Here is a 54864-nt window from a genome sequence, read left to right on the forward strand (position 1 = left end):
GGTCGGCGAGGCCCAGCTGATCTACAACTGGGAGGCGCTGCCGGCCGAGGTCGCCCAGCTCGTCCACGCCCACCCGACGCAGAACGAGGCGCTCGGCGAGGCCCACCTGGCCCTGGCCGGCAAGCCCCTTCACATTTCCGACTAGTTGCGGCCTCATGGCGGACCGGCTCCACTTCTCCGCCGCCTGATCCACCTGAGCAGCCGGGCGGACCGTGCCTCCCCCCACGGCCCGCCCGGCACCCCGTCTCCGCGCGAGCAAGGAGTTCGTCATTGATCTCGGGTTCGGATGGCTACGCTGGGTTCGCAAGCCGGAGGAGGTTGCGATCTGCATGCGTGACGGGAACGAACCCCGACGGTCTGAGCGGGAGGACACGCTCGGAGCCGGGTGGGAGGCCTACCGGCCTGCGGTTTTCGGTGTGGCCTACCGGTTGCTCGGGAGCGTGGCCGACGCCGAGGACGTGACCCAGGATGTGTGGCTGCGGGCCGCCGGAGCGGATCTGCAAGACATCGCTGACCTGCAAGCTTGGCTGATGACGGTGGCCGCGCGGCGGTCGTACGACATTCTCAAGAGTGCCCGGTTCCGACGGGAGACCTATGTCGGACCGTGGCTGCCGGAGCCGCTGCTGACGGGTCCGGACGCGTCGCAGCCGGTACTCGTCGACGAGTCCGTCAGTTCCGCGATGCTCCTGATCATGGAGGAGCTGTCCCCACCGGAGCGGGTGGCCTTCGTCCTGCACGACGTCTTCGGGCTCGAATTCGGCAAGATCGCCGAAGTGCTGGACGTTTCCGTGCCCGGCGCCCGCCAGCTCGCCTCGCGGGGTCGACGCAGGGTGGCCAAGGCGAAGGAGTCCACTCCGCAGGCCTCGAAGGCGGAGCGTGAACGCATCCTCGCGGCTTTCCGTGCCGCGTACGAGGCCGGGGACATGGCCGGCCTGGTGGGACTCCTGCATCCGGACGTCGTCTACGTCACCGACGGCGGCGGCAATGTCTCCGCGGCCCGCAAGCTCATCCACGGCGGCGAGCGCGTCGCCGAGGTCATGGTGCGTGTGGGGCGCCAGTGGCATCCGGACCGCATCGACTTCGCCGAGGTCGGTGGCGAGCTGGCCCTGGTCTTCTACCGCGAGAGCCGGGTCTACTCCGTGGACACGGTCCAGATCACAGACGGTCTGATCAGCGCGTACCGCCGGGTCATCAACCCCGACAAACTCATGCGCGTCTAGCTGTCACACCCGGAGGGGCTGCCTCGTCTCCCTGGTGAGAAAGCAAGACGGGCGACAAAGGGATGCGCGCAGGCAGATGAGATCGACCGTGCGAACACGGCATACATCCGCCTGCGGCGACTTCCCGTGGACGAGCCGCCATGAGCCCTGCGTGTGAACGGGCCATGGGCTTGAGTCGCCCCTCCCAGTAAGGACCTGTATGCAAGCCATCACTGTGCAAGACCGTGACGCCGGTCTTGCAGGGATGTCACTGACGGACATGCCCTACCCCCACGCGGCCGAGAACGACGTCGTCGTGCGAGTGCACGCCTCGGGCTTCACACCCGGCGAGTTGGACTGGCCGGCGACGTGGACGGATCGCGCCGGCCGCGACCGGACGCCGAGCGTACCCGGGCACGAGCTGTCCGGTGTCGTCGTAGAGCTGGGGTACGGCACCACCGGCCTGAGCGTCGGACAGCGGGTGTTCGGAGTGGCCGACTGGGCCCGCGACGGCACGCTCGCCGAGTACACCGCGGTGGAAGCCCGCAACCTCGCCCCGCTGCCGGCGGACATCGATCACACCGTGGCCGCCGCACTGCCGATCTCCGGACTGACCGCCTGGCAGGCCCTGTTCGACCATGGCCGCCTTACCGTCGGCCAGACCGTCGTGATCCACGGTGCCGCGGGCGGCGTCGGCTCGCTCGCGGTACAGCTCGCCCGAGAGGCCGGAGCCCACGTCATCGGCACCGGCCGTGCCTCCCACCGGGACAGGGCACTCGACCTCGGCGTCGACACCTTCCTGGACCTGCAATCCGAGAAGTTGGAGGACGCGGGCCAGGCCGACCTCGTGTTCGACGTCATCGGCGGCGACATCCTCTACCGGTCCGCCGCCCTGGTACGCGCCGGCGGCACGCTCGTCACCATCGCCACGCCGCCCAAGGTCCAGCCCAAGGAGGGGCGGACGGTCTTCTTCGTCGTCGAACCCGACCGCGCCCGGCTCACCGATCTGGCCCAGCGGGTAAGGGACGGCCGACTCAGGACAACCGTCGGCGCAGTGCGTCCCCTTGCCGAAGCAGCCGCCGCGTTCGCTCCCGGAACGCCGACCGCCGGCAAGACAATCATCCGCGTCACGGAAGACTGAACAGGAGCCCGATCGTGATTCGAATGCGGATCGCCGGTGGCCTGCTGGCCGTTGCCACATTGACCGCGGCCACGGCCTGCTCGCCCACCGACCAGCCGGCTCACGCACAGGCTCCTGCCTCGGCCGCGACGACGAGCCACCCCTCCGAAACACTGACCCCACTGCTCGAGCAGGCCCTTCCCAATGTGAAGGGCAAGACATTCACGTCATCGGTCGTCGACTTCCCGCCCAACGCACGCGCGACACCGCACCGGCACGGCCAGGCCTTCGTCTACGCCTACGTTCTCGAAGGTACTGTGCGCAGCAAGCTCGGCGACAAGCCCGTCACCACCTACCACCAGGGCGAGAACTGGGTCGAGCAGCCGGGCGCCCACCATGTCCTCACGGAGAACACCAGCCGGACCGAGCGGGCCAGGCTTCTGGTCGTCTTCGTCTCCAACACCGGGGACGAACTCAAGGTGGACGACGCGAAGTCGTAACGCGGGGACACGCGACAGACGACCGGCGGGGCACGAATCCGGCCCTGCCGGAACACAGTTGGCCACACCAAGGCGCGCCTCAAGGGCGAACGCAGGCCACACGCACGCATTGAAGGAACCATGACTGACATCGCACGAGTCAACATCGGCAAGCAGCACCCGTCCGCATACAAGGCGCTGTTGGCCCTGTCGTCGGAGGTGGAAGAAGCTGTGCATGCGGCGGGTCTGGACCCCCTCCTGATCGAACTCTTGAGGATCCGCACCTCGCAGATCAACGGCTGCGCGTTCTGCCTGCGCATGCACACTCGCGACGCTCTCAAGAAGGGCGAGAACCCCGATCGGATCGCCGTGCTCCCAGCATGGGAAGAGACCGGCTACTTCTCCGAGACCGACCGAGCCGCCCTCCGCCTGACCGAGGCGATCACGCGCGTGCCGGACGGACACGTCAGCGACGAGGACTACAACGTTGCCGCGGCCGTCCTCACCGCAGACCAGATCTCGGGAATCTCCTGGCTGGCAACCGTGATGAACGCATTCAACCGCGTCGCGATCACCAGCCGGTATCCCGTGAGCGGTTGACCTCGCCGGGCCGTGTACGGCTGTCGAACTACTTCCGCACGCGCGGCCCGATCACGCGGAAGTCCGCATCGCCGACACGGAGCACGCCGTCCGACAGCGGCGTGCACCGTACACCGCCTTTGCCGCGCAGCGCGCGCTGCGCTCCCGGCCCGATGACGGCGTCCATCCATGCACAGGGCCGGGCCGCGCGGTTGAGGGCGAACACGACGGGGCCGTGGCCGGTGTCGAGCTCCACGATCTGATCGAGGTAGGCGTCGATGTCGATGCCACGGAGCAGGATGTTCCGGCGCGTCATTCGGAGGTCGACAGCCGGATTGATGCTGGTGGGGAGGTTCTCTTCCGCCATGATGGTCACAGACGCGTCCCGGTGAGCCGGCTTGGCGAAGTACCGATCGCCGACGATTCCGAGGTGGCGGCGTACGTGAACCTCCTGCACCAGCCCGCCGACGGGGTCTGATGCCGGCCCTTGAGCAGGCCGCCCGGAGAACCGGTGCACCGGCGACACGAGGAGCTGTACCACCTGTACCCCGTCCCGCGCGACGTGTGGGGAACTCAAACCGAGCCGGATCCTTTCTTCCTAGCGAGCGCTGAGGCACATCCTCCTTTGGCCGGGACCTATTCTCCTCCACCGCACCAGATTCCGTCGGTGCCGCTACGAAGAACTCGGAAGCACCGCCAGGAGTCGTCGGCACGCCTCCTCACACCGTCGGCAGGCTTCGGCGCAGATGCGGCAGTGTTCATGGTGTGCAGCATGCAGTTCGCACTCCTCGGCACACGCGATACATGAGGCAAGACATGCCTCGACCGCAGTCCGGGTGACCGTCAGGTCGACAGTTGTGCGACGCGACAGGACGGTCGTCGTGGCGGCACACACGTCAGAACAGTCGAGGTCGGACCGTATGCACTTGAACAAAGAGACGATGTCAGGCTCCGCCATGCAGGCATCGGCACACGCAGCGCAGGCCTGGAAGCAGGCGACGCATGCCTCGATGCACTCGATCAACGCGTCACCGAAGACCGGCCGGGGGCCTGGGTAGGAGTCGGCCATTTGTCTGACGACCAAAGACACGATGAGATCCTTCCGTTCGTCGGTAGCACCGTGGTCCGCAGCGCGTCGTCCCTTCGCTTCAGGCCGCCGTGAGCTCGGCGCGGCCGAAGAGCAGGGCGTAGCCAGGGGGAAGCCGGGCGATGATGCGACGGATGAGCTCCTCGCCGGCGAGCTGGGCCACGACGCGTAGGACGGTGCTGGTGTTCCAGCGGGTGGTGGCTGTCGTGCCGCCCGTGCGGGACGCCAGGTCTTTGACGAAGTCTCGGCCGGTGAGAGGTTCGGCGGCCGGGACTTCGGATACGAAGGAGACAGCCGCCTCATGGGGCAGCCTGGCGACAAGCTCCTCTCGCTCATCGCCTGTGAGCTGGCGCCCGAAGGCGGCCAGCACGGTGCGCACGACCTCCTCGGCCTGTGCACGGGTGGGGTACGCGCCTTCGTACCGCACCTTCTCCAGCACCTGCTCGAATGTCATGCGCACAGCTTCTGCTGGCAAATCATCAGTGACGTCGTCGCCCTTCTCGTCCGGCGTGGTCGCGGCACCCATGGGGCAGGGTTCCCTCAGTCAGATGTTGCAGCGCGCCTGGGCAACACCCAGTCCTTGCGCGGGAAGTGGCACGTATAGCCGTGCGGGTACTTGACGAGGTAGTCCTGATGCTCGGGCTCCGCCTCCCAGAAGGGGCCGGCCGGCTCGATCGTAGTCACGGCCTTACCCGGCCACAGACCTGACGCGTCGACATCCGCGATCGTGTCGCGAGCGACCCGCTCCTGCTCGGGAGACAGGGGGAAGATCGCCGAGCGGTAGCTCGTGCCGATGTCGTTTCCCTGGCGGTTCAGGGTCGACGGGTCGTGGATCTGGAAGAAGAACGCCAGGATGTCGCGGTAGGTCGTCTGCGTGGGATCGAAGACGACCTCGATCGCTTCCGCGTGGCCGGGGTGGTTGCGGTACGTCGCGTGGTCGTTCTCTCCACCGGTATATCCGACGCGCGTGCCCAACACGCCGGGCTGCCGGCGAATGAGGTCCTCCATACCCCAGAAACACCCGCCGGCCAGTACGGCCGTCTCGCTGTTCGGTTCGCGGGTGATCTGTCCGTTGTCATGAATTCCGCTGGTCATGATGTGTGCTCCTCTGTGTTGAACGATGCACTTGTGTCCATCTCATAGGCGCCGATCTTCCGCGCGGTCTTACCGACGACTTCGCTTTGCGCCTCCGCTTCTCACTGCCCTCGCGCCCCACGCCTTGTCGTTCAGCGTGGTAAGACACCGGAATCCGGCGTCGCTATTACTCGTAAACCGAAAATGCCGTGCCAGCATGGACTGGATATCGTGCAGGCATGGACCGGATGGCGGGAGGTGCCGCATGAAGGCGATTGTGGTGACGGATCAGGCCGCGGGAACGGCCGGGATGACGCTGGTGGAGCGGCCCGAGCCGGAGGCGGCGGGGAACGACGTCCTCGTTCGGGTTCACGCATCAGGATTCACTCCCGGTGAACTGACGTGGCCCTCGAACTGGACCGATCGCCTCGGCCGTGACCGGACGCCTTCGATTCCCGGACACGAGCTGGCCGGAGTGGTCACCGCCCTCGGCTACGGCACGACGGGACTGTCGGTGGGACAGCGGGTGTTCGGCCTCACGGACTGGACTCGCGACGGCACACTGGCGGAGTACGCGGCTGTCGAGGCACGCAACCTCGCACCGCTGCCGGGCGATGTCGACTTCACGGTGGGCGCGTCTCTGCCGATCTCCGGCCTGACCGCCTGGCAAGGGCTGTTCGTGCACGGCCGCCTACAGGCGGGGCAGAGCGTCCTCGTGCATGGTGCGGCCGGCGGAGTCGGATCGATGGTGACTCAGCTGGCGCGCGAGGCGGGTGGGTACGTCATCGGCACCGGTCGCGCTGCCGACCGTCAGACGGCACTCGACTACGGCGCGAAGGAATTCGTCGACCTCGACAACGACGACCTGGACGACATCGATGGGGTCGATTTGGTGTTCGACGTCATCGGCGGAGACATCGGCAAGCGGTCCGCAGGCGTGATTCGCGCCGGAGGAACGCTGGTGACCATCGCCGGTCCGCCCGAGGCCCGGCCGGCTGACGGCCTGGCGATCGACTTCGTCGTCGAGTCCGATCGCGCCCAACTGGGTGAGATCGTCCAGCGGGTCCGGGATGGTCGGCTGCGGACGAACATCGGTAACGTGGCCCCCCTCGACGATGCCGTCGCGGCCTTCAACCCGACCGACCGGCCCAAGGGCAAGACGATCATCCGCGTCCGCCCATAAGGGCTCAGGAACAGTGACCGGGCCACGTAGGTCAGCGTCGGCTGCGTGGCCCGGTCACTCATGTGCCCGGGCAGATGGCGGTCGCCGCGCCGGTCCTGGTGACTGGACCTTCCTCGGTGGTGGTGGATTCACCGGTCGTTGCGCAGTCGTCGTACTACGGCGTCCCAGTCGATCAGACCGCTCTCGGTCCCCATCGACACCAGGCCGAAACTGTCCGAGACGAGCCAGACGTACAGCTTCGAGAACGGAACCTCCAGCAGCGCCGTTTCCCCCGCCTCCTTGAGGAGGATGCGCAGTTGTCCGCCACCACATCGGCAGCAGGGTGGCCAGATCCGGACGCTCCCCAGGCCGGCCGGACGCCGAATGCCCTCCCACAACAGCTCGCGTGACAACTCCCAGACGACAGGGGGGAGATCGGGGGACCCGCTGGGGAATGCGAGGCTCACGACATACGGGTCGCTCATGCGGTAGATGAACCGCAGCCGGAGCGTGAGACAGGAGTCCTGGCCCATGACGACGTGACAGTCCAGTTAGAGTTCCGTCGTTCCGGAGTCGGCAGCGAAGCCACCGCCCTGGACTATGTGGTCTGTGGACACGGGCCCTCCAGGGCGTCAGCGAGCGGCTGGGGACGCCGTGATGATCGTGCCGGCGTCGCTTGGGTCCCGACCCGCCGGGGATCCGGCGGACCACGGCGGCGATGTGGGCGGCGTCGCGCCAGGACGACAATGGGGGCGGACGATTGTGCCCATGGAAGGACGGGGCTCCTTCAAGGAGTGGGCGCTGAACGGTTGGGTGCGGTCGGCCGTGACCGGGGTCGTTCCGTCGTATGGTGCGGAGTGTCTGGATCGCGAGGGTATGGGCACTCGATCTCCTGGATTGCTGTCACGTCTGCCTCTGCGGGCCGTTGTCCGTCACTGGCAGTCCGTCGTCCGCCCCGCCCCTTTGCGGGGGTCGGACTGCTTCGTTCCTCACGCGTCTTCTGGTGCCAGTCTGTTTCCAGTCGACCAACGCTCGATCTACAAGTCGTCTATGTCCCATGGAGACGGCCGCTCCGACCGCTGGTCGCACACCATCAACTCGTACGTCTGCGGGAGACAGATGGGGCACCACTGTCCGTTCCGCCCTCCGCACCGGATGCGGTCCGGCACGAGAGGAGCAGCGTCCCGTCCCCGCCGGGAGTCAGACAGGCGGCAGCTCCCGCAGGAGCGCCGACCCGAGCGGGGTCGGCGCATACGTGGCTACAGAGAGACGACGGTGCTCGTGGAATACCGGGTGTGAACGACCGTATGCCGGGCCGGTTCGTCACGGGTGTGCGGGTTCTCCCGTCGCGCACTGACGCACCAGCCGCGCACCCTCGACCGGCCGGTCGGCCGGAGTCGTATGGCATTGGGCGGTGGGCGCGCACTGGCCTTGGAGGCGGGAGAGCCCGCGAAAATGATCCAGTCGAGAACCACCAGGTCGTAGACGGTCAGTGTCGCGAAGACGAGCGCCGCGCAGAGTGCCGCGGGCAAGAAGGTCAGACCGTCGTCCAGCGCCGCGTCCAAGCCGATCATTGCTGCCGTCAGCAGGGGAACACCACACGCCCCCCAGACGACCATGCCGACGAGCCCTGCTACCCGTCGGCCCCGTGCACTCTTGGGCTTGCCGTACCGCTCCTGGATGGCCGGTGGATAGTCGTCGAGAAGGAAGTCCCGGCTGGTCGCTACCCCAGCGAATGTCGCCGCGGTGAACAGGACGCTCAGCACCAGCCCATACCCGACGCCGTACCTGATGATCAGCGACCACTGCATACGCATCCTCCAGACAGAGTCTTCGTGGGCCTTGCCCTATCTCTCTGCTCATGATCCTTAAAGTCAACGAACCGTGAAGTTCAAGAGCTCGCTACGATTGACCGCGTGCCCAACGGACCAGACACCGGGCCGCCGCCACCCCGGAGCCACCACTCGCCGTCGGGCGCCGCAGACGGCCCGAGTTCCGCAAGGGACGGCCCACCCTGACCAGGGAGAGGATCGCCCGCGCGGCTCTGGAGCTCCTCGGGGACACAGGCCCGGCCGACCTGACCATGCGCAATGTGGGTCAACAACTCGGTGTGTCGCCGCGTGCGCTGTACAACTACGTGGCCGATCGCCGCGACCTGCTCAGCGAGATCGTGGCCGCCTGCCAGGCCGATCGACCCGCGCCACGGCTCGATCCCCGGCGATGGCGGGAGAGCCTGCGTACGTATTGCCGGGAGTTGCGCTCTTGGTATCGGGCCCATCCAGGGATGCTGGCCCTCGCCCGCGCCGAGGATCTGACCCCGTTCGCCGCGCCGGACATGCTGCGTGCCGACGACGCGTTGGTGGCGTTCTTCCTCGCCATCGGGTTGCGGCCTCAAGACGCCCACCGGGCCTGGTCGATCACCGTGCTACACGTGGCCGGGTTCGCTGAGGTGTGGGACGCCTGGCACGATCGGCCGCCGGCCGGGGCGGATCCGGCGGCGTGGACAGGGATCCCGCCGCTTACGCCGGACGAGGAACTGCCGCACCTGCGGCGCGTCGTGGCGGAGTCCTCCGTCGAATCGCCGGATGCGCTGTTCGAGACAGTGGTGACCATGCTGATCGTCGGGATCGAGACGATGCTGTAGGTGCACCAGCGCTCACGTTCGCGCTGCCGCACGCCCGGTGACGCCTTGTGGGTCCATGGTCTGGTGGCTCAGGTGGTTCGAGAGCGACCAAGCCCGATCGGCATCGCGGCAAACGCGTACGGCGCCTTGGGTCCGACGGGTGAATTCGGTACGGGGCGCAGGCTTCAAGCCGTGTCGGACCTGTGGTCGTCGTGGACGGGCGATACGACGGGCGTAGCTCTCGCCCTGCGAAGCGACCCTCCGTCCGACCGTAGAAAGGGAACCCGTGACCGCTCCTGTCGCCCTCGATCACCGCGCCTCCGGTTACAGCCTGGAACACGCCTACTGCCTTGCTCGGGCATGCGCACTGGCCTACAAGGACCAGCCCACCATCGAGCGGCAGGCAGCCGACTGGGGCTTCGACCGGGTACACCACCACGAGACGCGGTTCACCCCGCCGTTCCCGCTCCAGGACACACAGGCGTACACGCTGGTCAGCGACCACATGATCATCACGGCCTTTCGTGGCACGGAACCGAACCAGATCAAGGACTGGCTGACCGATGCCACGACGCCGCCGCGGCGCGGACCGGACGGCACGGGATTCGTCCACTACGGCTTCGCCGAGGCCCTGGACTCCATCTACCCGGATGTCATGGCCACCCTCCAGGAGTCCCGCACCAACGGCCAGCGCGTGTGGTTCACGGGGCACAGCCTCGGTGGAGCGCTGGCCATGCTCGCCGGCGCGCGTATGTACCTGGAGGAGCCGCGTCTGGCGGCGGACGGTGTCTACACCTTCGGCCAGCCTCGCACCTGCGACCCCGCGCTGGCCGCCGCGTACAACACGGGTTACAAGAACCGGATGTACCGCTTCGTCAACAACAACGACATCGTTCCGCAGCTGCCGCCGGAGCCCGTCTACACGCACGTGAACTCCCTGCGGTACATCGACTCGCACGGCAGGATCCGCGAGTCCATGCCCCTGATCGGCGCGCTGGCCGACCGGGTGAGCGGAATGACCGCGGACCTCCTCGCACCGGCCAGTGACGGCGTGCGGGACCATTTCATCGACAGCTACCTGAAGGTCCTGGAGAGAAACCTGGGCTAGGGCGCCAGCGGACACAGCGGAGTTGGGCGGTCGAGTTGGCCCTCTACGAGCTTGCGACGTACCCCGTGACTCACGTGCTGTACGCGCATGTGACCGGTGTGGAAGGGCTGCCCGGAGCCGGAGGTTCCGGGCATGGTCTTCGGCCATGAGTCGGCAGCAGGCGGGCATGGACGAGCTGGCCGAGCGCTGGACGGCGCCCCCTAAGAGGGAAAGTGCCTCCACCTCCCCTCGGAGACGATCTCGACGGTGCCGTCGATCACCTTGATGGCGGTGTCATCGTCGATCGCGTACGCCGGACCCGGGATGCCGGCAGCCCATCTTTCCGCGTCGGCCGTGCTGTTCTCCGGCAGCAGTTCGTGGTCCAGGTGCGGGAAGATCGAAAAGTCGACGATGCCCAGCGTGCTGTCGTCACCGGTGGGCGGCTTCCACTCGACGAAGTCCTCCCCGATACGGGGAGTCATCACCATGCTTCCGGCGCTCAGGCCCACCCAGACCGTCTCGTGCAGCGACGGCAGGAGGTCCGCCAGCCCGGACTGCCGCATCCAGTGGCACAGGTACAGGGCGTCGCCGCCATTCACCAGCAGGACGTCCGCCTCCCGGACCCAGCAGGTCCAGCGTTCCTCGTCGATGCTGGGCAGCGCGGTGAGCTCCAGTACTCCCAGGGACTTCCACCCCAGCTCACACATGGGTGTGGAGGGGGACTGTCCGCTGACGAAACGCCATGCCCCGGCAGGAGTGCCCTGGGGGTGCCCGTATGCCGCGGTAGGGATGCACAGGGCGTTCGAGGCGGCGATCGGTTTGCCCAGCAGGCCGACCAGCGCGTCGTGGATGCTCGGGTTCTTGATGCCTGCGGACGTGAGAAGCAGCTTCAAGATGCCTCCTGATTCGAGTGCGATGGAGCGGTCTGACGTGTAGACCTGGGGCCACCGCGATACTCATCGCTGCTGAACGGGGCAAGACTTCCTGCACCAGGCCGCGGCGTTCCCAAGCGATGGGCTCCGCCCACCCTGGACCGCTCGTCCGGCCTCCAGCACGGGCCGGCTGTCGGGCGAATCCGGACCTGCGGCGCCCCGCCACAGGCGAAGTGACCTATGCCTGGGGAGTCTCGGTGAGCATGTCTGTCCCACCCCTGGGCGCAGGGTGGGGAGATTCAAGGCTCTGTCCGCAGTTTCGTGAAAGCACCGGTAAGATCGTCTGCTCATGGATGCGAGTGCGGGGCCCGAGATGATCCCGGTTCCGGCCAGGCAGGTCACGCTTTCGGACCGGCGGACACAGCGGAGTTGGGCGGTCGAGCTGGACCCCTACCAGCTTGGCACGTACCCCATCACCCAGGTGCTGTACGCGCAGGTGAGCGGCGAGCGTCCAAGCACCGCCCGTGGGGACCATCTGCCCGTCGAGGGCGTCTCCTGGTGGGACGCGGTCCAATTCTGCAACGCCTTGTCGCAACGTAAGGGGTTCACGCCCGCCTACCGGCAGGTCGGCGGCGAAGACATTGAATGGGACGCATCGGCCGACGGGTACCGGCTGCCAACCGAAGCGGAGTGGGAGCACGCCTGCCGGGCCAGTACGGCGGGACCGCGTTATGGCTCCCTCGACGAGATCGCCTGGCATCGCGGCAACTCGGTGGAGACCATCCACGAGGTGGGAGTCAAGCGCCCCAATCTCTGGGGCTTTCATGACATGCTCGGCAACGTGTGGGAGTGGTGCTGGGACATCTACGACCCCGAGGTCTACGGCACCTACCGAGTTCTGCGAGGCGGCGGCTGGTTCGACGAGCACTGGAGCTGCCGGGTCTCTGTAAGGCGTCGCAGTCACCCCACGTTTCGGGTCGACGACGTCGGATTCCGCATCGCTCGTTCCGTGACGCGCTGATCCACGGTGCCACCTGGCGACCGGTCGGGAGCCGTGGTCGCGCGACATCACAGATCGGTGAGGGTGCGAGTCCGGAGCAGGTCGAACGAGGACAGGCCTCAGATGTGCGGTCGGGCAGCACGTCCACGAGTCGGCCGGTTTCGACGTCGACCAGTACGGTGCCGTAGGTGGAGCCCTTGCGGAGGGCGAACTCGTCCGCGCCCTCGACCGCAGCCAGCCTGCCAGACCGGTGTTGGAACGCAGCTTGCTCAGGGCGATGACCTGATCAACGCGCAGCGTGCTGCCCGGGAGGCTCATGACGCCGTCACGAGCCGCTCATTAACCTCTGAGGCCGAGGCGTCAGCTTGGGCAGCGAGAGGAATCACCTGTGTGCGACGAGCGGTTGGAAGCGTTCTCCCGGGAGCGGCTGGGCGGGCGCCCCGTGCCAGAGGATGTACGCGTGCTGGCGACCGCGCAGTGGGAGGGACGCGGACACCCTTTCGAGCAGCTCGGCATCACCGTTTTGGAGCCCGGTGCCCTGCATCCGCTGACCGATCACAGCTATCTCAGTGAGGAAGAGCGCGCCGATCCCGACATCATGGCCAACTGCGCGGCATCCGAGCAGATGGCCACGTATCTGAAGGCGGTGGCCCAGGACGAGGACGGCAACTTCTACGGGTACTGGCTACACCCGCAGCAGCGGGAGACGCAGCCGCCGCCGGTCATCAAGGTCGACACGGAGTTGACATACTCGGAGTTGGGCGGGCGTACCTTCTCCGAAGCCTGCTTGTACGACATCGCCTTCGACGATGACGAGCTGTTCGTGACGGTGGCCGCAGAGCTTGCGCAGCTGGACATACGCATTCCTGCCCGTTCCCGCGAGGATCTGGACGTCCTGTCCGTCGATCCTGCCCCGGAAGACATGCACATGAGACTCTTCTACGCCGAGCAGGAGAGGCTTGGGCGGCGGGACTAGGTGATGATCGCGTCGACGAGGCCGAAGAGGGCGTCAAAGACGGTGACGTGACGCTCACCCCTGACCTGGGACCGTACGCGAAATCACTGGACCAGACACCGCGTCAGAACTCGATGGTGACGAAGCCGTCCCGGTTGGCCGGTGCCTGCAGCACGCGGTATCCGAACTGTTCCCTGAGGCTGGCGAGGTCCCAGTTCGAGGCTCGTTCGCGGTAGTTGAAGACCAGGTCCTTCGTGGCTCCGCCGTGCTTGAGGATGCGGGCGATGGCGATGTCGTCGGGGTGGCCGTGGACTTTTCCGTTGGTGGAGATCAGGTAGCGGTCGCAGTCGAGGAGGGCGAGGAGGTCGTTCGAGAGGTTCTTGGCGCTGCCGTGGTGGGCGACTTTCAGGGCGTTGACGGGCAGCCGGCCGCCCTCGGCCTCGGCGCGCGGTCGGACGGAGGCAACCAGCCGTGGGTCGTCGGCGTCACCGGTGAGGATGATCCGGGTTCCCTCGAACTCGAACAGCAGGCCGATGCTGGTCGGGTTGGTGGGGGAGCCGTCGCGCTTGAACGGCGCTGCGGCCAGCTGGTCGACATTGATCGCGCCGAAGTGTTCGATTCCAGGCATGGGTTCGCGCTCCATGGGGTCCACGCCCGGGATCAGACCGGCCTCTTCGCACTTCGTCCGCCATGTGGGGATCAGTGACTCCAGCAGGTGACGGTCCGGTGCCAGCACTTCCATGGTGGATCCGTCGTCGAACCAGGTCAGCGGATGGCCCACCTCGACACTTCGGCCGTCGAATGCCTTGTTCCAGGGGAGGTTTTGGGCGATGAGCGCGGTGGTGAGCAGTTCTCCGTCCACCGCGCCGAAGATCTCGCGGTCGTGGAGATGGTCGAAGCCGTTGAACCATACGTCCCCGAAGTCCACGGGGCGTTCGGGGTCGTCGAGCAGGGCCAGCACCCCGAGGATGTGGTCCTGATCGACATGAGTCACCACGAGCAGGTCGATCTCGCCGCCCAGCTCGGTGAGCAGCGGTTTGATCCGCTGGTAGGTGCCACGCCGTCCGCCGTCGACGAGAACGCGCCGCGTGAAGTCGTCGTTGCCGTACTCCAGGAGCAGGCAGTCCCCGTCTTCCGCGGGCAGCATCGTGAGCCGGATCATCAGGTACTCCTTTGCCGCAGATCGAGGATCAGGAACGGCTCGCGCATGTCGGCCAGCCAGGACAGCCTGCGCACCTGGTCGAGCCGGCCCACGCAATCGGTGTCGTCGGGGAAGGCGGACAGGCCTTCGACGAGCCAGGCGAGCCCGAGTGTGTAGAACGGGATGCCACGGTCGAACGCCTCGATCAGCCCATCCCGGGCCTGCTTGCGGCTCTCCGGGCCCCGGCGCAGCAGCCGTACTGCTCGCAGGATCGCCCCGTCGCCCAGCCAGGGGACGTTGTCGGAAAGCCGTTTCAGCCAGGGATCCCAGTACGTCTCGCCCCGCGTGTGGTCGGTGCCGATCAGGACGTAGGCCGCGGCCGCCGCGGCGAGCGGGTTCTCAAGTCGAGTGTGGAGCTGCGGCTCGACATCGGCGAAGAGCCGCGCCGCGGTGTCCAGGGCGCCCTGCGACATGTAGGCCAGCCCTGCGCCGACCTCCGGGTCGCGGACGGCCACGGAGACAGCACTGCCGGTCGGGCTCTGGCGCAGGTTGACCAGGACCTCGACCTCGTAGGCCTCCCAAGGCAGCGGAAGGGTGACCAGGCGTACGGATCCGCCGGCCTCCACGACCAGGAACTGCCGCTCGCAGATCGGCTCGCCCGGGGCCGCCACGGGGCCGTTCGGGCCGAACCGGTACAGCGGCGTGACCGCCTCCCCGGGCACGTCGGGCGCGGGCAGTGTGCGGGGTCCGCTCGTGGCGATCAGACGGGCGAGTCCGGGGGTGTCGCATTCCAGCTGGAGCATCGAAGTGAACGACCAACTCGGGGGAGTGGTGTCACCGATCCACGTGATGATCGGGGTCGGGCCCACGGTGCTCTCAGGAAGCACGGCGTCCGGCCGGGACGCGGGGGCGACCATGGACCGGGAGGCGACCGACTCGGCGAGGGGGATCGTGGCCGGGCTGTGGTAGACGCTGCCGGGCTCGATGTTGCCCATGAGGTACTGCCAACTGTGCGTCTCGTACGGGGAGTCCGTCAGTACGAAGTCCACGGGGGTTTCCTCGCCCGGCACCACCACGGCGTTCTGCGTCAGCACCATCCCGGACGGCAGGGCGGCCGACACAACGTAACGGCCGGGAGCCACAGGGTACGAGATGGGCTCCGGGGACGTCCCGCATGGGATCAGGATGCCCCGCCGGGTGTCGCCGGTTGGACCGGCCGGACGGATGTCACCGACGATCACCGCATCATTGGACTCCCCCGCCGAGGAGAGGAAGAGCCTGACGGAGAGCGCGGTGCTCATGGCCTCGCCAATCCGATGCGGAACAGCGGAGGGCGTGCGTCGAGTTCGTCCTTGCGTACGTCCGTGGGGCCGAGAACGGCCTCGACCCGGTAGCGGCCGAGCGGCAGGAAGAGGGCCCACTCTCCGAGGTCGGGTTCATCGCCCGGGCCGGGCGGCTTGCGGCGCCGCACCGGATGCCCGCTGCGCCGGCAGACGAACTCGGCGAGCGCATTGTCCTCTTTGGGCCTGCAGCCGATGTACACCGGGACGACCGGATCCTTCCGCAGCTCGTGGAAGTCGAAGTCGAACGACTCAGGGCTCGCCGGTACCGAGCTTCCCGCGAGAACGCCCGCGAACGGAGGCTCCTTCATGAACCGGCTGATGGCGTGCATGAGGGTGATGGTGGACACCCGCCAGACGCGGCCCTCCGTGTTCTCGCTGCCGGAGCCGTCAAAGCTCCGCAGCAGTGCGTCGGTGAACAGACTTACGCTGCCGGCGCGGGCGAAGGACTCCTCGCCGTGCAGTGTCGCGAAGTAGACGGCATGCTCCCGCCTCACGAATCCTTCGGGTCGCTGGTTCCCGGCGATCGGGACCCGGCCGAGAGTGTCTGTGCCCACCTGCTTCACAAGGGCGTCGGATCCGGCCCGGCAGGCGTCCACGAAGAACACCTGCTGTGCGGCCCGGCAGCTGTTGAGCCCTCTCGCCAGCGCCTCGAAGTGCAGCGCTCCGTTCAGCGGGCTGTTCTGGTCGGCGAACATGTCCGACGCCATCAGGGAGGTGTCGAGCCCGAGCGAGACACCGTGACCGCAGAAATAGAAGACCAGCCGGGCCTCGTCGTGGTCGCCGCGGGCCTTCCACTCCCTGACGGCGGCCTCGATACTGTCGATGGTCGCCCCTGCCACGGCATGCTGCTCCTGCGTCCTGGGGTTGACGAAGGGAGCGGGAGCCGCCTCGCTCAGCAGGAGTGCCAGGCTCCCCAACGGCCGGGCCTCGTCGTGGTACTCGTTGATCATCCAGCTCGCGAACGTGCGTGCCGAAAGGGGCGGCGAGGACAGCTGCCGCATCCCGACGGCGCCCGGATGACTCGTGGGTGCAGGCCCATCGTGCAGGTGCGCGTACGCTCCGACACCGATGACGAGGGCGTGCGTGGACGAGAGTCCGGTGTTCGCGTCCAGATGCACGAGGAAACCGGCCATGGAACCTCCACGCGACGTAGCGAGCAGGCCGGTATGAGGCTTTTCCTATATTCTAAGAGTAAATATCTCGTATGTCCCTCGGGGGATTGCGTCCCTCGGAGGCCCCTGATGGATGCGGACTTGCCTTCGGGTTCGGTGTGCGGACCGACCCTGCTGAGACATACGGCTATCTGCGGGTTGGCGCGTTTTGTTCGCGGCGGTCGACGGTCGGCGGTCGGGTAGGAGAAGGAGCTTCGCTGGGAACAGCGCCCGCGACGCTACGCTTCGGTGTCGTGCAGGAAACGCGCCTCGACACTGCTCGGATCCGGGCGGCCCGCCCGGTGATCGACCCGATTTTTCTCGACAGTCCGCTGTACCCCTGCGAAGCGTTGGAGCCCGTGCTCGGGTGCACGGTGAGCATCAAGCTCGAAACGGCCAACCCGGTCCGCAGCTTCAAGGCCCGCGGCACCGAGCTCGTGGCGAGCATGCTCGCCGACAACGGCCCGCGAGCCGTGGTGTGCGCCAGCGCCGGCAACCTTGGCCAAGCCCTCGCTTGGTCCGGTCGCGGCCGGGGACTCGACGTCACCGTCGTGGCGTCCCGCTTCGCGACTGCGGCCAAGCTCGATCGCATCCGCGCATTGGACGCCAGGCTGGAACTGGTGGACGGCGACCACGAGATGGCACGCGAGCGGGCCGCGGCCATCGCGCGCCGCGACGGAATCCGACTGCTCGAAGACAGCCTGGACGTCGAGACCTGCGAGGGCGCGGCGACCATCGGCCTGGAACTGGTCGACACCGCGCCGGCGTTCGACACCGTCCTGATCGCTCTCGGCGGCGGGGCACTGGCCACCGGCGTGGGTCATGTGATGAAGGCCTTGGCTCCCGAAGTCGAGGTGATCTGCGTCCAGCCGCTGGGCGCACCAGCGATGACACACTCGTGGCGGAGGCGACGGGTCGTCACCACCGACTCGACCGACACCATCGCTGACGGCGTCGCCGGCCGGCGCCCCATCCCGGCCGTCCTGAACGACCTCCTCCTGGTCGCCGACGACGCCGTCCTGGTCCAGGAGACGTCGATCATCGCCGGGATGCGGATGCTCCTCGACCATGCCGGCCTCGTCGTCGAACCTTCGGCCGCGCTCGGCCTCGCGGCGATCCTCGAAGACCGCGACCGCTTCGCCGGCCGACACGTGGTCACCATCGTGTGCGGCAGCAATGTCGACGTGGACGCCTATCACCGCTGGGTTCGTGTTGAGCGCAGTGCTTGGCCGACGGCTGAGTTCTGAGAGGGTTCTTGAGCGGATGAGCGAGCGGCTTGCCGAGGAGCGGGCCTCGGCCGGGCAGGTGGGCGACCGGGTGGTGATGATGATTCCGCACCGCACGTCCAGCGTGGCGGAGACCCTGCTCCCGCCGGACGACCAGCGCATCCTGGCCGCCGTACGGGAGGTTACCGGGCGGCCGGTCATGGCTCGGCGGGTTGGCGAGGTGCGGGGGTGGACGTACCTTGACGGTGCGGGAGCGCGGGGCTCGCCTACAGCAGCGGTTTGCATGTGTCGTAGCGGCATATGGTCCAGTAGGCGGCGAGCACGACATTGAGAGGTTCCCTCGTATGCCCCTTCCTGCGATTCCCCGCCGGGTCAAGATCGGCGATGCCGCCGCGTTCGCCGGGACCACACCCCGCGCCATCCGCCATTACCACGCCATAGGGCTTCTAGCTGAACCGGAACGCGGCAGCGACGACCGTCGGCGATACGGATACGACGACATGATCCGCCTGTTGTGGATCCGCAAGATGGCTGATGCGGGTCTCTCCCTGGACGACATCCGGGCCGGCTTCGAGGGCGCCACCGGCATCGAGCAGTCCCTGGCCCAGCTGGAGGAGTCCCTCGCCGCCAAGGCGGCCGCCATCGAAGTCCAACGGGCTGCTGTGCACCGGCTCCGCAAAATGGGCAGCCCCCTGGGTCTGCTCTCACCGCTGGTCAGCGGCCGTCTGCATGATCTGGCGCCCGGAGTCCCACGCTCCACCGATCTCGATACCCTCCTGGTCACGGAGCGTGTCCTCGGCCCCCTGGGCGCCGCCGCCCAGGCCGACCGGTTCATCGTCCTGGCCACCCACCCCGAACTGCGGGCCGAGGAGGACCGCCTGGCCGAGGCTGAGGCGGACCTGGACGACACCGTGTCCCCCGACGACCCCCGCATCGAAGACCTGGCCGCCCAGCGGTGTGCTCATGAGACCGCCCTGGCAGCCGCCATCGACAGATCCGGCCTGGACGAGGCCCTCGACGTCCTCCTGGACCAGGAGGACGAGCACGCCGGCGAGGAAGAAGGCGAGGCGAGGATGAGCACGTTGGAGGCCATCGGCAAGATGCCGTACGACTTCTCCCCGGCCCGCGTCCGGTACGAGGAACGTGTCATCGAGCTGCTTCACTCGGCCGATCAGGACGGCGACACCTCACGGGCCTGCTGACGGGCCGTCGGTGTACGGGACGAGCCCGAACAAGGGCAACCCGGAACGGTGCGCCATGAACATAACCGCGGTCTCTCCGGCGGACGTAGGGCACTGTGTGAAGAGAGCCGACGAACAGGAGCCTGCCCCGCCGCCCCGACCACGCAAATCCGCCGCGTTGTCGTCACCCGCCGAGGCTCCGCGTCGACTCCCTCCTCCGCCTAGCAACTGCCCACACCAGACCCCGCTCCGCTCGGCCAGTCCGCACGGCCTCCTTCAGCCGCCCTGATCCGCCGACCGGGCCCTGGCCGCGCCTCATCAGGAACCCCGCGCCGACGGCAGCACACACACGCTGTCGAGCCCCAGCACATGATTGAGACGGCCGAACGCCAGCCAGGAGCCGATGCACATGCTCAACTCCACGATCTCCGCCTGGCTGTAGTGCGCCTTCATCCGTTTCCAGAACTCGTCGTCCAGGTTGTGATGGTCGATGGCGTAGCGCTCCGCGTACTCGGCGGCGAGACGTGTGCGTGCGTCGAAGGAGTCCGTCGTACGCCAGTGTGTGACCGCGTCCAGGAAGCCTTCTTCGACCTTCTCTCCGTTGCGTTCGGTGCGCCAGTCCAGGCAGAACAGGCATCCGTTGATCTCTGCGATGCGCAGCCGGGCTGCCTCGAACTCGCGGAGTCCGAGGGTCGTGTGCTGGTAGACGGACAGCGAGAAGTTGCTGGCTGCCTGGCCGATCTCGGGCACCAGGTCGCCCCAGACGTACGGGATGGGCTCCGCACCTGGTGGGATGTCGATCTGCATGATCACTTCTTTCCCAGTCTGCCCACCGCGGGGCGCAGCGGGACGTCGAGTGCGTCGTAGAGGCCCGGTCCGGCCTCGACGAGCCAGTCGATGGCGTTCACCAGACGGCCGGCCGCCGTCGCGTTGCCGCCGGCGGCTCTGTTCTCTCCCTCGTCCGTGGCCTCGACCGTGACCTCTATACGGGGGCGTCCTTCGATGATCACGCGGTGCGCGCCCGCTCCGCCGTCCGGCGGTGCCGGCCAGTCCGGGGCGCAGGTGGCGTGAATACGGGTGATGTGCTCGACGATGATGCGGGGTTCGCCCGCCACCACGCCCTGCACCTCGAGCCGTACCGCTCCCTGGGTACCGGCCGCGAACTCGCCCATCGTGCCGGTGACGACGGAGGTTTCGAGGGGGCGGCGTTCCAAGGTCTCCTCGATGCCGTCCAGTTCGACGCCCAGGGCCCGTGCCATCATCCGCAGCTGTCCGCCCCAGATCATGGTGGGGATGCCCTCGGCGAGCATCAGCGGCTGGTGGTCCAGCGGGTGGCCCATACCGATCAGATCGCGTACGGCTTCCTCCTGGTCGTACGTCGAGTAGTCGAAGATCTCCTGGCACCGGACGGCGTCGATGTCCGACCCCAGCCCGCTGATCAGCAGCGGGAGCGCGTCGTTGGCCCAACCGGGGTCCACGCCCGACACGAACAGCGAGCCGCCCCCGGCCCGCGCGGCCCCGGCCAGTACGTCGCGGATGTCGTCGGGGGCGTTCGTGCAGTCGTACATGCCGTACACGGACGGAGTGACGACCACCGCGCCGGCGCGGAGTGCGCGGGCGATGTCCTCGATCGCGCCGTCCGGACGGACGTCACCGGACGCCGCGTACACGACCGCGCGCGGCCCCGTGGACAGAACCGCGTCCACGTCGTCCGTCGCCGCCACCCCCAACCGCCGTCCGAGATCGCTGAGTTCACCCGCGTCCTTGCCGACCTTGGCGGGGCTCGACACCAGCACGGCCACAAGGCTGAGCATCGGATGCGCCGCGACAGCCCGGATGGCCGCACGCCCGACATTGCCTGTGCCCCAAACCACCGTGGGAATCATGGGCGGAGGGTAACGATGCACCCCGAAACTTCCCATAGGTGTGAATGAGGAATGCCACGGGCGTTGGAGGACGGCCATGGGCTGCGGTCCCGGGGAGGGGGCTTCGGTGCCAGGCCGGTACGGGTTCATGTGCATGATTCTTGTTCACAAGGTCAGTCGAAAAGTCTTGTCGGATGGCTGAACGAGCTCTATGGTCTCCAGCCAGAAAGCGCTTTCTCCAGCGTCATGCGCCACCAGCCCCACATGTCATGCAGCCGGGCTGTCGCACACCCACGCGTCACTGCAAACCACGGTGAACCTCGGTGAATTCAGGAGACGAGATGACAAGACCTGTCGCACTGCGCCTCTCCGCCGCATCGGCCGCGATGGCCCTGGCGGCCGCGGCCGGCGTGACCCTGTCGACGCCGGAGGCCTCGGCCGCGACCGGCAGCGTCACCGGCTATGCCACCCAGAACGGCGGGACCACGGGTGGAGCCGGCGGACAGCGGGTCCGCGCGACCACGGGCACCCAGATCCACGCGGCCCTCTGCGGCCGGGCCGACAGCAGCACGCCGATCACCATCGAGGTCGAGGGGACCATCAACCACGGCAACACCTCGAAGGTGTCGGGAGACAGCTGCAACACGGCCGCCGGTGTCATCGAGCTGAAGCAGATCAGCAACGTCACCCTCATCGGCGTCGGCAACGGTGCCGTCTTCGACCAACTGGGCATCCACATACGCGAATCGAGCAACATCATCATCCAGAACGTGACCGTCCGGAACGTGAAGAAGTCGGGCTCACCCACGTCCAACGGTGGTGACGCGATCGGCATGGAGAGGGACGTCCGCAATATCTGGGTCGACCACGCCACCCTGGAGGCGTCGGGAGGCGAGTCGGAGGGCTACGACGGCCTGTTCGACATGAAGGACAACACGCAGTACGTGACGCTGTCGTACAGCGTTCTGCGCAACTCCGGCCGAGGCGGTCTCATCGGATCCAGCGAGAGCGATCTGTCCAACGGGTACGTGACCTTCCACCACAACCGGTACGAGAACATCGACTCCCGCGCCCCACTCCTGCGCGGCGGGACAGCCCACGCCTACAACAACCACTACGTGAGCCTGAACGAGTCCGGCATCAACTCACGCGCCGGCGCCAAGGCGAAGGTGGACAACAACTACTTCGAGGACTCCAAGGACGTCCTCGGCACGTTCTACACGGACCAGCGCGGGTACTGGCAGGTCAGCGGCAACGTCTTCGACAACGTCACCTGGTCCAGCCCCGGCACGGACAACTACCCCGCGGGCCCGAACCCGCAGTCCACCACCACGGTGAGCATCCCCTACTCCTACACGCTCGACGCCGCCGCGTGCGTCCCCGACATCGTGAGCCGGACGGCGGGCGCGGGCACCGGGCTCCAGGTGTCCGACGGCAACTGCACCAGCTAGGGAGCCTCTACGGCGGCTCACGTCCGGAGGGCAACGATCGGGCCGGCTCGGCAGTCGTAGGGAGTGACGCGCTTGCGTCGCCGTAGCTCTCCGGGAGGGTTCATGAGCCGCAATGCCGCACCGCTAGGCGACAGACCGAGCGGCGGGCACGACACCGCTGCGCCCACCGCCGGTGCAAGTGCCGTGCAGGGCAGGCCCGTTGGTCGCGCGACGAGCCGCGGTGTCGTGCTGGGGGCCGCCGTAGTGCTGATGGCGGGCGTCGGTGCCCCGGCCGATGCCGCGCCCGCCGAACCGGTCGTCAGCGGGGCCACCGTCAACTCCGGACATGACGTCATCGTGGGTGTGACGCACAACGTGGCGTTCCCGGTCAGGGTCAGCGGCTCGGACGACTCCGGTCTGTCCTTCGTCGATGTGGATCTGAAGGGACCGCACGGCGGCTTCTACACCACCGACGCGTTCTGCGAGAGCGCGACGGCCTGCACGACGTTGTTCACCGTCAACGCCCACCCCGCCCCGGGCAGCGACGATCCGGTGGACCTGGCCAACGCCAACGCGGGCACCTGGTCGGTCGACGCCCTGGCCGACACCAACGACGGCGAGTCCGTCTTCGCCCCCGGCGCGGGATCGTTCAGCCTCAAGCGTGCGGCGCAGCTCACGGTCAACGCGTCACCGGAGCCGGTCACCAAGGGCGCGCGGATCACCGTCACCGGCAAGCTCGTGCGGGCCAACTGGGACACGTATCGATATGCGGGATACGCGGGCCAGAGCGTGAAGCTGCAGTTCCGCCCGAAGGACAGCAGCACCTACACCACGGTGGTCTCGGTGAAGACCAGCAGCACCGGCACCTTGCGTGCCCCGGTCAAGGCGGTCAAGGACGGCTACTGGCGGTGGTACTTCCCCGGCACGACCACCACCGGTCCGGCCAAGGCCACCGGTGACTACGTCGACGTACGCCCCTGACGTCCGTCAGGCGGACCCGAGCTCCCGCTCGTGCTCGAAGCGGTCGGTGGTCCGCTCGGCGTGTCGGGAGCGGGTGAGGGCTCGCCGGCCGAGGGCCACGGCGATCAACCCCAGCGGGATGGCGAAGACGGCTCCCACCATCCCGTTGCCGGTGCCAGGACCTCCGCTGGAGGTGGCCAGATGCAGCACCGCGAGGGCCGTGCCGAGCAGTCCCACGGTCATGGCCGACATGGCGCCGGTGCGCGCGTTGCCGGCACTGATGCGGCCGGCGACGCGGGCCAGGGCCAGCCCGCCGATGACCACGCCGATCAGCCCCACCCCGAGGGCCAGGTTGGCCCCGGTCCGCCCGTCGCCGATGATCCCGCCCTCGGCAGCCACCATCAGGGCATCTGCTGCGCTCATGAGAATCTCCTCCTGCTTGTCGTGAGGCGAATTCGACGTTCCCTTGTGACTCGAGCGTGCCTGCCGAACGGCTGCCGGTCGTCCGGCGAGTGCGGTCTCTTCGGACTGCCGCCGACATGGCAGTCGACTGCTGCGGATGCGGCAGGCGGCGGGCAGGTACCGCGGCTGCGGTAGTCGGCCGCTCGTCCCCGGGCGGGACTCGTCCGCGGCATGGCCCGGCTACTGTGCGCTCATGGACACAACGCGTCTTCGTGTCCCGGCCGGTGTCATGGACTGGGCGGTCGCCGTCGGCGTGGCGGCACTGCTGCTGGGCACCGGGCTGTCCGGGCCGCATCCCGCCGGGGGCCGCGCGCTGCTCGGCGGCGTGCTACTGGCGGCGGGCGGTCTGGGGCTGGTCGCGCGCCGCAGGGCTCCGATCGCCGTGCTGGCGGTCACCGGCCTGTGTGCCGTGGGGTACGAGGCAGCCGGATTTGATGTGCTCGCCGTCTCGTACCTGGTGGCGGTGTACGGCGCCGTGCGGGCAGGTCACCGTGCCCTCACGGTGGCGGTGTCCGTGGCCCTGCTCGTCGTCCTCCCTCTCATCGCCCTGGCTTTCCGCGACGGGCCCGCGCGCGACGCGTTCGCGCAGGCCCGGAACGTACTCGAAATCGCCTGGCTGATCGCCGCGTTCGCCGCGGGGGAGGCGCTTCGGCAGGCTGAGCGGCGGGCGGAGGAAGCCGAGCGCACCCGGGAGGAGACCGCGCGGCGCCGCGCCGACGAGGAGCGGCTCCACATCGCGCGGGAGCTGCATGATTCCCTCACCCACCAGATCTCGATCATCAAGGTGCAGTCCGAGGTCGCTGTCCATGTGGCGCATCGGCGCGGCGAGCAGGTCCCCGAGGCGCTGCTGGCGATCCAGGTGGCCGGCCGGGAGGCGACCCGAGAGCTGCGTGCGACCCTGGAGGCCCTCCGCGACGACGACACCACCCCGCCGCAGAGCCTTGAGCATGTACCGGAACTGGTGGAGCGCGCCCGTTCGATGGGCCTGGACACGACGCTGACGATCGAAGGGCAACGGCACGACGTGCCGGCCGCGGTGGGCCGTACCGCCTACCGCATCGTCCAGGAGGCGCTGACCAACACCGCCCGGCACGCCGACGCCACCACCGCGACGGTCCGGATCGCATACCTGCCCGACGCGCTGTCCGTCCAGGTCGACGACGACGGCAAGGCCACCCCTGACGACGCCCCGGCCCTGGGTCTCGGACTGCTCGGCATGCGCGAACGCGTCAGCGCACTCGGCGGCCGACTGCGCGCCGAACCTTGCGCCGGGCACGGCTTCACCGTCCAGGCAGAACTCCCCGTGGAACGAGCATCATGATCCGTGTCCTGCTGGTCGACGACCAGCCACTCATCCGCAGCGGCTTCCGTGCCCTGCTCGACCTCGAGGACGACATCCAGGTCGTGGCCGAAGCCACCGATGGCGAAGAGGGCCTGGCGCTCGCCCAGGAGCATCAGCCCGACGTTGCTCTCATCGACATCCGGATGCCGGTGATGGACGGCATCGAGGCGACCCGGCGCATCGCCGCGGACCCGGCGCTTGCCGGTGTGCACGTCGTCATCCTCACCAACTACGGCATGGACGAGTACGTCTTCGAGGCCCTGCGCGCCGGCGCTGCCGGGTTCCTGGTCAAGGACATCGTGCCGGAGGACCTCCTGCACGCCGTACGGGTCGCCGCCCGCGGTGACGCCCTGCTCGCCCCGTCCATCACCCGCAAACTGATCCAGCGGTACGTCAAGCAGCCCCTCCCGGCCGCGACCGACGGCGTACTGGCGGAGCTGACCGGCCGCGAACGCGAGGCCGTCGCCCTGGTGGCGCAGGGCCTGTCCAACGACCAGATCGCCGACCACATGGTGATCAGCCCGATGACCGCCAAGACCCACATCAACCGGGCGATGACGAAGCTCCACACCCGCGACCGGGCCCAACTCGTGGTTCTCGCCTACGAGGCCGGCCTGGTCGTCCCGAACAGCCGCTGACTTCCGGGTAGCGGTGCTGAGCGGCGACGGTCAGGGCCGGTGGGCGGGCTGAAACAGCTCGATGAGGTTGTCCGCCGGGTCGGCCAGCAGGATCTGCTGTCCGCCGGGGCCGGAGACGACCTCACTGCGGAAGGTGAGACCGGCGTCGCGCAGCCGAGCGATCTCTGCGTCGAGGTCGTCGAAGGTCAGGTGGATACGGTTGCCGCCGGGCACGGCCGCCTCCTTCGGGGTGGCCCGGGCACCCGAACTCGCCGGGCCCGACAGCAGCAGCCGTAGCCGGCCACGGATCACGTCGGCGAAGGCCGGGGCGGCGCTGGAGTGCAGCGTGAACCCGAGGTGGGTGGTGTAGAAGTCGGTGGCGGCCTGCACGTCATCGACGAGGTAACGGACGCTGACGTATTCGTCGTGAGCGGTCATGGCTCGGACCTCGCAAGGGTCTCGGGGATGTTCAGGACCGGAATCAGATACCTGATGCGCGTGTCTATGTCTGCCGCAGCTTCCTGAAAGGCGGCGTAGCCGGCCTGGCCGGTGCCGTCGGTCGCGCCCGGGTCGGCCATGCTCCAGTGGACCTGCCGAGTACCGAACCTCGGACAGTCCTCGCGGGCCTTGTCGCACAAAGTGATCACGTGGTCGAAGCGGCGTCCGGCCAAGGCCTCCACGTGTCGGGTGCGGGTCCGCCCACCGGAGAGGCTGATGCCGTACGACTCACGCAGCACCCTCACCGCATAGGGGTGCAGATCCGGTTTGGGGCTGGTGCCCGCACTGGCCGTCGTCACGCGGCCGGCGGTGTGGTGGCGCAGCAGTGCTTCGGCGATCGGCGAGCGGGAGCTGTTGCCCGTGCATACGAAGAGCACCGCCACCCGGTGGGATCGCGCCCCGGCGACCGGGCGATGGGGGAGTGCGGTGTCCTGGCGCAACGCCGGATGCAGGGCGGCACCGCTGGCAGCCAGCGCCTCGGCGCAACGGTCCAGGTCGAGGCGGTAATAGCTGTCCCGGCCGTCGAAGCTGCTGCGCCTGGCCGCGACCAGACCGCCGTCGCGTAGCAGCCGCAAGTGGTACGACACCAGATTCTGTGGCTCCCCGACGCGTTCCACCAGTTCACGGACCCGATGGTCGCCTTCGGCGAGTGCCGTCAGCAGCTGCCAGCGCAGCGGATGGGCGGCGAGCCTGAGGAACTGGGGCGGCTCGACGGTCACGTCCTGGGGATGGGAGCCCATATGTCGAAGATATATCAAACGGGATTGATGCATCAACCCATGTGAGGCAGGTGGAGGCCGCATGACGCAGATCACGTCAAGACGCGGCCCGATCTTGGAATGCGCGGTTCACCGTCGCTGCTGCACTGTTGATGGGCTTGCCCTGTGTGGGGGTGCGCTGGGCAACGGTGCTCGACGCGGCCGGCTGAGGTGGATGTCTTCCGACCTCGGCCTTCTCTGCTCCCTCGTCCCCGGACCGCTGTCTTCGAAAGGTTCCCCCGCACCATGCCTCTGGCTCTGTTGGCCCTGGCTGTCGTCGCCTTCGGCATCGGCACGACCGAGTTCGCCACGATGGGGCTGCTGCCCCAGATCGCCGACGGGATCGGAGTGTCGGTGCCCCAGGCCGGCAATCTCGTGTCGGCCTACGCCCTCGGTGTCGTCGTCGGTGCCCCCGTACTGACCGGCATCGGTGCACGCATACCGCACAAGAAGCTGCTCCTGCTGTTGTCCGGACTGTTCGTGATCGGCAACATCGCCTCCGCGCTCGCTCCGAACTTCGGCCTGCTGTTCGCCGCGCGTTTCCTGGCGGGGCTGCCGCACGGCGCGCTGTTCGGCGTCGGCGCCGTCGTCGCCTCCCGGCTGGTCGCTCCCGACCGGGCCGCGCGCGCCGTGTCGATGATGTTCCTCGGCCTGACGGTCGCGAACATCGTCGGCGTCCCGGCCGGTACCGCGCTCGGCCAGCAGCTGGGCTGGCGGTCCGCCTACGTCGCCGTCGCCGTCATCGGGCTCATCGCGCTCGCCGCACTGGCCGCGTTCGTCCCGCACCAGCCCCGCGGTCAGCAGGCCGGCATCCGCCACGAGGTGCGGGCCATGAAGAACCGGCAGGTTGCGATCGGCCTGGCCACGGCGGTGGTCGGATTCGGCGGCTTCTTCGCCGTCTACAGCTACCTCGTGCCGATGCTGACGAACCTGACAGGCATCTCCGACACCTCGACCACCCTGGTCCTCGCGCTGTACGGCGTGGGCATGACGGCCGGCACGCTGATCGCCGGCCCCCTCACTGACCGCGCCCTGCGCCCGACTCTCTACGCGGGACTCGCCCTGCTCGCGGCCGGACTGGTGACGTTCTACTTCACCGTCCACAGCACCGCCGCGGCCCTGGTCACGATCACCTTCATCGGCGCGATGGGCGCCCTCATCACCACCCCCGTCCAGATGCTGCTGATGGCGAAGGCCAAGAACGCTCCGACGATGGCCGCGGCCTCCAACCACTCCGCCTTCAACCTGGCCAACGCCGGCGGCGCCTGGCTCGGCGGACTGGCCATCTCCGCCGGCTGGGGCTGGGCCTCACCGAACCTCGTCGGTGCCGCCCTCGCCGTGGCAGGCCTCGGCCTGGCCTTCATGGGCGGTCTCATGGACCGGGGCGGCCGAAGCTCCGAGAGCTCCGAAGTGATCACGTCGTCCGCTGCGGAGACCCTGGCGAAGCCGGCGCCCACCAATTCGGCGACCTGAAGCAGAAGGTGGCCTGTGCGAGACACACAGGCCACCGGATCGATCATGCTCATCTGCGGTTGTCCATCATCCGGTCACGCGGTGGGGAAGTTGTCCGGCGACATGATCCGCTCACGGATCCAGACTCCGGCGGGCTTCAGTGATGAAGTGCCGGTCCAGGGGCCGGACCTGTCGCAGGTTCCGGTCTTGAAGACGGCTCCGGTGCGGTTGTCGTCGGAGAAGTTCCAGTTCGTCCAGCTGATCTTCTTGCCGGCCATGAGGTCGAGGTAGCGCTGTGACATGGCGAAGTCGTTGCTGCCCTCGCCGGCGTAGTTCTGGGTGCCGAACTCGGTGACGAACACCGGGAGCTTGTCGGCGGCCCGGGAGAGCGTCGCCAGGTACTCGTCGCGGTGCGAGTACGCGTAGAAGTGGAAGGTGTACATGATGTTGGACGCCCTGACCGGGTTGTTCACCACCTCCGATTCGTCGGCGCCCTCGGAAACACCGAAGGATGACCATGCGCGCGTTCCGACCAGCACGGGAGCATCGGAGTCGATGTTGCGGATGGTCGGGATGATCTGCTCCGCGTAGCTCTTGATCCGCGACCAGCTCACGCCACTGGGCTCGTTCGCGATCTCGTAGAGGACGTTGTTCTTGTCCTTGTTGCGGCCCGCGATGTCGGTGAAGAACTTCCGGGCCTTGCTCAGGTTGGCGTGGGGGTCGCCGGGGGTGAGCATGTGCCAGTCGACGATCACGTACATCCCGCGGTCGGTCGCCTGCTGGATGAGGGAGTTCGCGAGGTTGGTGAAGTGCTGGGGGTTCGTCTCGTAGCCGCCCTCCTGTACGTACGTCGAGACACGCAGGACGTCGGCCTTCCAGTCGTCGGCCAGGGCGTTGAGCGAACCGCTGGTCAGACAGTGCGGGTACCACTGGGTGCCATGGGTGCTCATGCCCCGTAACTGGATGGGGTTTCCACGGCTGTTGCACAGCTTGGTGCCACAGACCTTGAGCTGTCCGTTGGCGGAGACCGGGGTGGCAGCGGCGGCACGCTGACCGTTGGTGGTCGCGTGGGCCGAGCCGGTCGGGATGACGCTGAGGAGGAGCAGCAGGACGCTGCCGAGCACGGTGGCTACGACTCCCTGCCGCAGGGACGGAAGAGTTGCCCTCATATGAACCTCGTTCACGTGAGCGATTGATAGGAAAGCTTCCTAATGAAGAAAGCAGAGCCGTACTGGGGCAACAAGGGCCTGGTCGTCATCCACACTCACTCAGACATTCACAGGGGCGCTCACATATGTGATCGAGAGGTGCATCGGAACCGGTGAACGAGCTCACCTGTTCCGCTTTGCCCTCTGGCCAACGCGCGTAGACCGCGGGCACGATGCTTCTGCACCGCCTGCACAGCTGCCCCACAGGAACCGTGGCCCACCGCAGGAAGGTCCCCCGCATGAAGGTCACCCAGGCCTTGAAGCTCCGCTCGGTCCTGACCGCGCTCGCCCTCGTCATCGCCCCCGGCGCCGTCGTCATCGGTACCGCCGGTGAAGCGTTCGCCGTCACCAAGATCAGCCACGCCACCGCGACCTCCATGTTCCAGCAGGTCGGCATCACCTGGTCGTCGTCCGGGAACTGCTCCGACCGCAACAACGCCACCTGTACGTCGTTCGAGCAGCTCAACCTGGCCACCGCCCAAGGCGCACAGACCCTCAAGCGGGCCAGCGGCTGTGCCCTGAACATCACGGGTGGCACCGAGACCGGACACGCCTCCGGCACGTACTCGCACTGGAACGGCTACAAGCTCGACTACAGCAAATACACCTGTCTCGGGAACTACATCAAGAACAACTTCACCTACATCGGCCCGCGCGGCGACGGGGCTCCCCGGTGGCGTTCCGGCTCGGGCAACATCTACGCCGACGAGGGCAACCACTGGGACGTCCTCTACTACAACTGCGGCGGCTGCTGAAGAGATCGCGGAGTCGGCCAGGCCTGGGTTCTGTCTCTTTGATGGGTAGGGGGAACCGGCGCCGGAGGAGGCTGCGTCCATCGATACACAAGATCGTTAGTGGGGCGCAGAGGAGTTCGTGATGACCGGCACGGCCACCCGTTACCTCTATCTGGTTCGGCACGGCGAAGCAGCGTCGGAGGAGAGCGGGCTGACGGACGGGGGCCGTCAGCAAGCCATGCTCCTCGGCCGGCGCCTCCGGGACATCCCTCTCGCGGTTGTTCACCATGGCCCGCTGCCCCGGGCGGAGCAGACCGCACGTCTGATCGGCGACCAGCTGAAGAATGTCCCCCTGTGCGTCTCGGAAGTTGCCGGTGACTACGTTCCTTACGTGCCGGTGAGAGACGAGCTTCCGGCGGAATCCGCAGACTTCTTCCTCCGCTTTCTCGCTGGTGCCACTGAGGAGGAACGGGAGCACGGACCTGCTCTGGCCCGGCAGGCGCTGGACATGTTCACCGGGCCGGTGGACGGTGAAGAGGACCGGCACGAACTGGTCGTCACCCACAACTTTCTGGTCGCCTGGCTCGTCCGGGACGCCATGCATGCGCCGCAATGGCGCTGGCTCGGCCTCAACCACGGCAACGCCGCTCTCACGGTCATCCGATACGTGCCCGGCCGGCCGGCCTCCGTCCTCATCTCCAACGACATGCGGCATCTGCCCCCCGAGCTGCGCTGGACGGGCTTTCCCCCCGAGGTGCACATCTAGGGCGTGTGTCGAAAGTGGATCTTGGTCGTGCGATGATCTTGTTTCGTGGCGCGTGGAGATCTGGCGGACGAGCAATGGGCCCAGTTGGAGCCGCTGTTGCCGAGGGGCAAGAAGCCCGGCCGGCCGCCGGTGTGGACGCGGCGGCAGCTGATCGACGGCATACGGTTCCGGGTCCGTACCGGCATCCCCTGGCGGGACATGCCCGCCGGGTACGGGCCGTGGGGCCGGGCATACGACCTGTTCCGCCGCTGGTAGCGGGACGGCACCTGGCAGCGCATCTTCACCCAGGTCCAGGCCCGGGCCGATGTGAAGGACCTGATCACCTGGGATTTCAACATCGACTCCACTGTCTGCCGGGCCCACCAGCATGCCGCCGGTGCGAGGAAAAGGGGGACCTGGAGAAGGAACCGCCGGGCGGTGTCATAACCGAGCCCGACGACCATGGCCTCGGTCGCTCACGCGGCGGCCTGACCACCAAGCTGCACCTGGCCGTCGAGCAGGGCCAGAAGCCCATGTCCGTCGTGATCACCGCAGGGCAGCGCGGGGACTCTCCGCAGTTCGAGGTCGTCCTCGGCCGCGTCAGGGTGCCCCGGCTGGGGACGGGAAGACCGTGCACCCGTGTGGCTGTGACCAGCACATTCGATAGGCGCCCTAGGAACACCAAGGAGGTCACCTGGACTTCGATGGCCTTGTTCATCAGGGGACAGCCGTCGTCGCTGGTGCCTGTCGTGAAACCACTGATGATCTTCGCGTGATGTCGCGCCGCGGTTGTCCTTCGCTGTAGTTCAGGGCGTGTGCTCCAGCGACATCACGCGGCGAAACTCAGTGACGGCCTGGGGAGCGATTACCAGTGACGGCTGGTTGGTCAGGGCTAGGAGACGTTGAGCGGCAGATCTCGGTGGAAGACGGCCATAGCCTGGCCGGGGCCGTTGTAGTCATCGACGATCTTCGTGTTGAAGCCGAGGCTGCGGTGGAAGGCGATTGAGCCGGTGTTCTCGATTGACGTGATCGCCTTCAACTGCCGTGCACCATGACGTTCCGCTGCTTCGGCGAACGCCGTATACAGACGACGCCCGAGACCGGTGCCACGGGCGTCGTCCCGCGTGGCGATCAGATGCACGTAGCCGGTGCCCTCTGGGGTGACGAACCCGAAGATGTACCCACGGATTCCGTCTTCGGCTCTGGCAACCAAGCAGGTGGAACCGAACTCCTGCACCAGTGCAAGAAGGTGTAGCGACCGAAGGTCGCGTTCGCCCCAGTAACGGGGGTGATCAGTCAGGACCTGATGGAAGTCGGCCACCCCGGCGGTTGCGATGTGTATCCCCATGGTGACGATCATGGCAGGTGCCTTGGCCGTTACGGGCGAAGGTCCGCACGGAGGCACCGAGCCGTGGCCATCAGGCACGACGAACTCGCGGTCCGCTACGAGGCTACCGTCCTCGTTGCCGCCTTCAGCGAGTGGTTGTGACGTACTGGTCCGACGACAACTCGAACACCCGTACTCGCCGACCGCAGGTGGGATTGACGGTCTCACGGACCAGATGCATTCCCAGTTTGGTCATGATCCGTTCGGAGGCGTCGTTGCCCACTTGAGCGATGCTGACGATCCGCTCCAGTCCTCGCTCTTCGAACCCGAACCGCACAGCGGCCGCAGCGGCCTCGGTGGCCAAGCCCTGCCCCCAGTGGGAACGTCCCAGCCGCCAGCCGACCTCAACCGCCGGCAGTACCTCCGGCAAGAAGTTGGGTACCGAAAGGCCGGTGAACCCGGCCAACTCGCCAGTGGACCGGATCTCCACGGCGAACAGGCCGAAGCCCTGTGACTCCCACTCGCTCTCCCATGCCCGGACCCCGCCGCGAGTCTGCTGTTCGTCACGGACGCTGCCGTCACGGATCCACCGCATGACCTCGGGGTCGGCATTGACGGCAGCCATGGGCGCAACGTCTTCCTCGCGCCAGCGACGCAGGATCAAACGGGGAGTCCCAAGCGTGACCATCCAATCATTTTGGATCACAGATGGGCTCTCCGTCATCCTCACCAGGCACTTTCGATACACGCCGTAGCGCGTGCCTCTTTGATGGGTGTGTCAGTTGATCAGTTGTGTCCGTCCGATTAGTGATCACCGATGCGATGTGGGACCGGATCGAGCCGCTGATGCCTGCGGATCCGGTGCGCGGGCGGCGGTGGGCCGACCACCGCCGCATTCTCGAGGCCATCGCGTGGAAGTACCGCACCTGCTCGCCCTGGCGGGACCGGCCCGACGAGCTCGGCTCGTTCCAGACCGCTCGCAAACGGCTGATCAGATGGGCCATCGACGGCACCTGGGAGATGATCGTCAGCGCCGTCCTGACGGCTGCTGACGCCACAGACGACATTGACTGGACGGTGTCGGTGGACTCGACGGTCGTCCCGGGCTCACCAGCACGCCGCAGGAGCACGAAAAAGGGAGCGACCTGCTTCGGTGAGCCGCAGATCACGCACTCGGACGTTCCCGCGGCGGGCTGAGCACCAAGGTCCACCTTGCCGCAGACGGTTACGCACGCCCCTTGGCCTTCACCGTGACCGCAGGCCAGGCTGGTGACGCACCCGCCTTCGAATCGGTGATGTCCCGCATCCGCGTGCCCCGCAACGGCCCGGCCACACGAACGGACAAACTTGCGATCGCCTACCAGGCCGCACTCCACCTCGCCAGCATCCTTATCTGGATCCGATGCTGACCAAAGAGACAGAACCTAGGGCCGTGTCCAGGTGGCGGTCGTTCCCGGTGGACGCCACAGGTCCGTACTGCGGACGCCCGCCGGGAAGACGCCACGGTTCTGCTCGAGGTGTGCGCGATCACCCAGTCGTAGTCGTGCCGCCCGGTCCGCGCTGCGAAATCTACGACCGACGTGAGCGCGACCGCCGAGTTCCACCAACTGGTGCGCCACCAGCCCTCGTTGGTTTGGTCAGGAACCGACCTGCCGGGCGTCTTCCCGACCGTCATCAATGGCCGGCTGTGAATCCGAGCGCAGCCCCAGCGCGCTGTGCTGAATCACCCCGGCGGGCGCATCGGCCGCCCCAGGCTCCCGGCGCGTCAACTCGACCAGCTTCGAGCGGAGGTCTTGCGCCGGTTCGCCCAGCACGATGGAGCTGATCACCAGCTCAAGCATGAGGCAGTCGTAGTCGTCGTCAGTGCCTCGGTAGCGCTTGGGGTCGCGTTCCACGACCGCATGAGCGATCCGCCGACCACCGTCGTCCACCGGCGCGAAGGTCGCCTCGAAGACTCCGCGACCGGTCCAGCTTCGGTGCAGGAAGACAACCTCGCCTTCCGTGAAGACGTTCCACTTCTCGTCCATGCCGCGCGCCGCGTAGCCGCGCTGGATCCGCTCCCAGTCTTCGTCCGACCAGATCCGCTGGGGCAGTCGCGGCATCGGCTGAGGGGTGGATATCGGCTTGAGGCGACGGGAAAGCGCGGATCGGGTCACGCGTTCGGCTGCGGGCATGCGGTGATCTTAAGCAGCAAGCCGAACGCGACCCCCAGCAGGTCCGTTCGCGGCCTCATTGCTCAGCCGACGTCGCGGCTGCTCGGGGCGTGATGGTCACGGACTGGACGGACTGTGGTTGGCCCGGCTGGGCCGGGATGCGTTCCAGGACCCCACCCGCGAACACGTCGTAGAGCGGGAGCGTTTCGAGGTGGACGTAGCCGATGTGGCAGTCGCAGACGGCAAGTGGGCAGGGGCGGGGGCGCAGGGCGGCGCGGTAGGAGTCGTCGTAGAGGTTGCCTAGTTCGGCTCGGACGAAGTGGCAGCGGCGGACCGTGCCCTCACCGTCGACCGAGATCACGGACTCCCCGGTGCGGCAGGGCAGGCCGGCGCTGGCGTGCGGGTGGCGGCTGTAGGGGAAGAGGGGATCGAGCGCGGTCCAGTCGTCGGCCTCGGCGTCCTGGTAGGTATGGCCCTCGGCGGCGTTGATCCACAGGTACACATGGGCGGGTAGCTCGGCGCGCAGTCGGCGGGCCGCCTCCAGGTGGTCGGGGAGGCCGACGACACCGACGCTGAAGCGGACCCCTCGGTCGGTGAGGTCGTGGCACTTGGCCAGGAAGCGGTCGTAGGGAGTCTGTCCCGGGTGGTACGTGCACCACAGGGCCAGGGTCTCCGGGTCGGCGTCGGCGAGCCAGTCGGTGCGGCAGCTGAGGTTGGTCTGGATGGCGACGCGGCGGATGTGCGGCAGGTGCGACAACTCGGCGAGGGTGCGCCGGTACCAGGAGCGGACCAGGCCCTCGCCCCATGGTGTGAACAGCAGGGACAACTGGTCGTCGCTGTCGGCCGCCCAGCGGGCGAAGCGTTCCAGGGCGGCGCGGTCGGCGCGGAGTTGAGCGGTGGAGTCGCGTCTCTTGGCGAACGGGCAGTAGGGGCAGTCGTAGTCGCAGGAGGCGAGCGGGCCGCGATAGAGGACGGTCAGATCCATGGCGGGCCGGTCACTTCCTCTCGTACGCGGCCATGGCGGCCCGGACGGCGGGGGAGAACAGATCCGGTCCTACGGCGTCGGAGTGGGCGAGTCCCTCCGGGGTGAGGCGGAGGTGCGGGGCGGCGGGGTCGGTCAGCCAGCCGCGGTCGGCGAGGCGGTGGAGTTCCGCTCCGAAGTCGTCCAGGGGTGCGGTGCCGAAGCGGGCCTGGTATTCGTCGACGGGCAGACCCTCGGCCTGGAGGAGGGACTGCAACAGATGGCGGCGGCGCGCCTCGTGCGGGTCCATGCGGTAGCCGACCTCGGCGTGGGCGAAGTCGGTGGTGGTGACGTAGTCGTCGATGATCCCGCGGATCTCGTGCATGCCGACCGCGTAGTCGAAGGAATAGTGCAGGTCGGCCGTGTACGAGCGGGCGCCGCAGCCGAGGCCGATCATGCCGTCGCTCTGGCAGGCGTAGTCGTCGGCGCCCTGCTGCGGGGCGTCGGCCCGGCGGAACATCCGCATCGACTGCTGGGTGTAGCCGTGGGCGAGGAGGTGGTCGCGGCCCGCGCGGTACAGGCGCAGGCGCTGGGCGTCCCAGGCCGGATCGGGGCCCTCCGCATCCGCGCGGTGGCGGTCGAGGCCGGTCAGGGGCCGCACGTAGAGCGGGTAGAGGTACAGCTCCTCCGGCCGCCAGGCCAGGGCCGCGTCCAGGGAACGCTGCCAGGTCTGCTCGGTCTGGCCGTCGATGCCGTAGATGAGGTCGATGTTGAGGACCGGGATGGCCGTGTCGCGGATCCGGGCGAGCGCGGCCTCGACGTCGGCGCGGCGCTGTGGGCGTACGGCGGCCCTCGCTTCGGAGTCGATGAAGCTCTGGATGCCGAGGCTGAGCCGGGTGGTGCCGCGCTCGGCCAGGACCGCCAACCGGTCCGCGGTGGCCGTCGCGGGGGACGCCTCCACAGACAGCGGGATCGCACGCAGGTCGGCGCCCATGCCCTGCTCGGCGATGTCGCAGAGGCGCTCCAGCTCGGCCGCCGTGAGGAAGGTGGGGGTGCCTCCGCCGAAGGCGGCGGTGGCGAACCGCACCGGCTCGCTGTCTCCCAACGCCTCGCGTACGGCGCCGGCCTGCCGCTCAAGCGCGTCGAGGTAGGCGCCGGTCAGGCCGTCGGGGGCGCCGATGCGGGTGAAGAGGTTGCAGAAGCCGCAGCGGACCTCGCAGAACGGTATGTGCAGGTAGAGCGCCAGGGCGCTCTTGTCCTGCGCCGCCCACAGGGACCGCAGCGCGGGCCGGTCACGCAGCTCGCGGTAGGCGGTCTTGTGCGGGTAGGCGTACACGTAGTGCTGGTACGGGCTGGTGAGCTGGGCGGTCGTCATCGCGGGGCCTTGGCGGGGTCGAGGAAGAAGTGGGCGTACGGCACGGTCCACACGGACTCGTGGCCGAGGCGGTGGCCGGTGTAGCCGTCGTCGCCGTAGGCGGTGCCGTGGTCGGAGCAGACGATCGCGAAGCAACGGCGCCGGGAGCTCGCGGCGGCGAAGAGCCGTCCGATGTGCCGGTCGATGTACTCCAGCGCGGCGGCGTGCGTCTCGCGGGTGTCACCGGCCTCGCGGGTCGCGCCGGGCAGGTGGAACCAGTTGGGCTGGTGCAGGGCGGAGACGTTGACGAAGAGGAACAGCCGCTGCTCCGCCGGGAGTTCGGCGACGACCTGCTCGGCGCGGGCGACCTGGTTCTCGAACGAGTGCGGCGAGGTGACGCCGAACTCCCGCTCCCAGTGCGCCTCCTGGAACAGCCCGGGCAGCACGGTACCGAGCGGACCCTGCTGGTTGAAGAAGCCGACGCCCCCGATGCAGACGGTTCGGTAATCCCGCTGGGCGAGTCCGGAGACGAACTCGGGGGTGTCGTAGACGAAAGTGCCGTCGGCAGTGGTCTCGCTGCCCGCGAAGCTCGCCGCGAACAGCCGTGGGTGCGGCCCCGGTTCGGCCGGGGTGGGCAGGAAACCCGCGAAGATCGCCTGGTGAGAGGCGTAGGTGAAGCTGCCCGGCGCGTGGCGCTTCTCCCAGCGGCCGCCCGGCAGATGGCGGGCGAGGTTCGGGATACGGCCCTCGGCCGCCAGCTCGACGGCCACGTCGTGGCGCAGCGTGTCGAGGGTGACCAGGAGGATGTCGTGATGGCCGACGACCTCGTTCATGTCGGGCTCAGGCATGGGATGTTCCTGTTCTGTACGGGTGGAGCGGGCCGGTCGCGGCTGGCACGCGCAGGGCTGCCGTCACCTGCGCGGCATACGTGTCCAGACCTTCCGCGCCGCTGCCGGGCAGCCCGGTCAGCCGGGGCAGCAGGTCCCCGAAGGCGTTGACCTCGCCGACGAAGGCCCTGCGCCAGCCGATCGCCGGCAGCAGGTCCACGCCGACGCACAGGGTCCGCGGGAAGCAGGACGCGGCCCGCTCGCACACCTCCAGTACGTCGGTCCAGCGGCCGCCCGCCGCGCCGACGGCATGCCGGGCGGTGGCGAGGTCGCCGCGGCTGCCGCCGAGGTGCAGATTGGTCAGCGGCGTACGGCTGGTGCGGACCACGGCGTGGGTGGCGCGGCCGGCCACCACGACCACCCGCAGGTCGGCGGCCCGGCCCTGCTGCGAGGCCTTTGGCACCCAGCGCTCCAGGTGCAGCCCGTCGGGCGCGAGCGCGTCGACGATGGTGGCGATGTCCCGCTCGCTGTCGTAGCGACGCACCCGAAGGGAGTTGTGCAGCGCCCCGCCCGGGGCCAGCTCGACGGATGTCGTCGCCCGGATCCGGCCGCCGCCCGCCTCGACGGCGAGGACTCCTGACGCCGACGACCCGTGCGCGGGCTTGACGAACAGCCGCGGCATACGGTGCTCACGCATCAGCGCCCGTACGTCGTCCCAGCCGCGCACCGGTGCCCCGCCCGGACCCGAGGTGGGCGAGGCGGGCACCGGCACACCGGCCGCGTCGAGCACGCCGTGGCAGGCGCGCTTGTCGAACAGCACGGCGAGATCGTCGGGGTCGTCGAGGCGTACACCGCCGCGCAAAGTCCGCAGCGCGGCGGTGAAGCGGGCGTACCAGCGCGCCGAGCCCTCGACCCGGGTGGGATCCGTCGCGCCCCGCAACAGCCGGTCGACCTCCAGGTTCTCGCCGGGGGAGTCGACCCGCACGATCTCGTCCGGGGCGAAGTCGGCTCCTCCCGCACGCAGGACGTCCCGCCAGGCGACGACGCGCGGGCCGGGCAGGCCGGCCGCGCGCACCGCGTCCGCGAAGAGGGACACCCGCCGGTTCTCCGGATTGCCGACCACGGCGAACCGCGACCCGGCCGGACCGGTCACCGGCGGGACCTCGGAGGATGTGCTCACTCGCCCACCGCGACATAACGCCAGACCGTGCCGTCGTCCTCCGTGTCCTCCTCCGCGTCGTCGCGGTCGAGATCGACCTGGACGCCCGCCGGCACCAGGGTCTGGCGCACCCGCTCCTCGACCGCCTTGCTGAGGTAGTGATGGTGCAGATCGAGCGTCTTCAGATGCGTCAGCGGCTGACCGCTCAGCAGCGCGACGGCACCCTCGTCGGTCAGCACACCCATGGACAGATCCAGCACCTCCAGGCGCTCCACCACAGGAGCGGAGGCCAGGGCCGCGGCGACCGCGTCCTGCATCTCACTGTTCCGCAGCGCCAGATGACGCAGGCGCGGCAGCCGTGCGCCCGACAGGATCGGCTCCAGGTCGGCGGCCTCGCTGTCGCCGCCGTAGTCCGGCGTGCCGAGCCACAGGTCGAGGAACTCCAGGGCGGGCAGGTCGCTCGCGCCGATGCCGCGCACCACCTCGGCGGGCAGACCACCGGTCTCCACGACCAGCGAGCGCAGCGCGCCGTGGCTCACGGCGGTGAACCCCAGCCCCGTCCCGCCCCTCACACCGAACTCCTCCAACGCCGGGAACCCGGCGAGAAGCGGCGACACGTCACTCTGGTTGATCCAGGAGATCTCGCACTCCTCCATCACCATGTCGCCCACGAACAGGGCACGCAGAGCCGGGAAACGGTCCCGGGCGGCCAGCAGAGCCTCGATGACGGGGGAGCAGTCGGAGTCGTAGGCCTCGTCCCAGGCCCCCACTATCAGCGCCCGCACCCGAGTGGTGTCGACGGCGGCGCAGAACCGGGAGAACGCCGCCGGCCACTCCTCCTCGGAGTCGTACACGTCGCTGGTGATCCGCCAGGCGACGGAGTCCGGCTCGGGCAGGTCGGCCGTCGTCGCGTCCGCGCCCGGAAAGTCGTGCGCGGGCAACCCGTGGAACACGTCGAGGTGGTCACCGATGGTCATGCGGGCGCTCCCGAGGAGAAAGAGTGTGCGGTCTGTGATGTCGGCAGTTCTACCAACAGGCACTGACAACAGCGCGCGGCGGGGCCGGATTCGGGGCGTTGTCAGTGGTGCCGCCTACGGTCTTGGTCATGAGGCCGGTGCGCGGTGCACCCGGCGGTGAGGGGACAGCCATGTACCGACAGGGAGACGTGCTGATCGTGCCGGTGACGGAGGAGGCGGTACCGACGCATGTGGCGCACGCCCCCAGGGAGCGGCGCGACGGGCGGGGCCGGCTCGTGCTGGCGCTGGGCGAGGTCACCGGCCACGCCCACGCGATCGTCGGTCCGGGCGAACTGATCCGTGAGCCGGGGCCGTTCGGCCCTCAGCTGCTGCACCTTCCGCAGGGCGGCCGGGTCGTCCACGAGGAACACGCGGCGATCGCGCTCCCCAAGGGCTGGTACCGGGTGATCAGGCAACGGGAGTACGTGCCCGGATCGGTGCGGATCGTGGCGGACTGAACGCCGAAAGCTGGGACGACAACGGATGCAGGACCGAAGAGTGGAGGGGCACATGACGACAACGGACTTCGAATCCGCGACCGGCCTGGAGGGGACCGAGGTGGAGAACAGCGTCTCCGATGAACTCGGGCCGTGGCGTGCCTGGGCCTCGGCGACCGGTCCCGCCGACCGCGCCGCCGCCGAGGACGGCGTACGACGGGCCTACCGGCTGGCGGGACTCGCCGAACCGGAGCGGGTGGTGTGGGTGGGGTCGCCGCGAGCAGCCGTCACCCTGATCCGAGACGAGCTGTCGGACCGCGGCCCGAGCGTACGGGACGCCGTGCGCAATGTTCCCTGGGCCCGGCAAAGACGCTCCCTGCACGCCGAGTTGGGGGTGGCGGGCTGGTCCGCGCACTGGGCGGCGACGGGCGGACGCCTGTGGGACTCCACGCAGGCCCTCGTGGACCGGATCCGCAGCGGCGTCATCGAGCAGATCGCCGGCCGGGACACCGGCAAGGAGGCCGCCGAGATCCGCGTGCTCCTCCTGGACGCCGTGCTCGGACAGCACGACGCGCCGTGGCTCGCCGCGTTCCCCGCCGCCGACGGCCCGCTCGACGCACTGACGACCGTCTGCCGCAACGCCGGTTGGTGGTGGCCCTACGCCCGGGTGGCGGTCCTGTCCGAGCGGCCCGTGGCGCTGCACCGCGACGAGGCCGGACGGCTCGACCACGGCGACGGCCCGGCCCTCGTCTACCCCGACGGTTTCGCCCTGCACGCCTGGCGCGGCATGCCCGTCCCCCCGACGTTCGTCGCCGAGCTGGCCACCCTCACCCCGGAGCGCATCCGCACCGAGGAGAACGCCGAACTACGGCGCGTGATGCTGGAGTACTACGGCTACGACCGCTACCTCACCGACTCGGGCGCCCGCCCCCTCCACCAGGACGAGACAGGCACCCTGTGGCGCATCGACCTGGTCGACGACGAACCGGTGGTGATGGTTGAGGTCCTCAACTCCACCCCCGAACCGGACGGGACACGACGCACCTACTGGCTGCGGGTACCGCCCTCGACTCGGACAGCGAGAGAGGGCGTCGCATGGACCTTCGGGCTGGACGCGGAGGCGTACGCGCCGGCGGCGCAGACATGAGGGGCCGCTGCCTCCCGGCGGCTCGGTGTCAGTCGGCCGACCTCTCGTTGATGAGGGCGCCTTGGCTCAGCCATCGGACGAACGCGAAAACCCAGGTCGCGAAGAGGAGAAGCAACAGGATCAGAGCGAGGAGCCAGGGAGCGGGGCGGGCCCAGCCGACGAGGAGGGCGACGACGGCTGCCACAACGAGTACCGTCTGCACTGACGTGTAGACGGCGGGAAAGCGGTCGTAGTCCGCCAGGGTCGGCAGCAGCACCACGGTCGTGATCAGCATGACCGCCACGGACCCACCCATCAGCCAGCTCACGGCGACCGGCGTCCGGTGATCGGCGGCGTGGTGCACCAGGCCGACCATGCCCGCGCCGGCCGCCGCCACGGCCATCGCCATCGGCAGGTGGGTGAAGATCCACGTCGCCAGGGAGTGGCCGCTCTCGCGGGGCAGGCGCCGGGACACCAAGTCGGCGTAGTTCCACCAGAAACCGAAGCCGACCGCGAGCCCGAGCAGGCCCGTGGTGATGACGAGCGCGCTGCGTTCGGTGTCCGTCAGACCGTTCACGACGCCGATGACGACCTCGCCGAGCACGATGATGGTGAAGAGCCCGAATCGCTCGACCATGGGTTCGGTCACCACGTCGTAACTCGGTCTCCGGCGCCAGGAAATGAGGATGACGCACTCGACGGCGCACCACGCGACGACGAACAGCGCCCAGACGACGAGACGGGCGTCGGCCGACAGCGGTACGGAGGCCGCGATCACGATGATGCCCGCGACCATGACGATCAGATAGCGGCGGGGCGTTCTGCGCAGCTCCGGCAGGTCCTGGCGGTAGACGGAGTACCACTGGTAGCTGAGCAGGGCCAGCAGCAGGGCATAGAGGACGGCCAGGGTGCGGCCATCGTCGCCGTCGGCGTGTCCGACATAGACCGCCATGAGGGACAGCAGCAGCATCTGCACGAAGATCAGCGAGCGGGTGTGGCCGTCCTCGCGGCCGTGCAGTTCGTAGAAGAGGGTGCCGTTCAGCCAGGCGATCCAGATCAGCCCGAAGACCACGGCGAACACTGCCGTGCCGCGCCAGGTGAAGTGCTCCGCGAGGGTGTGGGCCGCCTGGCCGATCAGGACGACGTAGACCAGGTCGTAGAAGAGTTCCAGGAAACTGACACTGCGTCCGGTGTCCACCTCACCGTGACGCCGCGGCGGCCGGAACAGCCACCGGCGGGTACCGGCGCCCAGGGGGACGGCCTCTGCGCTGACGGGACGGGGCTCGGGGGCACTGTCGGACATGCGAGGCTCCTGTATGGCGCGGCCGAACGTGGGGCGAGGTGATGGTGACGGCTGCACTGCCGCGGCGACCGCGGGCACGCCGCAGTATGCCGGACAGCCGCCGATGATTCGGCGGAGCGGAGCAGCGAACTGGGCGGGGGAGACGACGGACTCCTCACCCTCCGGCCAGCAGCGCCTCGCCGAGCGGGGTCAGGGCGTGGAGCACTCGGCTGCCGTCGCGCACCGTCGTGATCAGGCCGGCCGCACGCAGCACAGTGGCGTGCTCGCTGGACGCCAGCACCCCGGCGCGGGTGCGTCCCAGCAGCGCCCCCAGCACGTCGCCCGGAGGGGCCGCGACATCGGTGACCGGCAGGGGACGGACGAGGACCGTCGGCGCCGCCGGGTCGTAGATCAGCATCGCGCTCGACGCGAAGTAGGAGGGCATCAGGTGCAGCCCCCGCCCGCACAGTTCCACGGTGTGAGAGGAGGCGAACGGGACGAGCAGATCGGGAGGAGCCCATCGCCAGCCGGGCTGCAAGGTCGCGAGCAGCGCCTCGACCCCACCGCGCAGCAGGGTCTCCGAGCGCAGCGCGCGGTCGGCGGCAGCCACGTTCAGCACGGCTGGCCAGAGCGGCGCGAGCGACGAACGGTGATAGCGCGTCAGGTCCTCAACGAGCTTGCGCCGGGCCGCTGTCGAGCCCTGCGCCAGCTCCCGTGTCATGGACGTCCCGGGCACCGTCGGCAGCGGGTCCAAGTCGGCGGCCAGCCGGTGCGTCGGGGTCTGCGCCGCGAGTTCGGCCGCCGTGGCGGCGTCCCGGGCCGTCGGCTGGTACAGGAAGTCGGGCAGATAGCCGGTGGGCGGGACCAGCCGGGCCAGGATCCCCGCGCGGGCCGCCAGCCCCGGCTTGACGGCCCGCCGCCAGGCCACGAGTTCACCCCGGTGCGCTGCGAGACCCGAGGCGGGTGCGGCCAGATGGCGGACACTCAGGGCCGTCTCCAGCAGTACGTCTGGTGTGGCGGCCACGGTGACGCGGGCGAGGTCGGCCGGGCCGAACCGTATCCGTAACACGCGGTGCACAGTACCGGAGGGACCGGCATTTCGGCCCTGCCCGAAAGGACCGGCGCGGATGGTCGGCGGACGGCGATTCTCGGTGCGGAACCGGCACCCCGCCGGCCCCACCACCCCTGGAGGCCAGATGTCCGTACCCGCCCGACTCGTCGCGCCCGCCCTGGCGACCGCGACACTGCTGATCTGTGCCGCGGCCATGCCCGCGCAGAGCGCCGGTCGACCGCTGCCCGACCGCTATGTCGTCTCCCGCGCGGAGGGTGTGCTCCCCGAGGGCATAGATGTCCGACCCGACGGGACGATGTACGTGTCCTCCGACGGCACGGGCGCCCTGTACCGGGGCCGGGTGACGGCGCCACGGCTGCGGCCCTTCCGCGCCGACGGCGCCACCGCCCGCGGCAGCTCGCGCGGAATTCACACCGACCGGTCGGGCCGGGTCTTCTCCGTCGGCGGCGGGCGGCTCACCGTACACGCCCCGGATGGACGTCTCCTCGACGCCGAGGACGCGCCGGACGGTCCCCTCGGCGCCGCCGATCTCAACGACCTCGTCGTCACGCCCGACGCCGTCTACGTCACCGACTGGGCGAACCCGGTGGTTCTGCGCGCACCGCTGCACGGGGGCAAAGTCGGTCCGCTGGAGCCGTGGGCCGACGTACGCGGTGCGTTCCCCGGCTTCCCCGCCCAGTACTGGCTGCTCAACGGCATAGTCGCCGATCCGGCCGGACGCACCCTACTCGTCGCCTCCAACGGCACGGAGGCCGTCTGGCGCATCGACACCGCCACCCGCGAGGTGAGCCGCCTCGACCTCGGGGACACCTCGTTCGGCGCGGACGGCATGGTGCTCCACGACCGGACCCTGTACGCCGTGCTCAACTACGGGGCCCTGCACGGCGTCTACATCGCCCGACTGGACGCGCAGCTGCGCGGCGGGACGGTCGTCCACCGCGTCACCGGTGACCGCTTCGACCTGCCCACCACCCTGGCCCGCCACGACTGCCGTCTGTACGTCGTCAACAGCCAGAACGACGAGCCACCGGGCACCCCGCCCTACACCGTGACTGCCCTGGACGACCCGGAGTGCCGGGCGAACGGCTGATCCACGGAGGCGGCGGCCGTGCCCCGCGCGGCCGACGCAGCTCCCTGGAACCCGGCACCCTCCTGGATGTCGAGAATGTGGCCCCGGCTCCGTCCTGGGTGTAGCAGTGGCCACACGGGCCGCGCGATCACGAGGGAGAACGATCATGACGCTTCAGCGGATGGACAACGTCGGCATCGTCGTCGAGGACCTGGACGCCGCCATCGCCTTCTTCACCGAACTCGGCATGGAGCTGGAAGGCAAAGCAGAGATCGAGGGCCGCTGGGCCGACCTCACCGTCGGCCTCGAGGGCATCCGCTGCGTCATCGCGATGATGCGGACCCCGGACGGCCACGGCAGGCTGGAGCTGGCTCAGTACCACGCACCCGCCGCGATCGGCGCCACACCGCCACCGCCCAACACTCTGGGTCTGCATCGCGTGATGTTCGCCGTCGACGACATCGACGACACCATCGCCCGCCTGCGTCCCCATGGCGCCGAACTCCTCGGGGAGGTGGCGCGGTACGAGGACAGCTATCGGCTCTGCTACCTCCGCGGGCCCGCCGGCATCATCGTCGGCCTGGCCGAACAACTCGGCTGACGGCGCCCGTGGCACAGCCACCGCCCGACGAGCGTTGACGCAGCTCGGCTGCCCTTCAGTCCCCGGCGATGCGAATGATCGTGCGGCCCGCGACGCGTTGCCCCGGGGCGAAGGCGGCGGCCGCCTCCGCCAGCGGTCGGACCGCGCCCACCCGAACCCGGAGCCGTCCGTCCCGGACACGTTGGGAGAGGTCGGCGAGGCGGGCGCGGTCGGGTTCGACGACGAAGAACAGAGCCCGCCCCTCGTCCGGGCGGACGGTGGGAGGCTGGGCGATGGTGACGAGGGTGCCTCCGGGGCGTACGAGGGCGGCCGAGCGGTCGAGGATGTCGCCGCCGATCACGTCGAACACGACGTCGACCTGGCCGGCGTCCTCCCAGCGGTCCGCCCCCAGGTCGAGGAAGGCATGCGCACCCAGGTCCAGGACGGTGTCCCGGTCGGCGGAGCGGCCCGTGCCGACCACGCGGGCCCCCGCCTCGTGAGCGAGCTGGACGGCGATCGAGCCGACGCCGCCGGCCGCGCCGTGGATCAGGACGGTCTGGCCGGTGGTGAGACGGGCGTGGTCGAACAGGCCCTGCCAGGCGGTCAGCCCGGAGATCGGCAGTGCGGCCGCCACCGTGTGGTCGATGTCGGCGGGGAGCGGGGCGAGGTTGCGGGCTTCCACGGCGACGTACTCGGCGAGGGAGCCGTTACGGGCCCAGTCCGTCGGTCCGAAGACCCGCTGGCCGACTGTGAGGCCGGTCGTGCCGTACCCCAGTTCCGTCACCACCCCGGAGACCTCGTGGCCGGGCACGCTCGGGGTACGGTCGCGGCCGGCCCGGTCGGACCAGGTGCCGGGCCAGTCGAGCTCGCCCCGGGTGACGCCCGCTGCGTGCACCCGAACGATGACGTCGTTCTCGGCGGCGTGCGGATGGGGAAGCTCCTCAGGAGTCAGCCCCGCGATCCCCGCCTCACGATCCCGGACAGTGATGGCTTGCACGAGCATTCCCTTCTTGATCATTGAGGGGGTGAAAAGTGCCCACCACCGCACTGATCACCGCGGCCATGGAGCCTCGATGATCCGTTCCACCATGGAGGTACGGCGGAAACCGGGAACGAAGTGTTCCAGGACGTCCGCGTTGAGGGTCCCGTAGGTCGTGTCGGGGCGGTCCTTGAGACCGTCGACGAATGCCTGGAGGAATTCCCTTTTGAAATCGCCGCGTGGATGGGCGGCGACGATCTCGTCCAACCGGTCGCCTTCCAGCCGGTCCAGCCCCCAGCCGACCGCGTCGGTCAGCACGCCGTAGTTCGTGGCGGCGATCTCGGGCTCCATCCGGCCGGGAATCCCCGGCGTCGTGTGCAGGGCGATCGCCCTCCAGACCACGTCGGCGGCGCTCTCGGAGAACCTGCGGTCGAGCAGGAACTTCCGCGCGTGGTCGGCACCGTCCAGCTCGAAACGCTGCTGCGTTTCGGAGAACGGGATCAAAAGGCCCGCGTCATGGAACATCGCCGAGATGTAGAGCAACTCGGGATCGGGCCGGAGATTCATTTCGTCCGCGTGCAGGGAACCGAAGAGAAATACCCGCCTGGAGTGATGGAAGATCAGAGGGTTCGTCCGCTCCCGGACAAAGTCGGTGGCCTCCGCGACGGCCGGGGTCTCGGGGATTTCCACCCCTGCGATGATGTCGGTCATGATCTCCGTGCTTTCCGGTGCGATGCGCTACGAGTGGGCCGTGTGCCCTTTCTCCACGGTGCCGCCGACACGGTCCCCGGCGCCGCCTCGGTACGGCCATGAACCACTCAGATCCGGTCACCCCAGGACGGGCCTGTGAGCGCCCGCGCGCATCGGGTGGCGATGCTCGTCTACGACGGCGTCAAACTGCTGGACGTCGCCGGCCCGGCCGAGGTGTTCGGTGAGGCGAATCTGCTCGGCGCCGACTACCGGATCTCCCTGGTGTCGGCGACGGGCGCCGATGTCACCTCCTCCATCGGCATGCGTATCGCCGTCGACGGCAGCGCGGCCGAGGAGCCGGACCCCGACACGTTCCTGATGCCGGGCGGCGCCGTCTATCCCAGAACCCCGATCACACGGGACCTGGCCGAAGCCGCCGGGGACCTGGCAGCCCGCGCCGGGCGGGTCGCGTCCGTGTGCTCCGGCGCCTTCGTCCTCGGCGCCACGGGCCTGCTGGACGGTAAACGGGCGACCACGCACTGGAAGATCGCGGGCGAACTCGCTGCCCGGCACCCGAAGACGCGCGTCGAGCCCGACGCCATCTACGTCCGCGACGGCTCGACGTACACGTCGGCGGGTGTCACCGCGGGCATCGACCTCGCGCTCGCCCTCGTGGAGGAGGACCACGGTCCCGACGTCAGCCGGGAAGTGGCCCGCTCCCTGGTGGTCTACCTGCACCGGGCGGGCGGCCAGTCACAGTTCTCCGCGCCCCTCCAGGGCCCGCCGCCCCGATCGCCCGCCCTGCGCAGGGTCGTCGACCTGGTGACGGCGGACCCCGCCGGCAACCACTCCCTCGCCGAACTCGCCGGGCGGCTCAACCTCAGTACGCGTCACCTCACCAGGCTGTTCCGGGAGGAGCTGGGCACCACCCCGGCCCGGTACGTCGAGTCGATCCGCTTCGACATCGCGAAGTCACTCCTCGACCAGGGGCACACCGCGACGCGGGCGGCGTCCCTGGCCGGCTTTCCGAGCTACGAGAGCCTGCGCCGCGTCTTCGCACGGGAGCTGTCCATCAGTCCCGCCGCCTACCAGCGCCGGTTCGCCACCGCTCACCGCGAACCGGCCGAGTAGGCGGTCCTATTCGGGACGCAGAACCCCGGTGCGGGCCACCTCGGAGTACCAGCGGGCGCTGGCCTTCGGGATGCGGGTGCCGGTCGGGTAGTCCACGTAGACCGTCCCGAAGCGCTTACTGTAGCCGTGCGCCCACTCGAAGTTGTCCAGCAGCGACCACAGGAAGTAGCCGCGCACGTCCGAGCCGTCCGCGATGGCCTGGTGGACCGCCGCGAGGTGGCCGCGCAGGTAGGCGATGCGACCGGGGTCGTTCACCATGCCGTCGGGGCCGGCGTAGTCGTCGAACGCCGCGCCGTTCTCCGTGATGACCAGCGGCAGGCGCGGGAAGTCGGACGACAGTCGGCGCAGCAGGTCGTACAGACCGCTGGGGTCGACGGCCCAGCCCATGGCGGTGGTGTCGCCGGGCGGTTGATGGAAGGCGACCTTCTCCGCCCCGGGCCACGGGCTGTGCGTGCTGTTGCCGTGTCCGTCCGAGTTGTGGCTGCCCGTGCCGCCGGCCTCCGAGACGAGGGTGGGCGTGTAGTAGTTGACGCCGAGGAAGTCCAGCGGCTGATTGATCTGCCGCAGGTCGCCGTCGCGGACGAAACTCCAGTCGGTCAGGCCGGCGGTGTCCTTGAGCAGGTCCTCCGGGTACTCACCCTGCAACATCGGACCGGTGAAGACCCGGTTGGCGAGCGCGTCGATCCGCCGGACCGCGTCGGCGTCGGCCGGGTCGTCGGTCAGGGGTCGGACGTGGTGGATGTTGAGGGTGACCGAGCACTGGCCACCGGTGGGAAGCCGGTCGCGCAGCGCCTCGACCGCCATGCCGTGAGCCAGGTTGAGGTGATGGGCGGCGCGCAGCGCGGCCACCGGGTCCGTGCGGCCGGGGGCGTGCACGCCAGAGCCGTAGCCCAGGAAGGCGCTGCACCAGGGCTCGTTGAGGGTGGTCCACGTCGTCACCCGGTCGCCGAGGGCGTCGGCGGCCAGGGCCGCGTACTCGGCGAACCGCTCGGCCGTGACCCGCTCGGGCCAGCCGCCGCCGTCCTCCAGCTCCTGCGGCAGATCCCAGTGATACAGCGTGGCGACCGGCTTGATGCCCTTCGCCAGCAGCTCGTCGACCAGACGCCGGTAGAAGTCCAGGCCCTTCTGGACGGCGGGGCCGCGGCCGGTGGGCTGGATCCGGGGCCAGGCCAGGGAGAACCGGTAGGCGCCGAGGCCGAGGTCGGCCATCAGCGCGACGTCCTCACGCCAGCGGTGGTAGTGGTCGGTGGCGATGTCGCCGGTGTCGCCGTTGCGGACCCGGCCCGGCGTCCTGGCGTACGTGTCCCAGATCGACGGCGTACGGCCGTCCTCGGCGGCAGCGCCCTCGATCTGGTACGAGGCGGTCGCGGAGCCCCAGAGGAAGTCATGGGGGAAGATGCGGGCGCCGTCCATGGCGGACTCGCTCTGCTGTGCAGCGGTGACCACGTAAGTCCTTTCAAGAATGGTGCCGTTCGCGAACGTGCGAAGGGCACGGTCGTACGGGCCCGGCGCTGGTCGCCCGGGCGGATGTGCGAGGTCAGCCCTTGACGGCGCCGGCCATGATGCCGCTGACGATCTGACGGCCGAAGACGATGAACATCGCCAGCAGCGGGAGCGTGCCGAGCAGCGCGCCCGCCATGATCAGCGACTGGTCGCGGACGTAACCGGCGCTGAGCTGGGTGAGGGCGACGGGCACGGTCGGGTTGGTCATGTCGAGGACCACGAACGGCCAGAAGAAGTCGTTCCAGGCGTGCACGAACGTGATCATGAACAGCACCGCCATCGCGGGCCGCGCCACCGGGAGCACGATGCTCCAGAAGATGCGCAGCGAGTGCGCCCCGTCGACGCGCCCGGCCTCGACGAGTTCGTCCGGCAGTGCCTCCGAGAGGTACTGCCGCATGAAGAACACGCCGACCGCGCTGACCAGCGTGGGGAAGATGACGGCGGGCAGCTGCTGCGCCAGGCCGAGTTCGGACATCATCATGAACAGCGGTACGACGCCGAGCTGCGGCGGCACCATCATCGTGCCGATCACCAGCATGAGCAGGATGTTGCGGCCCTTGAACCGCAGCTTGGCGAAGGCGAAGCCCGCGAGGGTCGCGAACATCACCGTGGACAGCGCGATCACCCCGGCCACGATCGTGCTGTTGATCATGGCCTTGCCCATGGCCGCCTCGTCCCACGCGCGGGCGAGGTTGCTGAACAGGTTCGGGCCGGGCAGGAACGGCGGCGGACTCTGGCTGACACGGGTGTTGTCCGTGGACGCCGCGACCATCGTCCAGTACAGCGGGAAGATCGACAGGATCGCCATGACGGCGAGCAGCACGTAGGCGAGCGGCCCGGCGTGGTGCTGGCGGCCGGCACCCGGGCGCAGCAGCCGCCGGCTGCGGCGGGGAGGGGTTTCGGTATCCGTCCGGACCGGGATCTCGGTGCGGACCGGGAGGCTGTTGACGGTCATGAGGGCTCCAGGTCAGGGCGTGCGGGGGCGCAGCCGGCGGATCAGGCGCTGCGCCGCGAAGACGAGGACGAGCAGCAGGAACATCGCCCAGGCCACGGTCGCCGCGCGGCCCATCTGGTAGTTCTTCCAGCCCTCCTCGTACAGCAGCAGGCCGAGCGTCTGGTACTGGTTGTCGGCGCCGCCGGTGACTCCGTTGGGCCCCTGCCCGAAGATCAGCGGCTCACCGAAGAGCTGGGTGGCGCCGATCGTGGAGAGCACGATGGTGAAGACGACCGTGGAGCGGATCCCGGGGATGGTGACGTGGGTGAACTGCTTCCACCGCGAGGCCCCGTCGAGGGAGGCCGCCTCGTAGCGCTCGGCGGGGATGGCCTGCATCGCGGCCAGGTACAGCAGCGCGTTGTAGCCGGTCCAGCGCCAGATCACGATGGTCGAAATCGCGGCCTGCGCAGGCCATTTGTCGGCCTCCCAGTCCAGCGGGTCGATACCCACCACACCCAGCGCCCAGTTGATCATGCCGAAGTCGCGTTCGAAGAGCATGGTGAACACGAGCGCCGCCGCGCCGACGGACGTGGCGTAGGGGACCAGGGACGCCACGCGGAAGAACAGCGAGGCACGCATCCGGTAGTTGAGCAGATGCGCCAGACCGAGCGCCATCAGCAACTGCGGCACCGTCGAGATGACACCGATGGTGATCGTGTTCCGCAGCGCGTTCCAGAACCGCGAGTCGTTCACCAGGTCGACGTAGTTGTCGAGCGCGACCCACTGCATGACGTCGAGAGTGGCGAGCTCCACCCCGTGCAGCGAGATCCACGCCGTATAGATGAGCGGGTAGAAGCTGAACGCGGCGAAGACGACGAAGAACGGCGCGACGAACGCGTACGGCGCGCCCTTGAGGTCCAGCCGGTGCAGCAGGGCACTGCGCCGCTGCCCCGAGCGTCCGGTGCCCGGCTTCGGCGACGGGCCCGCGGGCTCCTCGCCGACCAGGGCGTTCGTGGTGGAGGTGGCCACCGGATTTCCTTCCTGACAGCGGATGTCTGAGCCGTGCCCGGGGCGCGCCGGCAGAAGGCGCACGCGCCCCGGGTGGCCGGAGGCCGGCGAGGTCAGCCGACCGCCTTCTCGATGCGCTCCGAGGTGGTCTTCCACGCCTTGTCACGCGAGGTGCCCTGCTCGACCAGGGCCAGACCCTGGGAGAAGGTGTCCTTGATCGTGCCGTCCTTGCGGCCGAGGACCTGCTTGTCCGGGATCTCCTGGGCGGCCGTACCGAAGATCTGGCCGATCGGCGCGTCGCTGAAGTACTCGGAGGTGACGTTCTTGACGTCGTCACGGTCGAGGGAGGCAGTGGAGGAGGGGAAGTTGCCCAGCTTCTTGAAGATGTGGGCCTGCTGCTCCGGCGCGGTCAGCCACGCGACGAGCTTCTGCGCCTCGGCCTTGACCGGGCTCTTCTCCACCACGCCGAGGAAGGAGCCGCCCCAGTTGGCGCCCTTGGGCGCGTTGGCGACGTCCCACTTGCCCGCGTTGTCCGGACCGGCCTTCTCGCTGATGTGGCTCAGCATCCACGCCGGGCAGACGGCGGTGGCGAAGGTGCCGTTGGCCAGTCCCGGGTCCCATCCCGGCTGGAACTGACGGAGCTTGGCACTCAGCCCGTCCTCGGCGGCGTCGGCTGCGAGGCTCCACGCGTCCTTGACGACAGGGTTCTTGGCGTAGATGAGGTTGCCGCCCTCGTCGTAGTACTGCTCGGGGTAGCCGTAGACCATGGCGTTGAACAGGCCGCTGGCCGAGTCCATGTAGGCGACCTTGTCGCCCTTGTAGTTCTTCTCGAAGGTGCGGCCGACCTCGACGTACTTCTTCCAGTCGCCCGCCCACAGCTTGCCCACCGCCTCCCGGTCGGTGGGCAGGCCTGCCTCGGCGAAGTAGTCCTTGCGGTAGCAGACGGCCATCGGGCCGCTGTCGGTGCCGAGGCCGAGGACCTTGCCGTCCTTGGTGGTGATCTGGGACTGCTTCCAGGGCAGGAAGTGGTCGGTGCCCGTCTGGCCGGCGAAGTCCGCGAACTTGGCGGCCTGGGTCTCCGTCACCTCCTTCGCACGGCCGACCTCGATGCCCTGGATGTCCTTCAGACCGTTGCCCGCGGCGAGATGGGTCTGGAGCGCGGTGTAGTACGTCTGCTCGTCACCGGCTATCTCGGCCTGGATGTCGACGTCGGGATTCTCCTTCTCATACTGCTCCAGCAGGCCCGACTCCTTGAAGCCCATCACCCCGTACATGCCCATGGTGATGACGACCTTGCCGTCCTTCTTGCCGCCGCCCGTGACCGAGCCGCCGCCACTGTTGCAAGCGGCGACGAGTGCCAACGCGCCGACGGCCGCGGCTGCTGCCGCCAGCCTCTTGCCGCGCGACGTACCGAGACTGCTCATGAATCTTCTCCCTACGGCCGGCGCAGTCGTATCGGACGGACACGAAAGCGGTGACCCAGCGGCTACGGTGAGTGGTGGGAACGTGCCCACTCCTGGGTGGGCACGTTCCCATCGACGCGTAGCAGACTCACCGGAGCGAGCCGATCTGTCAATGACTTGAACGCAATCAGCGGCGGGCGCCCGGTCGACGTGTTCACCTTTCGTGACGGACGGGCCGCCTGACGTAGGTCGCCGTCTGCCAGAATTGGTGCTGGTCACCTACGCGGTCGACACTGCCGCGGCTTCAGGGAGGGGAGCGTATGGCTGGAAACCGCCGTCCGACGATCAAGACGGTCGCCGCCCGTGCCGGCGTGGGCCGGACGACGGTGTCCCGTGTCGTGAACGGCTCGCATCTGGTCAGTGCCGACGCCCGCACCAGGGTCCTGGCCGCGATCAAGGAGCTCAACTACGTACCCAACTCGGTCGCCCGCGGCCTGGTGACCAGCCGCACCGACGCGGTGGCCCTGGTCATCCCGGAATCGGCGAGCCGACTCGGCTCGGAACCGTTCTTCGCCGCATTGATCCGAGGCGTCAGCCAGGCCCTCGCCGACCGCCGCACCCAGCTCCAGCTGATGCTCGTCCGGGACCAGGCCGAACGCGAGCAGCTGACCGAGACGGTGGCCGAACGCCGGGTGGATGGAGTCCTGCTGGTGTCCGTCCACTTCGACGACCCGCTGCCCGCGATGCTTGAGGAAATGGGCCTGCCCACCGTGCTGGCCGGCCGCCGCGACGCGGACGAACCGCTGAGCTACGTGCACGCCGACAACGCCGGAGGAGCGACCGAGGCGGTACGACACCTGCTGCGCGGCGGACGTCGGAAAGTGGCCACCATCGCCGGACCGCTGGACATGGACGTCGGCCGCAGCCGCCTCGAAGGCTGGCGAACTGCCCATGACGAGGCCGGAGTTCCCGCACAGGAAGCTCTGGTCGAGGTCGGCGACTTCAGCTGGGAGAGCGGGAGCCGGGCAATGCGTTCGCTTCTTGAACGTGCCCCTGATCTGGACGCCGTTTTCGCCGCCTCCGACCTCATGGCGATCGGCGCACTGGAGGAACTGCGCCGCCAGAAACGGCGGGTGCCCGGCGATGTGGCGGTCGTCGGATTCGAGGACTCTCCGCACGCCCGGTGGACCAACCCGCCTCTGACGACGGTGCGTCAGCCGGTGGAGGAACTGGGCATGGCGATGGTCCGCATCCTCGCGGACATCATCGAACCGGGCGCGGAGCGGCAGCAGTTGATGTTGCCGACGGAATTGGTGGTGCGGGAGTCCTCGGCAGAACCCGAATAGGCGATCTGCCGAGGCAGGTCTCAGGACCCCGCTGCCCAGGGAAGCGGCTCGCTCAGCCGCGGAACTCCGGCGTCCGTTCCGGTGTGGCAGCCGCCAGTGCCTCGGTGACCTCCGCGGCGCTGCCTCGCATTCCGTACACCGGGCTGGCGGGCTGCTG

At 68.7% G+C, this 54864-nt stretch carries 57 protein-coding genes and 3 pseudogenes (1 of these 60 only partly in view); 27 read left to right on the plus strand and 33 right to left on the minus strand.

The window, feature by feature from the left end; genetic code table 11:
- The 5 genes and pseudogenes from IE325_RS37615 to IE325_RS37635 all read left to right on the plus strand — a co-directional run.
- Positions 1-145 (plus strand): annotated as a pseudogene (locus tag IE325_RS37615) (dihydrolipoyl dehydrogenase); the annotation flags it as partial.
- 184 nt (positions 146-329) lie between these two features.
- The gene (sigJ, locus tag IE325_RS37620) at positions 330-1220 is read left to right on the plus strand and encodes an RNA polymerase sigma factor SigJ (protein WP_190074661.1); all 891 of its coding nucleotides are present in this window, start codon (positions 330-332) and stop codon (positions 1218-1220) included.
- Between the two features lie 199 nt (positions 1221-1419).
- Positions 1420-2340: an NADP-dependent oxidoreductase gene (locus IE325_RS37625; RefSeq protein ID WP_190074662.1), complete on the plus strand. Its 921-nt coding sequence runs from the start codon at positions 1420-1422 to the stop codon at positions 2338-2340.
- Between the two features lie 23 nt (positions 2341-2363).
- Positions 2364-2819, plus strand: a complete 456-nt coding sequence (locus IE325_RS37630) for a cupin domain-containing protein (protein WP_190074831.1) — start codon at positions 2364-2366, stop codon at positions 2817-2819.
- Positions 2820-2939: 120 nt separating this feature from the next.
- Complete coding sequence (locus tag IE325_RS37635; protein ID WP_190074663.1) at positions 2940-3398, plus strand: carboxymuconolactone decarboxylase family protein; 459 nt, start codon at positions 2940-2942, stop codon at positions 3396-3398.
- A 28-nt stretch (positions 3399-3426) separates the two neighbouring features.
- On the opposite strand, the gene IE325_RS37640 is transcribed toward IE325_RS37635, so the two are convergent.
- The 4 genes from IE325_RS37640 to msrA all read right to left on the minus strand — a co-directional run bounded on the left by IE325_RS37640 (position 3427) and on the right by msrA (position 5559).
- Positions 3427-3918, minus strand: a complete 492-nt coding sequence (locus IE325_RS37640; RefSeq protein WP_229912300.1) for a molybdenum cofactor biosysynthesis protein — start codon at positions 3916-3918, stop codon at positions 3427-3429.
- Between the two features lie 132 nt (positions 3919-4050).
- Entirely contained in the window at positions 4051-4446 is a 396-nt protein-coding gene (locus IE325_RS47290; RefSeq protein WP_491590976.1) for a four-helix bundle copper-binding protein, read from the minus strand.
- A 79-nt stretch (positions 4447-4525) separates the two neighbouring features.
- Complete coding sequence (locus IE325_RS37645) at positions 4526-4918, minus strand: DUF2267 domain-containing protein (RefSeq protein ID WP_190074664.1); 393 nt, start codon at positions 4916-4918, stop codon at positions 4526-4528.
- 86 nt (positions 4919-5004) lie between these two features.
- Positions 5005-5559 (minus strand): peptide-methionine (S)-S-oxide reductase MsrA, encoded by a 555-nt coding sequence (gene msrA / locus IE325_RS37650; protein WP_190074665.1) that lies wholly within the window; start codon positions 5557-5559, stop codon positions 5005-5007.
- Positions 5560-5803: 244 nt separating this feature from the next.
- Between msrA and IE325_RS37655 the strand changes: the two genes are divergently transcribed.
- Positions 5804-6721 (plus strand): NADP-dependent oxidoreductase, encoded by a 918-nt coding sequence (locus tag IE325_RS37655; RefSeq protein ID WP_190074833.1) that lies wholly within the window; start codon positions 5804-5806, stop codon positions 6719-6721.
- A gap of 128 nt (positions 6722-6849) precedes the next feature.
- On the opposite strand, the gene IE325_RS37660 is transcribed toward IE325_RS37655, so the two are convergent.
- Together IE325_RS37660 and IE325_RS37665 are read right to left on the minus strand one after the other, a co-directional pair.
- Positions 6850-7233 carry an SsgA family sporulation/cell division regulator gene (locus tag IE325_RS37660; RefSeq protein WP_190074666.1) on the minus strand — a complete coding sequence of 128 codons (384 nt, stop codon included), beginning with the start codon at positions 7231-7233 and terminating at the stop codon, positions 6850-6852.
- A 726-nt stretch (positions 7234-7959) separates the two neighbouring features.
- On the minus strand, positions 7960-8511 hold the full coding sequence (locus IE325_RS37665; RefSeq protein ID WP_190074667.1) for a hypothetical protein: 552 nt from the start codon (positions 8509-8511) through the stop codon (positions 7960-7962).
- A 233-nt stretch (positions 8512-8744) separates the two neighbouring features.
- Here IE325_RS37665 and IE325_RS46365 point away from each other — a divergent pair, with 233 nt between their 5' ends.
- Together IE325_RS46365 and IE325_RS37675 are read left to right on the plus strand one after the other, a co-directional pair.
- Positions 8745-9344, plus strand: coding sequence for a TetR/AcrR family transcriptional regulator (locus IE325_RS46365; protein ID WP_373315303.1), 600 nt, complete (start codon positions 8745-8747; stop codon positions 9342-9344).
- Positions 9345-9609: 265 nt separating this feature from the next.
- Positions 9610-10431, plus strand: coding sequence for a lipase family protein (locus IE325_RS37675; protein ID WP_190074668.1), 822 nt, complete (start codon positions 9610-9612; stop codon positions 10429-10431).
- A gap of 200 nt (positions 10432-10631) precedes the next feature.
- Here the strand turns inward: IE325_RS37675 and IE325_RS37680 are convergent, their stop codons facing one another.
- Positions 10632-11303 carry a Type 1 glutamine amidotransferase-like domain-containing protein gene (locus IE325_RS37680; RefSeq protein ID WP_190074669.1) on the minus strand — a complete coding sequence of 224 codons (672 nt, stop codon included), beginning with the start codon at positions 11301-11303 and terminating at the stop codon, positions 10632-10634.
- Between the two features lie 328 nt (positions 11304-11631).
- Here IE325_RS37680 and IE325_RS37685 point away from each other — a divergent pair, with 328 nt between their 5' ends.
- Positions 11632-12303, plus strand: a complete 672-nt coding sequence (locus tag IE325_RS37685; protein ID WP_190074670.1) for a formylglycine-generating enzyme family protein — start codon at positions 11632-11634, stop codon at positions 12301-12303.
- 367 nt (positions 12304-12670) lie between these two features.
- A complete protein-coding gene (locus IE325_RS37695) occupies positions 12671-13258 on the plus strand; it encodes a hypothetical protein (RefSeq protein ID WP_190074671.1) in 588 nt (195 codons plus the stop codon).
- 103 nt (positions 13259-13361) lie between these two features.
- On the opposite strand, the gene IE325_RS37700 is transcribed toward IE325_RS37695, so the two are convergent.
- Genes IE325_RS37700 through IE325_RS37710 form a run of 3 tightly spaced genes read right to left on the minus strand, consistent with a single transcriptional unit; the run spans position 13362 to position 16854 of the window.
- A complete protein-coding gene (locus IE325_RS37700; RefSeq protein WP_190074672.1) occupies positions 13362-14399 on the minus strand; it encodes a ComEC/Rec2 family competence protein in 1038 nt (345 codons plus the stop codon).
- Positions 14399-15679 (minus strand): hypothetical protein, encoded by a 1281-nt coding sequence (locus IE325_RS37705; protein WP_190074673.1) that lies wholly within the window; start codon positions 15677-15679, stop codon positions 14399-14401. Before IE325_RS37705 ends, IE325_RS37700 begins: the two co-directional genes overlap by 1 nt.
- Positions 15676-16854 carry a caspase family protein gene (locus IE325_RS37710; RefSeq protein ID WP_190074674.1) on the minus strand — a complete coding sequence of 393 codons (1179 nt, stop codon included), beginning with the start codon at positions 16852-16854 and terminating at the stop codon, positions 15676-15678. The genes IE325_RS37705 and IE325_RS37710 overlap by 4 nt, the downstream gene beginning before the upstream one ends.
- Positions 16855-17126: 272 nt before the next feature.
- Here IE325_RS37710 and IE325_RS37715 point away from each other — a divergent pair, with 272 nt between their 5' ends.
- Both IE325_RS37715 and IE325_RS37720 read left to right on the plus strand, forming a co-directional pair.
- Positions 17127-18119 (plus strand): threonine ammonia-lyase, encoded by a 993-nt coding sequence (locus tag IE325_RS37715; RefSeq protein ID WP_190074675.1) that lies wholly within the window; start codon positions 17127-17129, stop codon positions 18117-18119.
- Between the two features lie 323 nt (positions 18120-18442).
- Complete coding sequence (locus tag IE325_RS37720; RefSeq protein WP_190074676.1) at positions 18443-19300, plus strand: MerR family transcriptional regulator; 858 nt, start codon at positions 18443-18445, stop codon at positions 19298-19300.
- A gap of 297 nt (positions 19301-19597) precedes the next feature.
- Here the strand turns inward: IE325_RS37720 and IE325_RS37725 are convergent, their stop codons facing one another.
- On the minus strand, positions 19598-20086 hold the full coding sequence (locus IE325_RS37725; RefSeq protein WP_190074677.1) for a carboxymuconolactone decarboxylase family protein: 489 nt from the start codon (positions 20084-20086) through the stop codon (positions 19598-19600).
- Between the two features lie 2 nt (positions 20087-20088).
- Positions 20089-21165: an NAD(P)H-dependent amine dehydrogenase family protein gene (locus IE325_RS37730; protein WP_190074678.1), complete on the minus strand. Its 1077-nt coding sequence runs from the start codon at positions 21163-21165 to the stop codon at positions 20089-20091.
- A 320-nt stretch (positions 21166-21485) separates the two neighbouring features.
- Between IE325_RS37730 and IE325_RS37735 the strand changes: the two are divergent.
- Together IE325_RS37735 and IE325_RS37740 are read left to right on the plus strand one after the other, a co-directional pair.
- Positions 21486-22589: pseudogene (locus IE325_RS37735) on the plus strand (pectate lyase family protein); the annotation flags it as partial.
- Positions 22590-22697: 108 nt separating this feature from the next.
- Positions 22698-23555: a calcium-binding protein gene (locus IE325_RS37740; RefSeq protein ID WP_229912303.1), complete on the plus strand. Its 858-nt coding sequence runs from the start codon at positions 22698-22700 to the stop codon at positions 23553-23555.
- A gap of 6 nt (positions 23556-23561) precedes the next feature.
- On the opposite strand, the gene IE325_RS37745 is transcribed toward IE325_RS37740, so the two are convergent.
- A complete protein-coding gene (locus IE325_RS37745) occupies positions 23562-23957 on the minus strand; it encodes a DUF6223 family protein (protein ID WP_190074680.1) in 396 nt (131 codons plus the stop codon).
- Between the two features lie 232 nt (positions 23958-24189).
- Between IE325_RS37745 and IE325_RS37750 the strand changes: the two genes are divergently transcribed.
- A complete protein-coding gene (locus IE325_RS37750) occupies positions 24190-25317 on the plus strand; it encodes a sensor histidine kinase (protein ID WP_190074681.1) in 1128 nt (375 codons plus the stop codon).
- Positions 25314-25976 carry a response regulator gene (locus IE325_RS37755; RefSeq protein WP_190074682.1) on the plus strand — a complete coding sequence of 221 codons (663 nt, stop codon included), beginning with the start codon at positions 25314-25316 and terminating at the stop codon, positions 25974-25976. Before IE325_RS37750 ends, IE325_RS37755 begins: the two co-directional genes overlap by 4 nt.
- Before the next feature lie 30 nt (positions 25977-26006).
- Here the strand turns inward: IE325_RS37755 and IE325_RS37760 are convergent, their stop codons facing one another.
- Both IE325_RS37760 and IE325_RS37765 read right to left on the minus strand, forming a co-directional pair.
- Positions 26007-26393 carry a VOC family protein gene (locus tag IE325_RS37760; protein ID WP_190074683.1) on the minus strand — a complete coding sequence of 129 codons (387 nt, stop codon included), beginning with the start codon at positions 26391-26393 and terminating at the stop codon, positions 26007-26009.
- A complete protein-coding gene (locus tag IE325_RS37765; RefSeq protein ID WP_190074684.1) occupies positions 26390-27193 on the minus strand; it encodes a metalloregulator ArsR/SmtB family transcription factor in 804 nt (267 codons plus the stop codon). The genes IE325_RS37760 and IE325_RS37765 overlap by 4 nt, the downstream gene beginning before the upstream one ends.
- Before the next feature lie 264 nt (positions 27194-27457).
- Here IE325_RS37765 and IE325_RS37770 point away from each other — a divergent pair, with 264 nt between their 5' ends.
- Complete coding sequence (locus IE325_RS37770; protein ID WP_190074685.1) at positions 27458-28684, plus strand: MFS transporter; 1227 nt, start codon at positions 27458-27460, stop codon at positions 28682-28684.
- A 74-nt stretch (positions 28685-28758) separates the two neighbouring features.
- On the opposite strand, the gene IE325_RS37775 is transcribed toward IE325_RS37770, so the two are convergent.
- Positions 28759-29832, minus strand: coding sequence for a glycoside hydrolase family 5 protein (locus IE325_RS37775; protein WP_190074686.1), 1074 nt, complete (start codon positions 29830-29832; stop codon positions 28759-28761).
- Positions 29833-30110: 278 nt separating this feature from the next.
- Here IE325_RS37775 and IE325_RS37780 point away from each other — a divergent pair, with 278 nt between their 5' ends.
- The 3 genes from IE325_RS37780 to IE325_RS46375 all read left to right on the plus strand — a co-directional run bounded on the left by IE325_RS37780 (position 30111) and on the right by IE325_RS46375 (position 31626).
- Entirely contained in the window at positions 30111-30626 is a 516-nt protein-coding gene (locus IE325_RS37780; protein WP_190074687.1) for a hypothetical protein, read from the plus strand.
- Positions 30627-30747: 121 nt separating this feature from the next.
- Positions 30748-31371: a histidine phosphatase family protein gene (locus tag IE325_RS37785; RefSeq protein ID WP_190074688.1), complete on the plus strand. Its 624-nt coding sequence runs from the start codon at positions 30748-30750 to the stop codon at positions 31369-31371.
- 45 nt (positions 31372-31416) lie between these two features.
- Positions 31417-31626 (plus strand): transposase, encoded by a 210-nt coding sequence (locus IE325_RS46375; RefSeq protein ID WP_229912304.1) that lies wholly within the window; start codon positions 31417-31419, stop codon positions 31624-31626.
- Positions 31627-32242: 616 nt separating this feature from the next.
- On the opposite strand, the gene IE325_RS37795 is transcribed toward IE325_RS46375, so the two are convergent.
- Both IE325_RS37795 and IE325_RS37800 read right to left on the minus strand, forming a co-directional pair.
- Positions 32243-32710 (minus strand): GNAT family N-acetyltransferase, encoded by a 468-nt coding sequence (locus IE325_RS37795; protein ID WP_190074689.1) that lies wholly within the window; start codon positions 32708-32710, stop codon positions 32243-32245.
- 112 nt (positions 32711-32822) lie between these two features.
- Complete coding sequence (locus IE325_RS37800; RefSeq protein ID WP_190074690.1) at positions 32823-33365, minus strand: GNAT family N-acetyltransferase; 543 nt, start codon at positions 33363-33365, stop codon at positions 32823-32825.
- A 104-nt stretch (positions 33366-33469) separates the two neighbouring features.
- Here IE325_RS37800 and IE325_RS37805 point away from each other — a divergent pair.
- Positions 33470-34086 (plus strand): annotated as a pseudogene (locus IE325_RS37805) (IS5 family transposase).
- A gap of 228 nt (positions 34087-34314) precedes the next feature.
- Here IE325_RS37805 and IE325_RS37810 read toward each other — a convergent pair.
- From IE325_RS37810 to IE325_RS37835, 6 genes are all read right to left on the minus strand, one after another.
- Complete coding sequence (locus IE325_RS37810) at positions 34315-34779, minus strand: hypothetical protein (protein ID WP_190074835.1); 465 nt, start codon at positions 34777-34779, stop codon at positions 34315-34317.
- 127 nt (positions 34780-34906) lie between these two features.
- Complete coding sequence (locus IE325_RS37815; protein ID WP_190074691.1) at positions 34907-35815, minus strand: STM4011 family radical SAM protein; 909 nt, start codon at positions 35813-35815, stop codon at positions 34907-34909.
- A gap of 10 nt (positions 35816-35825) precedes the next feature.
- Entirely contained in the window at positions 35826-37166 is a 1341-nt protein-coding gene (locus IE325_RS37820) for an STM4012 family radical SAM protein (RefSeq protein ID WP_190074692.1), read from the minus strand.
- Positions 37163-37978 (minus strand): STM4013/SEN3800 family hydrolase, encoded by an 816-nt coding sequence (locus tag IE325_RS37825; protein ID WP_190074836.1) that lies wholly within the window; start codon positions 37976-37978, stop codon positions 37163-37165. The genes IE325_RS37820 and IE325_RS37825 overlap by 4 nt, the downstream gene beginning before the upstream one ends.
- 7 nt (positions 37979-37985) lie before the next feature.
- On the minus strand, positions 37986-39152 hold the full coding sequence (locus IE325_RS37830) for an STM4014 family protein (protein ID WP_190074693.1): 1167 nt from the start codon (positions 39150-39152) through the stop codon (positions 37986-37988).
- The gene (locus IE325_RS37835) at positions 39149-40108 is read right to left on the minus strand and encodes an STM4015 family protein (protein ID WP_190074694.1); all 960 of its coding nucleotides are present in this window, start codon (positions 40106-40108) and stop codon (positions 39149-39151) included. Before IE325_RS37835 ends, IE325_RS37830 begins: the two co-directional genes overlap by 4 nt.
- Positions 40109-40278: 170 nt before the next feature.
- Here IE325_RS37835 and IE325_RS37840 point away from each other — a divergent pair, with 170 nt between their 5' ends.
- Together IE325_RS37840 and IE325_RS37845 are read left to right on the plus strand one after the other, a co-directional pair.
- Positions 40279-40605: a DUF8820 family protein gene (locus IE325_RS37840; protein ID WP_190074695.1), complete on the plus strand. Its 327-nt coding sequence runs from the start codon at positions 40279-40281 to the stop codon at positions 40603-40605.
- Between the two features lie 52 nt (positions 40606-40657).
- Positions 40658-41731, plus strand: coding sequence for a DUF6745 domain-containing protein (locus IE325_RS37845; RefSeq protein WP_190074696.1), 1074 nt, complete (start codon positions 40658-40660; stop codon positions 41729-41731).
- A 28-nt stretch (positions 41732-41759) separates the two neighbouring features.
- On the opposite strand, the gene IE325_RS37850 is transcribed toward IE325_RS37845, so the two are convergent.
- Together IE325_RS37850 and IE325_RS37855 are read right to left on the minus strand one after the other, a co-directional pair.
- The gene (locus IE325_RS37850; protein ID WP_190074697.1) at positions 41760-43013 is read right to left on the minus strand and encodes a low temperature requirement protein A; all 1254 of its coding nucleotides are present in this window, start codon (positions 43011-43013) and stop codon (positions 41760-41762) included.
- A gap of 154 nt (positions 43014-43167) precedes the next feature.
- The gene (locus IE325_RS37855; RefSeq protein WP_190074698.1) at positions 43168-44061 is read right to left on the minus strand and encodes a helix-turn-helix domain-containing protein; all 894 of its coding nucleotides are present in this window, start codon (positions 44059-44061) and stop codon (positions 43168-43170) included.
- Positions 44062-44188: 127 nt separating this feature from the next.
- Here IE325_RS37855 and IE325_RS37860 point away from each other — a divergent pair, with 127 nt between their 5' ends.
- Both IE325_RS37860 and IE325_RS37865 read left to right on the plus strand, forming a co-directional pair.
- Entirely contained in the window at positions 44189-45154 is a 966-nt protein-coding gene (locus IE325_RS37860) for an SMP-30/gluconolactonase/LRE family protein (protein ID WP_229912305.1), read from the plus strand.
- Between the two features lie 145 nt (positions 45155-45299).
- Positions 45300-45734: a VOC family protein gene (locus IE325_RS37865; protein WP_190074699.1), complete on the plus strand. Its 435-nt coding sequence runs from the start codon at positions 45300-45302 to the stop codon at positions 45732-45734.
- A gap of 55 nt (positions 45735-45789) precedes the next feature.
- On the opposite strand, the gene IE325_RS37870 is transcribed toward IE325_RS37865, so the two are convergent.
- Both IE325_RS37870 and IE325_RS37875 read right to left on the minus strand, forming a co-directional pair.
- The gene (locus IE325_RS37870) at positions 45790-46710 is read right to left on the minus strand and encodes an NADP-dependent oxidoreductase (RefSeq protein ID WP_190074700.1); all 921 of its coding nucleotides are present in this window, start codon (positions 46708-46710) and stop codon (positions 45790-45792) included.
- 54 nt (positions 46711-46764) lie between these two features.
- Entirely contained in the window at positions 46765-47403 is a 639-nt protein-coding gene (locus IE325_RS37875; RefSeq protein WP_190074701.1) for an HD domain-containing protein, read from the minus strand.
- Positions 47404-47538: 135 nt separating this feature from the next.
- On the opposite strand from IE325_RS37875, the gene IE325_RS37880 reads away from it, so the two are divergent.
- Positions 47539-48513, plus strand: a complete 975-nt coding sequence (locus IE325_RS37880; protein WP_190074702.1) for a GlxA family transcriptional regulator — start codon at positions 47539-47541, stop codon at positions 48511-48513.
- A 6-nt stretch (positions 48514-48519) separates the two neighbouring features.
- Here IE325_RS37880 and IE325_RS37885 read toward each other — a convergent pair whose 3' ends face one another.
- From IE325_RS37885 to IE325_RS37900, 4 genes are all read right to left on the minus strand, one after another.
- A complete protein-coding gene (locus IE325_RS37885) occupies positions 48520-49959 on the minus strand; it encodes a GH1 family beta-glucosidase (protein ID WP_190074703.1) in 1440 nt (479 codons plus the stop codon).
- Between the two features lie 91 nt (positions 49960-50050).
- Positions 50051-50971, minus strand: coding sequence for a carbohydrate ABC transporter permease (locus tag IE325_RS37890; protein ID WP_190074704.1), 921 nt, complete (start codon positions 50969-50971; stop codon positions 50051-50053).
- A 12-nt stretch (positions 50972-50983) separates the two neighbouring features.
- Positions 50984-51979: a carbohydrate ABC transporter permease gene (locus IE325_RS37895; RefSeq protein WP_190074705.1), complete on the minus strand. Its 996-nt coding sequence runs from the start codon at positions 51977-51979 to the stop codon at positions 50984-50986.
- A gap of 92 nt (positions 51980-52071) precedes the next feature.
- Positions 52072-53382: an ABC transporter substrate-binding protein gene (locus tag IE325_RS37900; RefSeq protein ID WP_190074706.1), complete on the minus strand. Its 1311-nt coding sequence runs from the start codon at positions 53380-53382 to the stop codon at positions 52072-52074.
- A gap of 299 nt (positions 53383-53681) precedes the next feature.
- On the opposite strand from IE325_RS37900, the gene IE325_RS37905 reads away from it, so the two are divergent.
- The gene (locus IE325_RS37905) at positions 53682-54707 is read left to right on the plus strand and encodes a LacI family DNA-binding transcriptional regulator (RefSeq protein WP_190074707.1); all 1026 of its coding nucleotides are present in this window, start codon (positions 53682-53684) and stop codon (positions 54705-54707) included.
- 52 nt (positions 54708-54759) lie between these two features.
- On the opposite strand, the gene IE325_RS37910 is transcribed toward IE325_RS37905, so the two are convergent.
- On the minus strand, positions 54760-54864 hold the 3' portion of the coding sequence (locus tag IE325_RS37910; RefSeq protein WP_190074708.1) for an NADPH-dependent F420 reductase. Its footprint extends 558 nt past the window's final position; the window shows 105 of its 663 coding nt (coding positions 559-663); its start codon lies beyond the right edge, outside the window; the stop codon is at positions 54760-54762.

This window comes from Streptomyces lanatus (assembly GCF_014655715.1).
GTDB lineage: Bacteria > Actinomycetota > Actinomycetes > Streptomycetales > Streptomycetaceae > Streptomyces > Streptomyces lanatus.

Bases quoted from the DNA above. Each gene is read 5' to 3' on its own strand.
- sigJ (WP_190074661.1), top strand. From the start codon at position 330: ATGCGTGACGGGAACGAACCCCGACGGTCTGAGCGGGAGGACACGCTC.
- IE325_RS37625 (WP_190074662.1), top strand. From the start codon at position 1,420: ATGCAAGCCATCACTGTGCAAGACCGTGACGCCGGTCTTGCAGGGATG.
- IE325_RS37630 (WP_190074831.1), top strand. From the start codon at position 2,364: ATGCGGATCGCCGGTGGCCTGCTGGCCGTTGCCACATTGACCGCGGCC.
- IE325_RS37635 (WP_190074663.1), top strand. From the start codon at position 2,940: ATGACTGACATCGCACGAGTCAACATCGGCAAGCAGCACCCGTCCGCA.
- IE325_RS47290 (WP_491590976.1), bottom strand. From the start codon at position 4,446: ATGGCCGACTCCTACCCAGGCCCCCGGCCGGTCTTCGGTGACGCGTTG.
- IE325_RS37645 (WP_190074664.1), bottom strand. From the start codon at position 4,918: ATGACATTCGAGCAGGTGCTGGAGAAGGTGCGGTACGAAGGCGCGTAC.
- msrA (WP_190074665.1), bottom strand. From the start codon at position 5,559: ATGACCAGCGGAATTCATGACAACGGACAGATCACCCGCGAACCGAAC.
- IE325_RS37655 (WP_190074833.1), top strand. From the start codon at position 5,804: ATGAAGGCGATTGTGGTGACGGATCAGGCCGCGGGAACGGCCGGGATG.
- IE325_RS37660 (WP_190074666.1), bottom strand. From the start codon at position 7,233: ATGGGCCAGGACTCCTGTCTCACGCTCCGGCTGCGGTTCATCTACCGC.
- IE325_RS37665 (WP_190074667.1), bottom strand. From the start codon at position 8,511: ATGCAGTGGTCGCTGATCATCAGGTACGGCGTCGGGTATGGGCTGGTG.
- IE325_RS37685 (WP_190074670.1), top strand. From the start codon at position 11,632: ATGGATGCGAGTGCGGGGCCCGAGATGATCCCGGTTCCGGCCAGGCAG.
- IE325_RS37700 (WP_190074672.1), bottom strand. From the start codon at position 14,399: ATGATCCGGCTCACGATGCTGCCCGCGGAAGACGGGGACTGCCTGCTC.
- IE325_RS37705 (WP_190074673.1), bottom strand. From the start codon at position 15,679: ATGAGCACCGCGCTCTCCGTCAGGCTCTTCCTCTCCTCGGCGGGGGAG.
- IE325_RS37710 (WP_190074674.1), bottom strand. From the start codon at position 16,854: ATGGCCGGTTTCCTCGTGCATCTGGACGCGAACACCGGACTCTCGTCC.
- IE325_RS37720 (WP_190074676.1), top strand. From the start codon at position 18,443: ATGCCCCTTCCTGCGATTCCCCGCCGGGTCAAGATCGGCGATGCCGCC.
- IE325_RS37725 (WP_190074677.1), bottom strand. From the start codon at position 20,086: ATGCAGATCGACATCCCACCAGGTGCGGAGCCCATCCCGTACGTCTGG.
- IE325_RS37730 (WP_190074678.1), bottom strand. From the start codon at position 21,165: ATGATTCCCACGGTGGTTTGGGGCACAGGCAATGTCGGGCGTGCGGCC.
- IE325_RS37740 (WP_229912303.1), top strand. From the start codon at position 22,698: ATGAGCCGCAATGCCGCACCGCTAGGCGACAGACCGAGCGGCGGGCAC.
- IE325_RS37745 (WP_190074680.1), bottom strand. From the start codon at position 23,957: ATGAGCGCAGCAGATGCCCTGATGGTGGCTGCCGAGGGCGGGATCATC.
- IE325_RS37750 (WP_190074681.1), top strand. From the start codon at position 24,190: ATGGACACAACGCGTCTTCGTGTCCCGGCCGGTGTCATGGACTGGGCG.
- IE325_RS37755 (WP_190074682.1), top strand. From the start codon at position 25,314: ATGATCCGTGTCCTGCTGGTCGACGACCAGCCACTCATCCGCAGCGGC.
- IE325_RS37760 (WP_190074683.1), bottom strand. From the start codon at position 26,393: ATGACCGCTCACGACGAATACGTCAGCGTCCGTTACCTCGTCGATGAC.
- IE325_RS37765 (WP_190074684.1), bottom strand. From the start codon at position 27,193: ATGGGCTCCCATCCCCAGGACGTGACCGTCGAGCCGCCCCAGTTCCTC.
- IE325_RS37770 (WP_190074685.1), top strand. From the start codon at position 27,458: ATGCCTCTGGCTCTGTTGGCCCTGGCTGTCGTCGCCTTCGGCATCGGC.
- IE325_RS37775 (WP_190074686.1), bottom strand. From the start codon at position 29,832: ATGAGGGCAACTCTTCCGTCCCTGCGGCAGGGAGTCGTAGCCACCGTG.
- IE325_RS37780 (WP_190074687.1), top strand. From the start codon at position 30,111: ATGAAGGTCACCCAGGCCTTGAAGCTCCGCTCGGTCCTGACCGCGCTC.
- IE325_RS37785 (WP_190074688.1), top strand. From the start codon at position 30,748: ATGACCGGCACGGCCACCCGTTACCTCTATCTGGTTCGGCACGGCGAA.
- IE325_RS37795 (WP_190074689.1), bottom strand. From the start codon at position 32,710: ATGATCGTCACCATGGGGATACACATCGCAACCGCCGGGGTGGCCGAC.
- IE325_RS37800 (WP_190074690.1), bottom strand. From the start codon at position 33,365: ATGGTCACGCTTGGGACTCCCCGTTTGATCCTGCGTCGCTGGCGCGAG.
- IE325_RS37810 (WP_190074835.1), bottom strand. From the start codon at position 34,779: ATGCCGCGACTGCCCCAGCGGATCTGGTCGGACGAAGACTGGGAGCGG.
- IE325_RS37815 (WP_190074691.1), bottom strand. From the start codon at position 35,815: ATGGATCTGACCGTCCTCTATCGCGGCCCGCTCGCCTCCTGCGACTAC.
- IE325_RS37820 (WP_190074692.1), bottom strand. From the start codon at position 37,166: ATGACGACCGCCCAGCTCACCAGCCCGTACCAGCACTACGTGTACGCC.
- IE325_RS37825 (WP_190074836.1), bottom strand. From the start codon at position 37,978: ATGAACGAGGTCGTCGGCCATCACGACATCCTCCTGGTCACCCTCGAC.
- IE325_RS37835 (WP_190074694.1), bottom strand. From the start codon at position 40,108: ATGACCATCGGTGACCACCTCGACGTGTTCCACGGGTTGCCCGCGCAC.
- IE325_RS37840 (WP_190074695.1), top strand. From the start codon at position 40,279: ATGTACCGACAGGGAGACGTGCTGATCGTGCCGGTGACGGAGGAGGCG.
- IE325_RS37845 (WP_190074696.1), top strand. From the start codon at position 40,658: ATGACGACAACGGACTTCGAATCCGCGACCGGCCTGGAGGGGACCGAG.
- IE325_RS37850 (WP_190074697.1), bottom strand. From the start codon at position 43,013: ATGTCCGACAGTGCCCCCGAGCCCCGTCCCGTCAGCGCAGAGGCCGTC.
- IE325_RS37860 (WP_229912305.1), top strand. From the start codon at position 44,189: ATGTCCGTACCCGCCCGACTCGTCGCGCCCGCCCTGGCGACCGCGACA.
- IE325_RS37865 (WP_190074699.1), top strand. From the start codon at position 45,300: ATGACGCTTCAGCGGATGGACAACGTCGGCATCGTCGTCGAGGACCTG.
- IE325_RS37875 (WP_190074701.1), bottom strand. From the start codon at position 47,403: ATGACCGACATCATCGCAGGGGTGGAAATCCCCGAGACCCCGGCCGTC.
- IE325_RS37890 (WP_190074704.1), bottom strand. From the start codon at position 50,971: ATGACCGTCAACAGCCTCCCGGTCCGCACCGAGATCCCGGTCCGGACG.
- IE325_RS37900 (WP_190074706.1), bottom strand. From the start codon at position 53,382: ATGAGCAGTCTCGGTACGTCGCGCGGCAAGAGGCTGGCGGCAGCAGCC.
- IE325_RS37905 (WP_190074707.1), top strand. From the start codon at position 53,682: ATGGCTGGAAACCGCCGTCCGACGATCAAGACGGTCGCCGCCCGTGCC.